Genomic DNA, 57671 nt, shown 5'->3' on the forward strand with positions numbered 1-57671 from the left:
GATGAGGGATGGGTCACCGTTTGTCTGCTCCTCTTAGCCCAATCGACGATACCCATAATCACCATGATGAGGAAGATGAAATAGACGATCCCGGAGAACAGCAACCCTCCCATAATCGCCAAAGGAATCCCCACGAGGTCCACTGCGAGCCACACAAACCAGAATTCGACGACGGCTTTTCCTTGTGCGTACATCGCTACTAAGGAGCCCACAAAGATGTACGCGTCGGGGAACGGGTTCCACGACCAGTTGCCCAGATGCAAGATGTATCCAAAGCCAAGTGTTCCCACGAGCAGGGCGGCCACGATCAGCACACGTTCGCGCGTCGTTGCCCAGCGCACACGCACTTCACCGTCTTGCTCATGACTCTTCTTCCACGTCATCCACCCCCACACGGCAGCGATGATGATGACGACTTGGCGACTCGCATTACCACCTAAGTGAGCGGACACTGATGCCGAAAACAAAAGCACTGACCCCAGAATCTGGACTGGCCACGACAAAATGTTGCGTTTGAGCGCCAGGTACACGGTCAACAGGGCAAAGATATTGCCTAAAAAGTCTGGCCAGGGTACGGGCTTGCCAAGTAGCTCAAAAACCGGGGTGTTTAACCACGAAAAAAGTTCCATCACACGTGGGCCAACGCTTGAGCACGTAATTCATCGATCGTGGCAGCAGGGTTGTCACTTCCGTACACGGCAGAACCTGCAACAAAGACATTCGCTCCGGCTTCGACAGCACGGTCCAAGGTTGAAGCGGAGATCCCACCGTCAACCTGAATGTTGACTTTCATGTTCTGCTCAGAGATCGCAGCCCGCAAACGTTTTACTTTGGGCAGGCACACGTCTAAGAACTTCTGGCCACCAAAACCAGGCTCCACCGTCATGATGAGTACTTGGTCGAACTCCCCTAACAGGTCAATGAGTGGTTCAACCGGGGTTGCCGGCTTAATCGCAACAGACGCTTGTGCACCCAAACGCCGCAGTTCCCTCGCCAAGCGCACGGGTGCCGCGGCTGCTTCGAGGTGGAAGGTCACGGACTCGCACCCCATTTCTGCGTACACCGGGGCGTTGCGATCAGCATCGGCAATCATGAGGTGCGCGTCGATAGGAACAGGTGATACGACTTTGATGCGTTCCACCACGGGTGGTCCAAAGGTCAGATTGGGCACAAAGTGGTTGTCCATGACGTCGACATGAGCCATGTCTGCGTTGCTGATCCGTTGCAGTTCGGTTTCGAGGTTGGCGAAATCGGCAGAAAGAATAGATGGGTGAATCTTCACGGCTCAGTCTTTCTTCAGAAGGGCTAGGAACATTCCATCGGTCGCGTGGATGTGTGGCCACAGCTGCACCACACGTCCGGATGCCACGGTTGCGGATTCAAAGGTCTCCGCAGGTTTTCCGGTCAACTGGGCGAGCACCTCGGGGGCGTCCATGACCGTCACCGGTTGCTTCTTCACAATGTCTTCTACCACCATAAGAGTTTCGGCCACGTGTGGTGAGCATGTGGTGTACGCAATCACTCCGCCTGATTTGGTTGCTTCGATTGCGGTGCGAAGCAGATCGCGTTGCACTCCCCCAAGCGCCCCGATGTCGCTGGGTTGACGACGCCAGCGGGCTTCCGGCCGACGGCGGAGCGCTCCGAGGCCCGAACATGGCACATCGACCAAGACGCGCGTGTATGTCTGGGGGTTGGCCTGGGCGAAGTCGCGCCCATCTTCATTGACTGCCTGCACGTTGTCGAATGCGCGGGTGGAGTCTTTCACGAGTTCCGTACGGTGTGCTGAAGCGTCGACCGCATCCACCCGTTTGGTGCCCGCGTGGGCAGCCAGCACCGAGGTCTTGCCTCCTGGACCTGCGCACAGATCGAGCCATGGGTCGGCAGGGTCTTCGTGCGCCTCGGCCTCAACCAAGGCCAGGGCAACGAGCTGGGAACCTTCGTCCTGTACCCGGGCGCGCCCTGTGGCAACCGCGTCCACATGCGCAGGGTCACCATGGGTGAGGGTGACTCCGATGGGCGAAAGTTCGGTGGGTTCTCCGTGCTTTTGGGCTACCTGATCGCGGGTTCCGTCCAGAACCGACAGGCACACGCGCGCAGGCGTGTTGTGGGCTTCGAGAAGTTGAGTGAGTTCCTCAGCGTTTCTCCCGTTAGCCACGAGTGCTTGGCGAAGTGATCGAATGATCCACGCGGGGTGGGAGGTGGTGATTTCGAGGCGTTCGTCGTCGCTGAGTCCCTCACAGAGCTCTTCGAGCCATTCCTCACGCGACTTCTCTGTGATTCTGCGGAGGACTGCGTTGACAAAGCCAGCAGCGCGGTTCGCGATCTTGGTGTCAGCATTCTTGCTAATCACGCCCACGGTTTCAGAAACGGCCGCGTGATCGGCAACCCGCATCGCCAGGATCTGGTGGGCGCCCAAACGCATCGCGTTGAGCACCGTAGCTTCGATCTGGTCAACGGGGCGATCCGACACTTTTTCGATCACGGCGTCGTAGAACCTGCGGGCACGCAGAGTTCCATAGGTCATTTCCGTACACATGGCCGCATCTGGCCCGCTCATGCGTGTGCGTTCAAGTTTGGCGGGCAACAACAAGTTCGCGTACGCGTCATTGAGGTCCACATCGCGCAGGACTTCCCACGCAATGACCCGAGGGTTCGCCTTAGGACGTTCGCGGTGGCCCAGGCGGTTCTTACCACCTCGCCCGCCAGAACCTCGGCCCCGGCCACCTGGCCCACGACCTCCGCGCGAGCCACGCGAGTTGTTTCTACGATCTGATGCGTCTGTCACGTTACTGTCCTTCTACGTCAAACACGGCATTGGCGTTGCCGCGCACAAAGTCGTGGGCGTCCATCATGGGTTTTCCGAACGGCTGGATTCGCTCAACCTGTACCGCGGTGGTTCCTGTTCCGATGAGAATCTGGCCGTCGTGCTCGCGGATTTCACCGGCGGGCACGTGGACCTGGGTTTCGCTGAGTCCGGCGAGTTTGGTGCGTTTGCCATCCATGGTTGACCACGGTCCGGGCATGGGTGATACGCCGTGGCTGCGCGCAACAAGTTCGCGGGCTGGCAGGGCGAAGTTGAGGTGAGCGTCTTGAGCGCTGAGCTTGGGTGCGTATGTCGCTTCGCCGCTCTGTGGGACCAGGGTGGCGTCGCCGTTTTCGAGTCGCGTCAAAGCTTCCGTGAGTTGTTGCGCACCGGCGTGGGCGAACTCTTCGAGCATGTCCCCTGCGTCTTTCTTAGGAAGGGGGTATTCGCGCTGATCGAGCACCGGTCCGGTGTCCATGCCCCTATCCAGTTGGAAGACCGTAAGGCCGGTTGTGGCCTCGCCGTTGATGAGCGCCCATTGCACGGGTGCGGCGCCACGGTAGGCCGGGAGTAGGGAGAAGTGCAGGTTGAACCAGCCGTGCGTGGGTAGCGAGAGCGCGTTGTCTTTAAGCAACGCCCCGTAGGCAACGACAGCACCGGCGTCTGGCTGGTACTGGGCGATACGGTCGCACACCTCGTCGTCCACGTGCGACGCTTCGATGACGTCGATTCCAGCTTCCAAGGCCGCGGTCTTGACCGGGCTGGGCGTCATGATGCGTTTGCGTCCCACCGGCGCGTCGGGTCGGGTTAGAACTGCGACGACCTGGTGATGTTCACGCAGGGCGTGGAGTGCAGGCACTGCGACGGACGGGGTTCCAGCAAAGACGATTCTCACGCCCTCCATGCTACAGGGCGTCGGGGTCGTCTATCCGGATGCGGGGGGCAGGTTTGCCGTGCATGATCGCCGAGGTCGTTATCCGCTTGAGAAGTTCCGTCACCTTGGCGGACGCGTGTCGTTCAATTCCGAGGACGGCGGTGATGGTTGCATCGTCGTCGGCGCTGTTGCGCGTGTAGTGGGAGCGGGGCGGTCCTTCGCGTTCTTCGAACAACTTGACCCCGTCAATAATGTTGAGCTGTCCCAGGGTCTGTTCAACGACGGCTCGTGGTCCGGAGACTTCGCACGCGCGGACAACGGGTGGCATGCCCAGTTCTTCGCGAACCCCGAGTTCGTGCCTTGCCCACCCCACGGGGTCGTAGTGAACCAGGGTGCGGATGATGTCGGGATTTTCGTCGAGCACCAGGACACGCCCCGGGGCGGGCCGTACGAGGTTGACGGCTCGCATGCGTCGGGCAATTGCGGTTTGGGTGGAGCGCAGGCTGGGTCCGGGCCACAGGGTGTCGAAGAGCAGCGCCAGCGCGTACCCACCTTCTGTGTAGGGTTCGGCTCCGGTGGTGGCCACCACGATCTGTGGTTCGGGGTCCACGCGGGCAATAATCCGGTCACCTCCGCTACGCACCACGGGCACCCCGGGGAAGGCTCGTCCCAGCTCGTAGTGCACGGTTTCTAAGCCTTGACCGGCTGAACGAAAACGGGTCGAGCCACACTCGCACGTCGCCTGCTCGCTGCGGTAACCACATGCGGAACACGCAAACGGACCGGTCACACTCGCGGCTCTCATGGGAGTCCCACATGAACAGCGCAGGGTTTCTCGGCACCTCTCACACACCACGAGCGTGATGTAACCGGTACGTGGAACTTGTACCAACACGGGACCCACGAGCCCCTGGGTTTTGGCCCGTCCCAGGGCTTGCCGTATGAGGTCGAAGGCCCGTTCGGGTAGTGAGGTGAAATCGGCAATTGACCGGGTGAACCCTGAATCCAAAACCACCGGGGTGAGCTCCCGGACCCGCGGGCGAGGCAAGGTCACGTCGCCCATCCACCCCGCGTCCACCAAGCGCTGCACGTCGACGCTGCGCGCATGGTCAATGAACAAGGTAGCCACCTGGGTCTGCGCGACCCGTTCACACACGACTGACCGGGCGTGGCAGTAGGGCGCCCTGGGTTCAATGAAAGCGTCTTCGTCGTCAAAACACATGATGATGAGACCCAGATCAGGCATGGGCACATACGCGCTCGCACGGGTTCCTACCACCACTCGTGCTTTCCCTGTAAGCGCTTTCACCCAGGCCGACCAGCGCGCTTGCGGGCCTTGCTCATGTGTGAGCGTTACGGCCGCCGAGCCCAGTAACGACGTCACGGTTTCAACGCTGGACTGGTCGGGCACCACGATGAGCACTGAGCGGTCAGCTGCGAGCACCTCGGCCGTGGCCCGCAGGGCAGCATGCGCCCACCCCAGGCCGGGCTGATCCCCCGGCGGCACCACGAACGCTGCCCTGGGTCCCGGCGCTCGCTCTTCAGACTGCACCCATGTGCGCAAAGCACCCAGGAAGTCTGCTTCGCTCTCCCCTAACGGGCCGGGCAGGTCAGGAAAGGTGGGGGCCGCCGAGGTGTCCGCCCCTAACGCTGTTTTTTCCCCGCCCGCGTGACGGGGTGGGATGGCGAGACGGACAACGTCCGGGACGGTTCCCGCGTACTTGTTCGCAAGTGACGTGCACAGTTCCAAAAGTTCGGGGGTCAGCACCGGGACGGGTGAGGTGACGCGTTCGAGGGCGTGAAGTTCGCCGTCGTGGTCGGTGGTGTCCGTGCGCGCCACGATGAACCCGCTCATGAGCCGGCCAGAAAACTTGACGCGTACCCGCACGCCCGGCTGGGCGTCTTCGTCGAGTGACTCTGTGACCGCGTAGTCGAAGGTTCGCGCTAAGTGCGGAACAGGGGTTTCTAACAGGACGGCTGCGACGGGTTGGGTCGGCGCTGGGGTCAGTCCCCCGCGGATCCTCAACTGGTTGTCGAAGCCGGGTAATTCCATTCTTCGAGTTTCGGGGTTCAGATCGCGCGCGTCAACGCTTCCGCACGGTCGGTGTTCTCCCACGTGAATTCGGGAAGTTCGCGCCCAAAGTGACCATACGTGCTGGTCAGGTTGTAAATGGGGCGATTGAGTGCGAGTTCCCGAATGATGGCTGCCGGGCGCAAGTCGAAGACCTCTTCAATGGCTTTTTCAATGCGTGCCGGGTCCTCTTTTTCGGTACCGAAGGTTTCAACGTACAAACCAACAGGGTGCGATTTTCCAATCGCGTAGGCCACCTGCACTTCTGCGCGGTCAGCAAGCCCTGCCGCTACGACGTTTTTGGCGACCCAGCGCATTGCGTAGGCACCCGAACGGTCCACCTTCGACGGGTCTTTTCCGGAAAACGCACCGCCTCCGTGGCGGGCGAATCCACCGTACGTGTCCACGATGATCTTGCGTCCAGTGAGGCCCGCGTCGCCCATGGGGCCACCCACGATGAACGGCCCGGCTGGGTTGATCCAGAATTCGGTGCCCGAGGTGTCCAACCCTGAGTCGTTGAGGATCGGGTTGATGACGTGTTCGAGAATGTCGCTTTCCAGTTCACGATGATCGGTGCCTTCTGCGTGCTGGCTAGACAAAACTACGCAGTCCACGCTCACGGCCTTGTCGCCGTCGTAACCGATTGTCACCTGGGTTTTGCCGTCTGGGCGCAGGTAGTCCACAGTTCCGTTCTTGCGGACCTCTGAGAGCCTCTGGGACATGCGGTGGGCAAGGTGGATGGGCATGGGCATCAGTTCGGGCGTCGCATTGTCTGCGTATCCGAACATAAGACCTTGGTCACCTGCCCCCAAGCGTTCAAGTGGATCGTTCCCACCGGCACGAGCCTCGATCGAAGTGGTCACGCCGTCAGAGATGTCACTGGACTGAGAGCCAATTGACACGGTGACGCCACACGAGTGCCCGTCGAAGCCCATGTCTGAGTTTGTGTACCCGATTCCGGTGATCACGTCACGCGCAATTGTGGCCACATCGGCGTAGCCGTCGGTGGTGACTTCACCCGCCACATGGACGAGGCCGGTGGTGACAAGAGTTTCAACCGCAACACGAGATCGCTGGTCTTGAGCCAGCAAGTTATCCAGGACTGCGTCAGAAATCTGATCGCAAATCTTGTCGGGGTGCCCCTCAGTGACCGATTCGGAAGTAAAATAACGCAAGCTTTTCACGAATGACAGTCTAGCTGGGTAGTAGCTGAGCTACCGACTCCATGACAACGCGTGACACTTCTTGCTTGGTCCCAGAGGCGCGGACGCGCTCCCGAACGTCGTCTCCGTCGCGTTCGTACACAATGACCGAGGTCGCATCGTCGCCAAACACTGCCCCTTGCGCCACGCTGTTAAATACCAGTGCACGGCACCCTTTGCGCAACAATTTTTGTTGAGCCAAGGATTCGGGGGTCGATTCGTCTGAACCAGTTTCAGCGGCGAAGCCCACAATGGTTTTCGTGTCCCCAAACCGTGCGACTAAGTCTTTGAGAATGTCCGGGTTCTGCACCAGGGACAGCGTCATACCTTCATCGCCGGACTTCTTCATTTTGTGCTCAGCGATTTCTGCCGGACGGTAGTCGGCGACCGCGGCTGCCATGATGATGAGTTCGGAGTCTTCACCATTTGCCACACATTGCTCGTGAAGTTCCTCGGTGGTTTCGACCGGAACAATGGTGGCTCGGCCACGAATGGGTTCCAGAACGTCGTTGGCAACATTCGCTGCACATACGGTCACGTCAGCGCCCATGTCCAGGGCGACCTGCGCCAAGGCAACGCCTTGTTTTCCAGATGAGCGGTTACCCAAGTAGCGCACGGGGTCTAACGGTTCGCGGGTTCCCCCAGCAGAAATAAACACATGTGCGCCAGCAAGGGCAGTCACAGTTCCAGCAAGAGCGGTAGAGGATGAACCCTCTGCCTGTGACAGCGCATATTCCACAATGTCTGCAGGTTCGGGCAGACGCCCAGGACCTGAGTCTGCACCTGTGAGGCGCCCGGAAGCGGGTTCCATCACGTGTGCGCCTCGTGCACGCAGAGTCGCAACATTGTCTTGTGTGGCTGGGTGTTGCCACATTTGAGTGTGCATCGCAGGAACGTACACCACGGGGCACGTTGCCACCAGCAGGGTCGCTGCGAGCATGTCATTGCCCATGCCGGCTCGGGCACGTGCGAGGAGGTCGGCGGTGGCGGGTGCAACGATCACGAGGTCGGCGCTGTGTCCCACGTTGACGTGTTGGACTTCTTCTACGCGGTCAAATACGTCGGTGGCGACGGGCTGACCTGACAGCGCTTCCCACGTGGGCGCTCCCACGAACTTCAAAGCCGCCTCGGTGGGCACAACACGCACGCTGTGCCCCTGTTCTTTGAGCAACCGGACGACATGGCATGCCTTGTAAGCAGCGATTCCTCCGGCGACTCCGAGAACGATGTTCACTTACTCTTCGACGTCCTGGTCAAAGGTGAAGCCGAGGTCGTCTGCCGCAGGCTCAGGTTCCGGCGCTGCGAAATCAGCTTCGGTGGCCTCACGGATGATGATCTTGTCCTGGTCGATTTCACGCAGGGCGATCGACAGTGGCTTCTCGTTGGGTTCTGGTGTCACCAGCGGTCCCACGTTTTCGAGCAGACCTTCCTGTAGCTGTGCGTAGTACGCGTTGATCTGGCGCGCACGGCGGGATGCTTCGATGACCAGTTCGTACTTTGATTCGGTCTTTTCGAGCAGGTCGTCAATAGGCGGGTTAGTGATGCCTTCAGGTTGAACGGACACTCATTCTCCATCTAGGTTTGCGGAACAGTGTGAAAGTTCCGGCTCAGTTTTCGGGGTTGTCAACAGACAGCCCCATCAATGTTACTAGTTCTTGGGCTGCAGTTCTAACATCGTGGTTGACAACGGTGTGGTCGAACTCTTCTTCAGCAGCGAGTTCCACCTTAGCGGTTTCGAGTCGACGCGCTTGTTCCTCTTCGGATTCCGTGCCACGACCCACTAGCCTGCGGACCAGTTCGTCCCAGCTGGGCGGGGCTAAGAAGATGAACCGGGCTTCTGGCATGCGCTCTTTGACTTGGCGCGCGCCTGCGAGATCAATTTCCAAAAGTGGAAACTTGCCTTCGTCCAAGGCTTGCATGACAGGTTCCCGCGGGGTTCCGTACTGATTGCGGCCGTGCACCACCGCAGTTTCAAGCATCTGCCCGGATTTGACCATGTGGTCGAATTCGGCCGGTGACACAAACTGGTAGTGCACCCCATCGATCTCACCAGGCCGCGGATCACGGGTGGTCGCGGAAACCGAGAACCACACGTGCGGGAAGTGTTCACGGATATAGGCGCCAACAGTGCCTTTACCTACCGCAGAAGGGCCAGTGAGAACGGTGAGTCGTGGTGTCATACGTTGTCGAATTTCTCCAAAAGTGCTGCTTTTTGATGGACGCCCAGCCCCTTGATACGACGCGAGGCGGCAATCCCAACTTCTTCCATTGTCCCTTGTGCTCGGCGCTCCCCTACACCCGGGATGGACTTAAGCAGGTCGACAACCTTCATTTTGCTCACTGCTTCGTTCTCAGCCGCGTTCGTCAGAACCGACTTCAACGTTGTCTTTCCTGCTTTGAGGTCAGCCTTGACTTGTGCTCGGGCTTGTCGCGCCTGGAATGCTTTCTCCAGGGCTGCTGACCGTTGTTCTGGTGTCAATGGTTCTAGTGCCACCGTGTACTCCTAAGCCAGAAGGAACTTAGAGTCAGTCTATAGGGCATCCCCGCGAATTTCGCTACTTATTGTTCGAATATGGTGCTTTATTTTCTCAGGTCCAGAACTTGAAATGCCTCGCGAGACATTCACGAACACCTTGTCGAAGGCCCGACCGAATACCGTATGTAGGTCTTCCACTGTGGCTCCCTGAGCACCGTAGCCAGGTGACAGGATGGGTCCGTTAAAAGCGCCGAGGTCGATCCCGAGTTTCCGTGCGGCGTCACCGATCGTGGCACCTACGACCAGTCCGCCCAGCGGGACACCAACCGATTCGTTGAAGTTGTGTACCGCTTCAACGACCTGCGCAGCAACTGCTGTTCCGCTCGTTTGAGCGTGTTGTACTTGGGGCCCTGACGGGTTGGACGTGAGGGCCAGGGCGAAGAACCCGGTTCCGTACTTCTCTGCAGCTTTAAACACGGAGTTGAGGCTGTCTGTCCCCAGGTATGGGGACACGGTGAGCGCATCTGTGGCGAGCGGGCGGTCTGGGTTGAGATAAGCGTCAGCGTAGCCGTCCATCGTGGAGCCAATGTCTCCACGTTTCGCGTCAGTGATAACGACCATCCCCAGGTCTTGTGCGATCTTATGCACGCTTTCCAAAACCGCTATGCCAGCCGCCCCGTGGCGTTCAAAGAACGCCACTTGGGGCTTCACGCACCACACCTCCATGTGGCACTGTTCCAGCATGGTGGTGGCGAATGAGGCTAAGCCTTCTGGGGTATCTTCTAGCCCCCACGCTTCGAGCGTCGCTGGGGCTGGGTCGATACCCACGCACAGGGGGTTACGTGCAATGGCCGATTGCCACAGATGCGCGAAACTCATGCCCAGTCCTGCAAAGAGGCGACGCCGAATTCGGCTGAACGAATCGCTTCGATCGCAGACACTGCTGCTGCGAATTCGGCTGTCGTCGTCAGGATCGGCAAAGGTGCGGCTGTTGCGGCCGCACGGATTTCGTATCCGTCGGCACGCTCTTGCCGCCCGGAGGGCACGTTGACCACCAGGTCGATCTTCCGTTCAGCAATGTCGTCCAGGATTGAACGTTCGCCTTCCTGAAGTTCGAAGTACTTCTTCATGGCCACGGTCTTGATTCCGTAGCGTGCCATAACTGCGGCGGTACCTTCCGTGCAGATCACTTCGAAGCCCATGTCGGCAAGTTTCTTCACGGGCAATACTGCGGCTCGCTTGTCACGGTCTGCAACCGAAACAAACACACGTCCTTGCGTGGGAAGTGAAGCGCCAGCACCCATTTCGGCTTTGGCGAACGCCATGGGGAACGTTGGTGCGATACCCATAACTTCACCTGTGGAGCGCATTTCCGGGCCAAGAATTGAGTCGACAACTCGCCCGTCAACATCGCGGAAGCGACGGAACGGAAGAACAGCTTCTTTCACCGCAACCGGGTGATCCAGGTTCACGTACGAACCGTCACCTTCTGCTTCCAGAAGCGTTCCGCGCATGGACGCGATTGTTTCGCCAACAGCAATTTTCGCCGCAGCCTTGGCCAGTTGCTTACCCGTGGCCTTGGAGACGAATGGAACAGTGCGTGAAGCACGTGGATTCGCCTCGATCACGTAGAGAACATCGGCTGCGACTGCGAACTGGATGTTGAGCAGACCCCGAACTCCGGTGCCTTCCGCGATCGCTCGGGTCGCCGACCGCACACGCTTGAGAACATTTTCACCCAGCGTGATTGCGGGGAGAACACATGCTGAGTCACCCGAGTGGATACCCGCTTCCTCAATGTGTTCCATGACTCCCCCGATGTACAGGTCTTCCCCATCGAACAGCGCGTCGACGTCAATTTCGACGGCGTCTTCCAGGAACCGGTCCACAAGAACGGGACGGGTGGGTGACACCTCGGTCGCGGAATCCATGTACGAACGCAGCTGGGCGTTGTCGTACACAATCTGCATTCCGCGCCCACCCAGCACGTAGGACGGGCGAACCAGAACGGGGTAGCCGATCGATTCGGCGATCGCCTCAGCTTCCTCATACGTGGTCGCGGTTCCGTGCTTGGGAGCAAGGAGATCCGCCTGGTGTAGAACCCGGCCGAACTCGCCGCGGTCCTCTGCCAAGTCGATGGCTTCCGGCTGGGTGCCCAACACGGGAACGCCCGCTTCTTTCAGGCGAGCCGCAAGTCCCAGCGGGGTCTGGCCACCCAGGGTGCATACGACGCCCTTGATGGGTCCGGCGGCCAGTTCCGCGTTGTAGATCTCCATGACGTCTTCAAACGTGAGTGGTTCAAAGTACAGGCGGTCGGCCGTGTCGTAGTCCGTTGACACGGTTTCCGGGTTGCAGTTGACCATGATGGTTTCGTAGCCGGCCTCAGCTAGCGCCATCGTGGCGTGGACACACGAATAGTCGAACTCGATACCCTGCCCGATCCGGTTAGGTCCGGAGCCCAAGATGATGACGGCTTCGCGGTCACGTGGCTGGACTTCGGTTTCCTGGTCGTAGCTCGAGTAGTGGTACGGCGTGTGCGCGGCGAACTCACCAGCGCATGTGTCCACTGTCTTGTAGACCGGGCGGATTCCCAAAGCGTGGCGAACGCCGGTCACCACTTCAGCGTCCAGGTGACGCAGCGCGCCAATCTGTTCGTCTGAGAAGCCGTGACGCTTTGCCAACTTGAGAACCTGCGGGGACAACTCCTGGGTGCGGACGACCTCGGCGACCTCACACAGAAGCTTCATCTGGTCCAAGTACCACGGGTCGATGTCACTAGCCTCGTGGACATCTTCAACGCTCATGCCGGAGTTCAGCGCCGTGATCACGGTGTGGATGCGCTCCGCAGTTGGGTGGGCCAGATCAGCTAGAACCTGCTTCTTGATTTCTGCGTTGTCCAGGTCGAACTGCGCAGTGAAATCGAACTGCGAGCCCTTCTGCTCCAGGGATCGCATGGCTTTCTGCAGGGCGGTGGTGAAGTTACGGCCCAGCGCCATGACCTCGCCCACGGACTTCATGGTGGTGGTGAGGGTTGGGTCGGCTGCCGGGAACTTCTCGAACGCGAAGCGTGGAACCTTGACCACGACATAGTCCAGGGCAGGTTCGAACGACGCCGGGGTTTCTTGCGTGATGTCGTTGCGGATCTCATCCAGCGAATAACCAACGGCCAGTTTGGCTGCGATCTTCGCAATTGGGAACCCGGTGGCCTTGGACGCAAGCGCTGATGAGCGGGACACACGCGGATTCATTTCGATGACGACGATGCGTCCGTTGTCGGGGTTGACGGCGAACTGGATGTTACACCCACCCGTGTCCACGCCAACTTCGCGGATGATCGCGATACCGATGTCGCGCATCTTCTGGAATTCCACGTCGGTGAGTGTCATGGCGGGTGCGACCGTGATGGAGTCACCCGTGTGGACGCCTACCGGGTCGAAGTTTTCGATTGAACACACCACAACCACGTTGTCGTTGCGGTCGCGCATGAGTTCAAGTTCGTATTCCTTCCACCCCAGAATCGACTCTTCCAACAGCACTTCGTTGGTGAGTGAGTCGTGCAGACCGTCGCCAGCGATGCGGCGAAGCTCGTCTTCGTTGTACGCCATTCCGGAGCCCAGGCCGCCCATGGTAAACGACGGACGGACCACCATGGGGTAGCCCAGTTCTTGGGCTGCTTCAAGGCATTCGTCCATGGTGTGAGCGATCCGTGAGCGGGCCACTTCAGCACCGCAGGTTTCCACGACGTCTTTGAACTGCTGACGGTTTTCTCCGCGTTCAATCGCGTCGACATCGGCACCGATGAGCTCAACACCGTACTTCTCAAGCACCCCTGCCTTGTGCAGGTTGATGGCCGCGTTGAGAGCGGTCTGACCACCCAGAGTGGGCAGAAGGGCGTCGGGGCGTTCTTTTGCGATGATCGCTTCGATCACTTCAGGGTCAATCGGTTCGACGTAGGTGGCGTCGGCGATGTCAGGGTCGGTCATGATGGTCGCGGGGTTCGAGTTGACCAAAATGACGCGCAGGCCTTCTGAGCGTAGAACCCGGCACGCTTGGGTGCCGGAGTAGTCGAATTCGCAGGCCTGGCCAATGACGATGGGCCCCGAACCGATGACAAGAACTGACTGTAGGTCTTTGCGCAGTGGCACGGGTCCTCCTTAAGCTTCGCTCATGATGCGAGCGAACCGGTCGAAAAGGTTTTCTGAGTCGTGGGGTCCCGCGGCGGCTTCCGGGTGGAACTGTACGGAAAACGCTGGGATGTCTAGGCAGGCGAGCCCTTCTACCACGTTGTCGTTGAGGCCGATGTGGCTCACTTGCACGCGTCCGAACTTCTCGTTGGGCGCGTTCACGGGTTCACCAATGGGTGCGTCCACGGCGAATCCGTGGTTTTGAGCGGTGATTTCCACCCGCCCGGTCTCGACGTCCAGGACTGGCTGGTTGATGCCTCGGTGTCCGAAGCGCAGTTTGTAGGTTTCGAAGCCCAGGGCGCGGGCCAGTAACTGGTTTCCGAAGCAGATGCCAAAGAACGGGATCTTTTCTTCAAGAACGCGAGTGAGTACTTCTACCTGGTGGTCTGCGGTTGCCGGGTCACCTGGCCCGTTGGAGAAGAACACGCCGTCGGGGTTGTAGGACTTGAGCTCTTCGAATGTGGTGGTTGCGGGCACCACGTGAACTTCCATTCCGCGGGCGGCCAGGTGGAAGGGTGAGCGTCCCTTGATGCCCAGGTCGTAGGCGACGACGGTGTATTTCTTTTCGCCTTGAGCTTCCACGGTGTACGCCGAGGTGGTGCTCACCTCGTCTGCCAGGGCCGAACCTTCCATACGGGGTTGGGCTTTCACCTTTTCGAGCAGTGTTGCGTGGTCGGTGGAGGCTTCTTCCCCTGAGAAGATGCCCACGCGCATGGATCCTTCTTCGCGGAGGCGCAGGGTGAGTGCGCGCGTGTCCACGTCCGAGATTCCCACGATTCCCAGTCGCTTCAGACGGGTTTCGAGGTCTTCGGTGGAGCGCCAGTTCGACGAGATGCGCGAGGCGTCACGCACGACGTAACCTGCGACCCAGTAGTCGCGTGATTCGTCGTCTTCGTCGTTGACCCCGGTGTTGCCCACGTGTGGGAACGTCTGGATGACCACTTGTTTGTGGTACGAGGGGTCGGTGAGGGTTTCTTGGTATCCGGTCATTGCGGTGACGAATACCGCTTCGCCAAAGGTTGTTCCTCGTGCACCGTATGCGGAGCCTTCGTAGACGGTGCCGTCTTCTAGGACTAGGACCGCAGGTTCAAAAGTGCTCATTTCACCTTCTCTGTCAGAGCTAAACTTTCAAGAATTTCTGTGCGTGCGTGGGCCAGGCGTGGTCGGAAACCGGTGGCGACCTGGGTGTCACCCAGGGTCCATACGATCACCACGAGACCGTCTTTTTCAACGAACTTGCCAACCATCCCGGATGCTGTTGTGACCTCGTCAATCGCGGTGAACGGGATTTCAATTCCGTCAATCCCATCGAGCATGAAAACAACCCGGTCATCCTCAATGTGCAGGGTCCCGTTGGTGCGCACGCCGAGGTGGTGGACGTTGATCCGTTCAAGGGGGTTGGTTGCGTACGTGGTGGCGACGTACATGCCTTGGAATCCGGGCCCGGACGGTTCGCGCGTGGGCCGCTGGGGTTCGGGAATGTTCGTCTGGCTTGCCTGACGGTTCTTCCAGCCTTTCCACATGAGAAAGAACAGGAGAACCAGAACGGCGAGAAGAATGAGAACTGGGATCAGTCGATCCACGTGTGGGCACCCCCTGAGATTGGGTGTGGTTCAGCGAGTTGACCGTTTCGTACAACGTGGGCGCCGTACAGGAAGGTGTGGACCACTTGAGTGTCGACCTTGAAGCCCTTGAACGGGTTGTTGCGACCCAGAGTCGCGTGGTCGTTCGGTTCGATGGTCACGTCAGCCGCTGGGTCGATCAGCACGATGTTGGCGGCTGCACCCGTATCCAGCGAGCCATGCGTAGTCAGCCCAGAAATTTCAGCGGGCCTGGTGCTCATCACGCGGGCTACGTCGTGCCAGTCGAAGTCGTGGTCTTTCATGGCTTCGACAACGATGGCAAGAGCTGTTTCCATTCCCACCATGCCCATTGCAGCGGCGGTCCATTCTGCGCACTTGTGCTCGGCGGTGTGCGGTGCGTGGTCCGTTCCAACAATGTCGATCGTTCCGTCTGCTAGGCCGTCGCGCACCGCCTTCACATCTGCTTCTGTGCGCAGTGGCGGGTTCACTTTGTAGACGGGGTCGTAGGAGCGGACTAACTCGTCAGTGAGCATGAGGTGGTGTGGGGTGACTTCGGCGGTGACGTTCACGCCCCGTGACTTGGCCCAGCGGACAAGCTCTACCGAACCCTTGGTGGACAGGTGGCACACGTGGAGGCGGGAGCCTACGTGTTCGGCCAGCAGGATGTCGCGGGCGATGATGGCTTCTTCAGCCACTGCGGGCCAGCCGGGCAGTCCCAGTTCGGCACTGACCACACCTTCGTTCATTTGCGCGCCTTCGGTCAGGCGCGGTTCTTGCGCGTGTTGCGCAATGATCCCGTTGAACGATTTGACGTATTCCAACGCCCGGCGCATGAGCAGTGGGTCGTGCACACACATGCCGTCATCGGAGAAGATGCGGACCCCGGCAGCCGAAGACGCCATAGCCCCGAGCTCTGCCAACGCAGTGCCTTCTTGACCTACCGTGACAGCGCCAATGGGAACGACCTCGGTGTAGCCTGCTTGGCGTCCCAGGTTCCACACCTGCTCAACGACACCAGCGTTGTCTGCTACCGGTTGTGTGTTGGCCATCGCGTGCACGCACGTGTACCCACCGCGGGCGGCCGACTGCGAGCCGGTGAGCACGGTTTCGGCGTCTTCTTTGCCGGGTTCGCGCAAGTGCGTGTGCAGGTCCACCAGACCGGGAAGGGCGATCAGGCCGGATCCGTCGATCGTGGTGTCCGGGTTTTCGACGTGTGGAACGATGCGCCCGCCGTCGATTGCGATGTCGGTGGGTTCACCACCGTAGGGTTTGACTGATGTGATGAGGATCGACACGGTTATCCTTCCTGTCCGGTGAGGAGGCGGTACAGGGCGGCCATGCGTACGGCGACCCCGTTTTCTACTTGGTTAAGCACTACTGCGCGGGGTGAGTCAGCGGCCGCGGAGCAGATTTCGAATCCGCGGTTCATGGGGCCGGGGTGCATGATCCAGGTGTCCTCGCCCAGGGCGTTTAAGCGTTCCTGAGTGAGTCCCCACATGCGTGAGTATTCGCGGGGATTGGGGAAGAACGCTTGGTGCATGCGTTCGAGTTGTACGCGCAGCATCATGACGGCGTCGAAGTCGTAGTCAGTAATCGCTTCGTCGAATGAGTAGCTCACTTCGCACGGCCAGGTTTCTACGCCCCACGGCAACAGCGTGGGAGGCGAAATCAGAACTACCCGTGCGCCTAAGGTGTTGAGCAGGTGCACGTTGGAGCGAGCCACACGGGAGTGCAGAACATCGCCCACGATCGCCACGGTTGCGCCGTCCAGGGTGCGCCCGCGGGAGCCGTCTGCCGGTCCCGAGGCGGGTTGCCCGGAGATAACCCGGCGCAGTGTGAAGGAGTCCAGGAGTGCCTGGGTGGGGTGTTCGTGGGTGCCGTCGCCTGCGTTGAGAACGGGGGCGTGCAACCAGCCCGAGGTGGCAATCCGGTGTGGGGTTCCCGAACCTGGGTGCCTCACCACGATCGCATCGGCACCCATGGCGCCCAGGGTTTGGATGGTGTCTTGCAGGCTTTCACCTTTGGACACCGACGACCCTTTTGCAGAGAAGTTCAGAACATCGGCAGACAGACGCTTGGCAGCCGCTTCGAACGAGATGCGTGTACGCGTGGAGTCTTCAAAGAAGAGGTTGACCACAGTGCGCCCACGCAGAACGGGAAGTTTTTTCACTTCACGTGCGGACACCTGGGTCATTTCTTCTGCAATGTCGAGCAGTTCAACGGCGTCGTCACGAGACAGGTCTTTTGTCGACAGCAGGTGTTTCATCACGCCTCCGAAATCGTGACAGAATCCTCACCGTCAATTTCCTTGACGGTGACGGATACGCGTTCTGAAAGGGACGTGGGGAGGTTCTTACCCACGTGGTCGGCCCGAATGGGCAGGGCCCGGTGACCACGGTCCACAAGAACGGCCAGGCGCACGGCTTCGGGCCTGCCCACATCGGCTAAAGAGTCCAGGGCTGCGCGAATAGTGCGGCCGGAAAACAGGACGTCGTCAATGAGAACGACGGTTTTCCCGTCGACGCCACCGCGGGGAATGTTAGTGGGCTCGGGAGTCCGCAGTTTTCCTGCTTTGAGGTCGTCCCGGTACATGGTGATGTCCAGGCTTCCCACGATTTCCGTGACGTCAACGCCGGGCTCGATCTGCCCAATGCGTTCTGCCAGGCGCTGTGCAAGCGGCACTCCGCGGGTGGGAATTCCTAGAAGAACAAGGTTCTGTGCGCCCTTGTTCGCTTCAATGATTTCGTGGGCTATGCGAGAAAGCGCTCGAGCCATTTCTTTGGCGTCGAGAACTGTACGTGTCCGCATGACTCCTCCTTCTCCGCCTCACAGGACGGTGGTTAAAGGTGGTTTCATGACAAGCATACCTAAAGCGTGTCTTTAAGTTTGCTGATCCTGTCCAACAGAGCGTTGACAAAAGCTGGCGAATCGTCGGTGGAGTATTCCTTGGCCAGGGTGACGGCTTCGTCGATCGCTACGGGGTCGTCGACTTCGTCGTTGTAGAGGATTTCCCACAGGCCGATCCGCAGAACAGCGCGGTCGACCCGTGGCATTCTCTCTAGAGTCCAACCGTGCGCGTAAGTGGAGATGAGTTCGTCCAGTTGCGCGCGGTGGGTCACCACTCCGTCAACGATTTCACGGGAGTAGGGTCGCAGAGGGTACTCTTCGTCGTTTTCGCGAAGCTTGATGAGTTCCGCTTCAGGGAGGTTCCGAGCTTCGGCTTCAAAAAGGAGTTCGAGTGCCCTGCGGCGTGCTCGATACCGGGCGCTCACTCTTTGACGCGCCCCAGGTAATCTCCGGTACGGGTGTCTACGCGAACCCGGGTACCGGTTTCGAGGAACAGTGGAACCTGGATTTCGTAACCGGTTTCTACAGTTGCAGGCTTGGTTCCACCGCTGGAGCGGTCACCCTGCAGGCCAGGTTCGGTGTGGCTGATGGTGAGTTCCACTGCGGCTGGCAGTTCGATGTAGAGCGGGTTGCCTTCGTGGAATGCAACCTGGACGCTCTGGTTTTCGAGCATGAAGTTTGCAGCGTCGCCAACAAGGGCTTCAGACAGTGGGACCTGGTCGTAGTCCTGTTCGTCCATGAAGATGTAGTCGGAACCGTCGTGGTACAGATACTGCATATCGCGGCGGTCCACGTTTGCGGTCTCAACTTTGGTGCCGGCGTTGAAGGTGCGGTCCACAATTTTGCCGGACAGCACGTTCTTGATCTTGGTGCGCACGAAAGCCGGGCCCTTTCCTGGCTTCACGTGCAGGAATTCAACAACCTGCCAGAGTTCGTTGTCGAGCTTGAGAACCATGCCGTTCTTCAGATCGTTGGTGGTTGCCACGCGATTCCTTTCATAGATGTGTAGGGCTGTGCGCCCAGAAGATTGTAACAGGTGGTCTAAATTGTGCGCACCGGTGAGTCGACTCCAATGGCCTGGTACGCGGTGTACAGAAGCGAGGTGTCGGGCACTTCCACGACAACGGGTTGCGCGATGTCCCGCAGAACCACAAAGCGCATGAGGTTCCCGCGGGCTTTTTTGTCCCGCTTCATGGTGTCCAGAAGTTGCGGCCAGCGGTCGGAACGGTAGCCGGTGGGCAGGCCGAGGTGTTCCAAGATTGCGCGGTGACGGTCCACCACCTCGGCGGGAAGGTTCTTGAGCATCACTCCCAGTTCAGCTGCGAACATCATGCCCACGGCCACGGCAGCTCCGTGGCGCCACTGGTAGCGCTCATTGCGTTCGATTGCGTGGCCCAGCGTGTGGCCGTAGTTGAGGATTTCGCGGGTGCCGGATTCCTTGAAGTCACCGGAGACCACGCGGGCTTTGACCTCAATTGTGCGTTCGATGATCTGGCGCAGTTCGGGAGATTCGTGGTTGGCCAGAACGTCCTTGGGCGTGTTCTCGATGAGATCGAGGATTGTGGGGTCGGCAATAAACCCGCATTTGACGGCTTCAGCCATGCCGGTGAACAGTTCGTTCTCAGGCAAGGTTGCCAGCGTGTCGGTGTCGGCGAGAACACCAGCTGGCGAGTGGAAGGCACCCACCAGGTTTTTGCCTTCTGCCGTGTTGATCCCGGTTTTGCCACCAACGGCAGCGTCGACCATGCCTAAGAAGGTGGTGGGAATGTTGACGAATTTGATGCCCCGCAGCCACGTAGCTGCTACGAACCCTGCCAGGTCCGTGATGGCTCCCCCGCCCACGGCCACGATCGCGTCAGAGCGGGTGAAGTCGGACTGGCCTAGGATCTGCCAGCAGAATTCGGCAACGCGGATGTGTTTTGCTTCTTCTGCGTCAGGAATTTCAGCGGCGATCGCTTCAAGTCCGATGGAAGCCAGGTCTTCGCGTACAAGTTCACCTGTAGTGCGCAGTGCGCGTGGGTAGATCACCAGGACGCGTTGGACGTTGGTGCCTAACAGTTGGGGCAGTTTGCCCAGGAGCTTCGATCCTACGATGACGGGGTAGTCGCCTCCGCCGGTCACGCGGATTTCAGTCAATGGTCTCCTCCTGATCAAAGCGTGCGTATTCTTCTTCACGTTGCAGTTTAGTGAGCACGTCCACAACCCGGTTGACCACGGTTGAGGGCGGTTCGTTCGACGCACTCACGGTTGCGGTCGACACGGACTCATACAGTGGCTGCCGTTCGTCCACCAGAGCTTGCCACGCGGCCACAGGGTCTTCGTCGTCGTCCAAAAGCGGACGCCGGGAACCTCCAAGTCGTACCCTCGCCACCTCGGCGTCAATCATGATGGTGATGACTTTTATGGCTGGGTGCTTCAGTTGCGCGCGGGTTCCGGGGTTGAGGATCGCTCCCCCACCCAGGGACACCACACCGGGACGATCCAGCAGTTCGCGCAGGGACTTGCGCACGACCTCGCGCTCGATTTCACGAAACCGGGCTTCACCTCGGGACGCAAAAATCTGCTGAATATCTCCGTGCTCTGCAACGATACGGGCGTCGGTGTCGCGCAATGGAATATCCAGGCGTTCAGCGAGCAACCGTCCAATTGTCGACTTCCCCGCTGCCGGTGGACCAATGAGCGCGATCCGTGCGCCCGCGGCCGGCACTGGGTTGAGTGGTGGTGCTGGCCTGGGGACGGGTTCTACACTCATTGGCCTAACAAGAACGGATCGATGTGGCTGAGGTAGGCGTCGCGGTTGCGTTTGACTTCGTCAACCGAGTCCCCGCCGCACTTCTCCAGCACTGCCTGGGCAAGTTCCAAGGCAACCATGGCTTCAGCGACCACGCCGGCTGCGGGTACCGCGCACACGTCGGAACGCTGGTGGTGTGCTTTGGCGGGTTCTTGGGTTGCCACGTCAACCGTGGACAGGGCGCGAGGCACGGTAGAAATAGGCTTCATGGCGGCGCGCACAATGATGGGTTCGCCCGTGGTCATGCCACCTTCGATACCTCCGGCGCGGTTGGTCAGACGCTTCACGCCGTTTTCAGCGTCAATTTCGTCATGAGCCACGGAACCCCGGCGGCGCGCGGTTTCAAAACCGTCACCGATTTCTACACCCTTGATCGCTTGGATTCCCATGAGTGAAGCAGCCAAGCGGGATTCCAAACGGCGGTCGCCTGTCACGTGCGATCCCAAACCGGGGAACGTGCCGTACACAATGACTTCTACTACCCCACCCAAGGTGTCGCCGGCCTTTTTGGCGTCTTCCACCTCGGCGACCATCCGTTGCGAGAGCTCCGGATCGAAACAGCGCAACGGGTCAGCGTCCAGCTGATCCACGTCAGCGGCGGTGGGACGTGCCAGGTCGCGCCCACCTTCGACCGGGCCAATAGCCACGGTGTGGGACACGATCTCAATGTCGAGTGCTTTGAGGAACTGACTTGCGACAGCTCCCAGAGCCACCCGGGTTGCGGTTTCGCGGGCAGAGGCACGTTCAAGAATAGGGCGGGCTTCGTCCCAGTCGTACTTCATCATGCCAACTAAGTCGGCGTGCCCCGGCCGAGGTCGCGTCAGCTTAGCGGCCCGGGCCAGCCCTTCCAGCTCGTCGGGGTCGACGGGGTTGGGGCTCATGACGGTTTCCCATTTGGGCCATTCGGTGTTGCCCACTTCGATTGCTACGGGTCCGCCCAGGGTTTTACCGTGTCGTACGCCGCCTAAGAGGCGGACTTCGTCGGCTTCGAACTTCATGCGGGCGCCTCGGCCGTAACCCAGGCGGCGGCGCGCGAGTGCGCGGGAAAGATCTTCTGTGGTGACGTCGACGTGCGCGGGGAGCCCTTCGAGGATTCCAACTAACGCTTCGCCGTGCGATTCACCTGCGGTCAGCCATCTCAACATTTAACTAACTCTACAGAATGAGCGGTGTGATCAACGCTGCGGTCCACGCACCAATGAGCATGTGTGGCCCAAACGCAATGTTGCGACGTTTACCTAAGTACATGAGGAAATACACCAGGGCTGACAGATTCATGATGACAAGTGCCACAATAAGTCCCCATTGGCTCGCTGTTCCGGCAACCATTCCCACGGGGATTGCGAGTTTCACATCGCCCAGACCAAGGGTTTCTTTGCCCAGGGCAAGGCCAAACAGGTAGACGATCGCGAAGATGACCACGGTGATTCCGGCTCCGGCGAGTCCTGCTAGTGCCGGGGTTGCTCCGCGTGCCCACAGTTGGTCAAAGGCGGACTGTTTGCTGGTCACGCCTAGCACCATGGACACCAGATAGGCCACGATCATGAGCCCTGTGACGGGTAGCACGATCAGATTGGGTAGGCGGTGGAGGACGCTGTCGATCCAGAACAGCCACGCGGTTGCACCCGCGAAGACGCCTAGGGCGATGATGATGGGGATGTCGGCGTAGGTACGCGACATGAAAAGGGGCAGGAAGAACCCGGAAATCCAGGCGAGTACCAGCCCTGTTGCCGCCATGACGAAGGACACAAGCCATACGGGACGGTTGTCGGTGCGCAGGCCACGCAATAAGCGTAGGCCTGCTTCGTCGTTAATAAGTTTGGGGAAAATGAACCAAATGATGACGGATACGGCGATCGACGCTCCCACCGCAAGAGACAGTCCTGCGACTAATGAGATGGACTCCATGAGTCTCCTTTCGGTGGGGTGACGGGCGGGGTCAGGTTGACGGCTTCGTACATGGCAACCGTAACGCGGTGCACCTCTTCTGAGGTGAGCGACCTCCCGGTGACACCCACAAAGTGAACGAACTGAGCGACAGCCTGCTCCACTAACATTGCCAGGCCGGAGACCACCTCGGCTCCGGCGTCTCTAGCCTTCTCCCCCACTGAGCCGTGGGCGTACGCGACGTCTAACACGGTGGCAGAAAGCCGGGTGGGAACGTCCAAGTCCACCCCGGTGGGCAGGGTGCTCACAATGACGTCGTGGTCCCAGTTGATGTTCTCCAGGCCAGCGTGGGTGGCGTCCATGCCCAGTGATTGGGCGAGTTGGGCCAGGTCGGCGCGGGTCCGTTGGTTGCGGGCGTAAATGTCCACGGACGTGGTGCCCAGCTCTTTGAGGGCTACCAGCGCGCTGGTTGCTGTTGCACCGGACCCCACAACGGCCGCCGAGGTGGCAGAGGTTCGCAGGGCACCTACGATTCCAGCGACGTCGGTGTTGTAGACGGATGGCGTGGGGGTGTTGACGAACGTGTTGGCGACCCGGGTTGCGGTCACGGTGGGGTCGATGTTCCAGTTTCGTTCGTGGGCTAGTTGAGCCAGGGTGGTTTTGAGCGGCATGGTGCACGACATGCCCACGAGTTCGGGGTGGGCGTCGATGTGGCCGGCTAGTTGGTCTTCTGTGAGTTCAACTGAGCCGTACTGACCCGGGATGCCCAGCGCTGTGAGTGCTGCCGTGTGCAGGTCAGGTGATTTGGAGTGCGCGATGGGAGACCCTGCCACGCAGGCGTTAAAATTATCCATTCTTCTTACGGTGTTCGCGCAACCATTTGCGGAACTCTTCGACGTTCTTCTGGTGGTCTTTGTAGTTGCTGGCGAACTTCACGGTTCCTTCGTCAGGGTTGGTTGCGACGAAGAACTGCCAATCACCCTTGGCCGGGTTCAAGGCCGCACGAACGGCGGGTTCACCTGGCGAGTTGATGGGGCCTGGCATCCATCCTTTGTGCTTGTACGTGTTGTACGGGTTGTTGCTTTCGCGTTCTTCCTTTGTTGTGGTCAGGTCCTGACGCGCACCGTGAATGTAGGCCACGGTGGCGTCGGACTGGAGAAGCCCGCTGGTTTGAGACTTCTTGCCCACCCGGTTGACGAACACGCGCGCCACCTTGGCTTGCACCTCGGGGTCGCTGTTGGCTTCGATCTGCACCAGGCTGGCAAGTGTTAGGTAGTAGTGGGCGTCGTCGTGCGGGATGGCCAGCTTGTTGAGTTCGTCCTTGGTTTTGTTGACCATGTCTTGGACCAGCGCTTCTACCGGGCGTGACGGGTCGATGTCGTAGGTGGCCGGGTACAGGTAGCCTTCCAGGTTGGGCGCGTCGACGTCGAGGCCGTAGTCCTTGGGCTTCTTCTTGTCGATGGCCTTGTCGAGTTGTTGCTCGTTGACACCGGCTTTGATGGCGTTGGCCTTGATGGTTTTGATGGTGTGGCCTTCTGCCACGGTGAGCCGGTGGGCAGCGGTAGCTTCTTCCAGCACGTCGACTGCGGCCTTGGAGCTCATGCGTTTGCGCATTTTGAACGTCCCGGCCTTGATGACGACGCCCCGGCTTTCGATCTCTTTGAGGAACGGGGACGCCGCTTGGATGACGTCTTCTTCAACCAACTGGTTGGCCACTTGGCTGGCGGATGCGCCGGGGATCACGGTGACGGTGACTTCACCTTCTCCTTCGCCTTCGTAGTCTTTTTTGGACTCGAAGAAACTGGAGAACGCGCCTGTTGCGGTGCTCACTGCGACAATTCCGCTGACACCGGCGACGAGTGCGAGCACTACAACGATGGCGGTGATGCGGCGACGCCGGATTTGCCGGGCGCGCCGACGCTGCCGGGCGTCCTTGCGAGTGCTCTTGTTTTCAAATACGTCGTCAATCCCCACTGTTGTCCTCACGTGCTAGAGCGTCGAGAGCTGTTTGCAGGATCACCACTGCGGCTTGCGCGTCCACGGTTTCGCGTCGTTGCTTAGACGTTTTTCCTGCTGCTTGGAGCATCAGGTGCGCTTGTGTAGTCGTAAAACGTTCATCCACGTACCTTACCGGGAGCCCAGTGCGGTCCACGATCTTTTGGGCGAAACGCCGAGCTTTGTCCGCTGACTGGCGCGCCTTGCCGTCCAAGGACGTGGGGTCGCCGATCACCAGTTCAACCGGGTCGACTTCCTCCACGATTTCTTGGATGCGTCGCAGGGCGAAGTTGTCACCACCTCGGCGGTTGACCACTTCAAGAGGTGAGGCGAGGATCCCGTCGGGGTCGCTGTGGGCGATTCCCACGCGCACGGCTCCAACGTCGATCCCTAAGCGTCGGCCACGTCTCACGAGTTCGCTACCTGGTCGCGCACTGCTTGAAGTGCTTCGGAGACCTTGGCGGCGTCCTGGCCGCCGCCCTGTGCGAGGTCGGGCTTGCCGCCTCCGCCGCCGCCCAGGGTCTTGCAGGCCGAGGTGACAAGAGCTCCGGCTTTTAGGCCGGCTTGCTGTGCGTCATGGCCTACAGCGATGACGACGGCGGGTTTGTCGTTGGCCAGTCCCACTGCTGCGATGACGTGGCTGGGGTCGTTCAGGCGGTTGCGCACGTCGAGGACGAAGGAGCGGACGTCCGCGGCGTTTGCCACCTCACCGAGTTCAGTGGTGACGACGGTTGCGGGGCCGAGTTTCAGGGCGCTGGCGGCTGCGTCGGTTGCGCGGGCCAGGACCTTCTCCTGGTTGAGATGTGCGATGGTGCGTTCGGCTTCTTTGATGCGGTCCATGAGGCCGGTGACACGTTCGTAGACGTCTGGGCCGGGCACCTTGAGCAGTTCTGACAGCTGGGCCACGGTGGCGCGTTCGCGGGCCAGTTGTTTCATAGCGTCGAGTCCCACACTGGCTTCGATGCGACGGGTGCCGGAGCCCACGGAGGCTTCGCTGGTCAGCGAGATGGGGCCGATTTCTGCGGTGCGGGTGACGTGCGTTCCTCCACAGAGTTCACGCGACCAGGTGCCGTTGATGTCGACCACACGCACGATTTCTGGGTAGCGTTCACCGAACAGGGCCATGGCACCGGACTTCTTGGCTTCTTCGAAGGGCAGGAAGTCGTAGCCCACTTCGAAGTTGTCGCGGACTGCGGTGTTGGCGCATTCTTCGATTTCTTGGCGAGCGGCTGGGCTGAGTGCTTCTGGGTACGAGTAGTCGAAGCGCAGGTAGCCGGGGTTGTTCAGCGATCCGGCCTGGGTGGCGTTTGACCCCAGGACTTCACGCAGAGCGGCGTGGATGAGGTGGGTTGCTGAGTGCGCCTGTTGGGCTTGGTAGCGGTGGTCTGGGTCGACCTGCGCGGTAATGAGGGCGCCGGTTTCCAGTTCACCGGTTTCTACCGTGACCTTGTGCGTGGGCAGCCCGGCGAGGATGTTCTGAACGTCGGTGACGCGGGCTTTGAGGTCAGGGCCGGTGAGGTGGCCGATGTCAGCAGTTTGACCACCGGATTCAGCGTAGAACGGGGTGATGTCCAGGACTACGTCGACGGTGTCACCGGCGCGGGCCACGGGAACGGCTTCACCGTCCTTGACGATGCCACGCACGGTGGCAAAGGTGTTGAGGTTGTCGTAGCCCACAAATTCCGAGGTGCCGGCTTCGAGCAGGTGGGAGTAAGCGGTGAGGTTCGCTCCCCCGCCCTTCTTGGACTTCGCGTCAGCTTTAGCGCGCTGGCGCTGTTCTTCCATGTGGGCTTTGAAGCCGTCAACGTCGACTTCCACGCCTGCCTCGTGGGCCATTTCCACGGTGAGGTCGATTGGGAAGCCGTGGGTGTCGTGGAGGGTAAATGCCACGGCGCCGTCGATAGTGCCACCTTTGCCCACCTCGGCGACGGTGCGGGTGAGCAGCTGGGTGCCAGATTCCAGGGTGCGCAGGAACGCGGTTTCTTCCGCGTAGGCGATCTTGGAGATGCGGTCGAAGTCGGTGTCGAGTTCCGGGTAGGACTGCTTCATAGCGTCTTTGGAGACGGGAAGCAGGTGTGGGAGCACGGGTTGGGTGACTCCCAGCAGGCGCATGGCGCGGATGGAGCGGCGTAGCAGGCGGCGCAGGATGTAGCCGCGGCCTTCGTTGCCGGGGCGCACGCCGTCGCCGATGATGACGAGGGCGGAGCGGACGTGGTCGGCGACAACACGCATGCGGACGTCGTCGTCGTGGTTGGCGCCGTATGCGCGGCCGGAGAGCTCTTCGGCCTTCTTGATGACAGGGTAGACCTCGTCGATTTCGTACATGTTCTCGACACCTTGCTTGAGGAACGCCACGCGCTCCAGGCCCATGCCGGTGTCGATGTTTTTAGCGGGCAGGTCGCCTTTGATGTCGAAGTCGACTTTGGTGCGGACCTCGGAGAGTTCGAACTCCATGAAGACGAGGTTCCAGATTTCGATGTAGCGGTCTTCGTCGGCTACTGGGCCGCCTTCTTTGCCGTATGCGGGGCCGCGGTCGTAGTAGATTTCGGAGCAGTAGCCGCCGGGGCCGGGTTGGCCGGTGTGCCAGAAGTTGTCTTCGTTGCCGCGCATTTGGATGCGTTCGCGGGGCATGCTGGTTTCTTCGAGCCACAGGTCGATTGAGGCCGCGTCGTCTTCGTGGACGGTGACCCACAGGCGGTTGGGGTCAAAGCCCAGGCCACCTTTGTCTTCTGGGGTGGTGAGCAGTTCCCAGGCCATGGAGATGGCTTCGCTCTTGAAGTAGTCGCCAAAGCTGAAGTTTCCGTTCATTTGGAAGAACGTGCCGTGGCGGGTGGTTTGGCCTACTTCTTCGATGTCTGCGGTGCGCACGCATTTTTGCACGGAGGTGGCGCGTGGGAAGGGGGCGGGTTCGCGGCCGGTGAGGTATGGGATGAACTGCACCATGCCGGCAATGTTGAAGAGGATGGAGGGATCGGATGAGATCACGGACGCAGATGGCACCACGGTGTGGCCTTTGGATTCGAAGAATTCCAGCCAGCGGCGCTTAATTTCTGCGGTCTTCATGTGTGTCCTTCCCTGTTTGGCGGTGCCTTGAGCGCTGCGCGTCCCGTGTTCCACGGATGATGCATACAGGCCACACCGATTCTAGTAGAGACCAGGCCTGATGTGCACGGTTGTCTGCGTACATGACAAAATAAGCGTGTGGCACAAACATATTTGGAATCTCTTGGTCTTCTTCCTGATTGGAATGACACCCTTTCATTACTGAGCCAAGGCACGCTCTTAAGCGTGGACGCCCCCGACTTCACCCATATGGCCGCCTACGTAGATCCGTCAGGGGCCACATTTTCTGTATACGAGTCGTTAGACGGTAGGTTCGACAATTCTGTTTCGGTGACGGGTCCTGCTCATGTACCTGTTGACGCGTGGCAGCCGATCCCTGGTTTAGCTGTGATGAATGTATATGAACCTGATGGTTCTCTGTTCACTAAAGTGCTGGTCTGGGTGGATGATCCGTTTATGTATCCGGTTTATGCGCGAGACGACGTCGGTGAGCCTGAACCATATCCTTCGTACTGTCTTGGTGCCGTCGCCGCTGATGTTGAAGTGTTTGAGTCAGTTGATGACTGGCGCGCCCAGCAGACACCCATTGATGCTTCGTCTCTGGCCGACCAGGCTGACGGGATGCCCAGTGAAATTACGTTGGGGCCAACGTTCATTGCCAGCCCGGGGCTGTTTCACTTTTCGACCGGAGCGGCTGAGCTAGAAGAGTTGAGTTCGGCCAGCATTTTTAAAGCGGTGTGCGTAGAGGTTGAGGTGGTGACCAATCAACTCACGGGTAAGCAGTGGTACCGCGTCGTTGCCGATTGCGGCATGATGGTCAACCTGGCGCTTCCGATTGATATTGAGCCTGCTCCGCGGCCCGGTTCTGTAGTGGACGGAACAGCGTTCTTGACCGGCACCACTGGCTTCTGGAGGCAGTAGGCACGGCTTTCAATTACAATGATTTACAACATGACCGGTTCCGCTACCCGTTTTCGCGGGAGTCCAGGGCCGGTCTTCGTTGTACACACTGGTCTGACCCTTTTGGCTGGCATGGACGTGCGTGACATCTTCCAAACACACGAATCATCAGAACAAACTGGTTTCGTCGCTATCGATCATATTTTGCAGCGACATGCGGCTCTGATCTAAGAATTTCGAACGCACAGCGCAGAGCCAGTTTCTCTTTGTGGTCATCGAAGGAGAAGGACAAAAGCTTCGCGACTGTCTGCAGACGCTGACTTACTGTGTTGCGGTGTATGTGAAGCCGTTGCGAAGTTTCGCTGAGGTTGGATTCGCATTGTAAATATGTATCCAGCGTTCTGAACAGCTCTGAGTTTGGGTGGTCGACGAGCAACCGGACTTTTGCCTGTGCTTGCTTGAAAGCTAATGGACCACCTAGGACGTGCACTAGCAAGGGGTCATCGACTTGATGGCTTTGGATATGAACTTTAGACCCCACTGAGTTCGCCTTGGCGTGTCTGTGCAATCGTCTCGCTTCGAGAACTGCGAGACCGAGTCCCCGTGCTCCAAACTGAGGAAAGGATACCGCAAGGAAGGATAGATGCTTGCGTGGAGGAACTAATTTTTCAGACGCCGTGTAGAGATCGGAATAGGGTATCTCACTCTCATCAGATAAAGAGAAGATGAAACAAATCTCATTGGCTCCATGCAGCACCCAGTTGCCTTCCCCTAAATTAATATGCAGGGTTTGTCGCAATAACTTGAGAGATGGATCAGAAAGTTCGGGGTGTGAAATATCTGCCCACACCGCTATGTGCCACGCGGTAGTTTTCCAACCATACTCATGAGCCTGGACGGCAAGGAGATCCTGAGCCGTTGGATCTTCGACGGATGCCAGTGCGGTGAGGAGATCCATTTTTCGTACTTGATCTTCAACCAGTTCCTCATGACGGTTGAGAACCCAGGGTCTTAAACAGAGGGTTGCATATTTGGAATATAAATTTAAACGTGCCTTCAATCTACGAGATGGCGGGTACGGCCACCGGGCTTCGAGACGAAAAACTTCGTTGCGCGACGAAAACAACTCTGAGACTTCCCTAGGCTGAATCTGTGCGCTCAAGGCACTTTTTTTACGGGAAGAAGTGAAGATCGGCTCGTCTCTCTTGCTGGAAGTCAGGTACAAACTGGCTCCGAGCCTATTTGCGAAAAGATCCATCAGTAATTGGGGGTCATCTAAATAGGCGGAGTTCGACGCTAAAAGTGTCGGCAATTCCGGATCGGCAGATTCATTCGCCGTGAAATAACTTACGACTTCAGTGAATGATTCAACGGCAGAAGAATCAGACACAAAGACGATCGGTAAACGTGTCTTCTTCGCGAGATCTAAGGTCGTTGGCGGCAAATACTGACTGGGAGTTGTTCCTACTAGGAAGACCGCTCCCACACCTTGGCGCACAAGGGACGGAATGAGAAACTCGAGTACCGGAGAGTGATCTTCCGGAAGAATCGCCAGCGAGTAGCCACTCTTCTCACCGTTAGGAGTCCAAAAAGTGGGGGCGCCATTTCGATCATAGGTTCCTAGACCGATAGCGTTGATTTCTCTGTCTAACACATCACCGCCCCACAGCACCTCAAACTGGGAACGAAATACCTCGTGGAGAATTTCTAGACAGGATGGGTTATCCAGTTTTTCTTCCATTGAATTCACTTATCTGCCGGTAGTTTAATGCCATGATAACTAGGATCGCTCAGTGAACGACCAACTGCCGAAGCCCAATCCGGCGCCGGTGGAAGCGAGATGATCTCGACCTTCATGCCCTGTTTGAGCGACGAAGTTTGGAGTGCTTTCTGCGTTCGAACATCGATTACAGAAATGATTTCTGGAGCTTGAGCAATTACCTGTCCGTTCTGGGATACAAGAAGAAATTCGTGCATTGCGTCCAAACGAAGATGTTCCCCAGAAACAATTACCCCATCGTTACCAGATTCCATAAACACCGTGAATATAGCGGCTGGACTCCGCCTACCACCTTGGGAACGCGTGGTCCAATGTACGTCCACAACGTATCCACTCCCCAAGCTGCGAAGAACGCTCTGTTCGTGGAGTTTCGCCAAAGTTCTCCTTAGGTCAAAGCCATTGTTTTCAAGGTTCTCGATATAGAGCTTTCCCAGTCCCCATGCGCGACTATAGCTACCAGAAACCGCAGTTCTATTAGCTATTTCATGCGGCTCATGGAACGCGGCTAGGGCGCCCCAACCGCCAAGTTTGCGCATCATCGGCCGAATAAAGTTTTCCAGACCTCGATTATCGACTTTGTCGAGCAAGACAACTGTGCCGTCAGTACTTGTAACAACAGCTGGGGCGAGATCAAGTCCGTGAAGCGTAGGAGTCGTTTGTGTAAGCGAGTGAAAAGCACGTCCCATGAAGTCAAGGTCAAGTACCGGAAGTCTTTGCACGGAGGCGTGAGCCAAGGTCAGGAAGGCATTCGCTCCTGCGCATTCGTACGGAAATACAGCGGTAACCTGGCTTCCTTTATAACGACACAGGGACTGTATGGCTTTTTCAAAAACCTCCGCCCCTGCTGGTTTCTCCCCAAACGAAACAACAGAGCCCACTAAACCGGTGCAGCACACAGGTGTGCGTGGAGCCAAGGAATCAGACGATAAAAGCTGCACAGGGCCGAACCTGCGAATTGCGTCTTCAACGAGCATTCGCGGGAGGTGCGTATCGCCACCCCCTCCTGAAGAAAGCAACTGCGCGCCCGCTTCTATGGCCCTTAATGCGTTCATCCCGACTGTTCTGACGCTTGCCATCTGCCTCCAATCATCGTGTGTGCAAACTGCTAAATAATTGGCACTGTGCATATTGAGTGGCTCAGTATAGCTCAATAGGCTCGCTCCTAAGTGATGCAGATTACACGTCACAGGTGACGTTGATCTGTTAGAGACATAGGAAATTGGTGGTTGCGATGCAGGAAACGAGCAAAACAGAGAGCTCTGACGAATTCATCGGAGCGGACGATTACGCATTAGAGCGCGTGCCGTCCGGTAAAAGGGAACACTGGCTAAAAGTAGCTGTGCAGCGTTTCGGGCAGCTATCTGCGCTCTCACAGTTTCTGTTGGGCGCCGCATTAGGGTTTGGAATGACTTTCTGGGACTCGATGCTGGCGATCTTTCTAGGGACAGTGATCCTTGAGGTAGTTGCCATCATGACAGGGATCCTTGGTCAGCGAGAAGGCCTTTCCACCTCTATGCTCGCCCGGTGGACAGGGTTCGGTCGGTACGGTTCAAGCCTAATTTCACTGGTTATTTCACTAAGTCTGATCGGATGGTTTGGCGTACAAAGTGGTGTCGCAGCAGACGGGCTTGCTTCTTTTGTCCCGGGTGTTCCAACTTGGGTTTGGGCCATCCTCATGGGCCTGGGTGTGACTGCAATTGTGCTGTACGGCTTCGAATCTATGGCTTGGACGGCCTACATCACGATTCCTGCATTCCTAGGGCTGGCAGGCTGGTCAATCATCAGTGAACTTCAAAAACACGACATCGGGGAACTGGTTACTCAACCCGCACCTGGACCGGTTTTGACGTTAGCCGCAGGCACGACTCTAGTAGCTGGAGGTTTCATCGTTGGGATGGTGATCACTCCCGACATGACTAGGTTCAATCGTTCGGCTGCAGACGTCGTGAAACAGACCGTCGTAAGTGTGACCATTGGGGAAATTGGTGTGGCATTGGCCGGAGTCTTGCTAGCCCATGCGCTAAAAACCAACGACATTATCAACATCGTCACGTCAACGAGTGGCTTTATTGGCGCAATCATCATCGTTGCAGGAACCATCAAAATGAATGGCTGGAACCTTTACGGGGCGTCTCTGGGAATCGTGAGCTTCATGAGTACGGTATTCGGAAAGAATGTAAGCCGTGCAAAAGTAACGATTCTTATCGGTCTTGCTGGTTCGCTCCTGGCAGCCGCGGGGATTCTTGACTATTTCATCCAGTTCTTGACTCTTCTTGGAGTTACCTTCCCGCCTATTGCAGGGATTATGGTCGCAGAATATTACATTGTGCGGACCTGGAGGACGCTCCTTTCTGAGTCCGCCCCCCGGTTACCTGATCAAGAACCTGGTTGGGTAATTGGGACGTTAATCGTTTGGTTAATCGCCGTAGTAATTGGGGCGACGCTGCCCATTGGTATCCCCTCTCTGAATTCCCTTTTGGCAAGCATTGTCCTCTATGTGCTTGCAGGAAAGCTGGGCTTAATTCGAGCACTACAAGTGATCCCAGTTGAAAATAAGCAGAACTAGGCAAGGAGCACTAAATGCGCATTGGAATTGATGTTGGAAGCACAAACACGGACGCCGTCCTCATCAATGGACACGAGATACTTGCAGGTGTAAAGAGTCCCACGCTCGACAGTATCGCTGAGGGGGTAGCCGGAGCTGTTCATGCTTTAAGAAAAGAGCATGAGTTCTCTCCCGACGACATTGATGGAGTAATGGTCGGTACTACTCATTTCATCAATGCCCTTATTGAAGCAAAGAAACTGACACCAACTGCAGCTATCCGACTCGCATTGCCAGCTACAAGTGGGTTGCCACCTTTTGTGGGTTGGCCGGAACGGTTGAAGACAGCTGTACGTGGACAGGGCTTTATTATCCACGGAGGACACGAGTTCGATGGACGCACAATTACCGAACTGAAACCAAACGAACTCAGAAGAACCGTCGAACAGGCTCTCGAAGAAGGAGCTGAGTCGCTCGCAGTTGTTTCGGTATCTTCTCCAATGACCCCTGAGTTCGAGCTTCAGGCAATGGAGATTATTTCCGCTGAATACCCAGAGATTCCGTTGAGCTTGTCCCATGAGATCGGACGTGTTGGCCTGCTCGAGCGTGAAAATGCAACCATCATCAACGCTGCGTTACGGGGACTCTCCGAGCAGATTTGTGGCTCGTTGAAAGAGACACTTATCAGCCTTGGCATTAATGCGCCTTTGTATTTGAGCCAGAATGACGGGACGCTGATGGATGTGGAGCAAGCACGAAAGTATCCGGTCGCAACGTTCTCTTCAGGACCAACAAACTCCATGCGCGGAGCATCGTTTCTCTCACAGCTCGACGATTGCATCGTTGTCGATGTAGGCGGAACCACTTCCGACGTAGGTGTATTATCAAACGGTTTTCCGCGCCAAACTAGTAGCGAAGTTGAAGTCGCCGGTATTAGGACAAACTTCCGCATGCCAGACGTCTATTCCATTGGAGTCGGGGGCGGAAGCTTGGTGTCAAAAGTTGATGGTGAAATGAAGGTCGGCCCAGAAAGTGTTGGATACCGCCTTCCACAAGAATCACTCATTTTTGGTGGAAGTGTCATGACCGCTAGCGACGTCATGGTAGCCGCAGGACGAGCAAACTTCGGTGACAGTGAGCTGGTCGCTCATCTATCTAAGAGCGAGGTTGAAGCCGCTGTCTCTTGCATTGATGCCCAAGTGAGTGATGCTGTCGATCGAATGAGGACGAGCCCCGTGCCGGTTCCGGTTGTCGCAGTTGGCGGAGGGACTTTCATGGTACCGAAATCAATCGAAGGAGCGTCCGAAGTCGTTCACCCCAAACATGCCGGCGTGGCGAATGCGATCGGGGCTGCTATCGCACAGGTAGGCGGGGAGATCGACCGAATCGTTCCTGTACCACCGGGCAAGCGTGAAGAGGTACTTGAGGAAGCGAAGCACGAAGCGATTGAGAAGGCCGTTGCATCGGGAGCTAACCCAGAGTCGGTTTCGATCGTCGATATCGATGAGTTGCCGCTCGCATATCTACCTGGAAACGCATCTCGAATCAGGATTAAAGCTGTAGGCGATTTGCCGCTGTCTGAATCTAAGAAAGGAAAGAACTGATGGGCTTCTATCTAACAATTGAGCAAGTACGGGATCTAGCACGCGGCGCCGCAGTTCTAGGGACTGGAGGTGGCGGGGATCCGCTGATCGGCCGCCTGTTGGTAGAAGAGCAAATTAGGTCAGGAAAAAAGATCGAGATTCTTGACCCAGGTGAGCTGGATGACTCCGGCCTTGTCTTAAGCACGGCCATGATGGGAGCTCCAACCGTGGTGGTCGAAAAAGTGCCTGCAGGCAAGGAAGTCGTGACTGCCTACCGAGCATTGGAAAAACACCTTGGCGAGGAAGCCGTCGCAACCATTCCAATGGAATGTGGGGGTCTGAATTCGATGGTCCCGCTTATCATTGGCGCGATAGCAGATGTTCCTGTGGTTGATGCAGACGGAATGGGGCGTGCGTTTCCACAACTAGAAATGGAGACTTTTGGAGTCTACGGGATTTCAGGTTCTCCTATGGTAGTCGCTGACGAACACGGTCATTGCAGTTTGATCGATACAGGCGATGACAACAGGAAGATGGAGAAGTTTGCTCGTGCGGTGACAATCCAGATGGGTGGAAGTGCCTATATTGCCGAGTACCCAATGCGTGGCTCTGATGTTAAGCGAACTGCAGTCTGGAACACCATGACTCTTGGGATCAACATTGGCAAAGTTTTGCGAGAGGCCAATGAGTTTCACCGTAACCCGTTCAAGGAGCTACAAGCTTTCTTGAAGGACACTATTTACGGACATGGGGTCGTACTATTTTCAGGAAAGATCGTTGACGTTGAGCGTCGCTTTCAAAGCGGGTTTTCACAGGGTTCAGCGAGGATCCAAAGCTTCGATGAAAAGCATGAGCTGAAGATTGACTTCAGAAATGAAAATTCAGTTGCGTACCGAAACGGTTCTGTGGTCGCGATTGTCCCCGACCTGATTAGCGTTATGGATGAAGAAACCGGTGCTCCAATCACAACCGAAGCACTCAGTTATGGCCAACGAGTCACAGTTTTTGGTATTTCTACGCCAGAAATCATGCGGTCGCCCGAGGCGCTAGACACTTTCGGCCCGCAAGCCTTCGACATCAACCACGAATGGGAACCGCTTGAGGCCTTGAGCCCGAAAGACTGGAGCGTGGACTAGTGAGCGAAATAGATTATCTCTCCGAACTAGTCGTAGCAGACGGACACAATGACTTGCCTTGGCAAATGCGTGTTCATTACCAATATGATTTTGACGCCAGTGGTTTCGACAGCGGTAATGGGAAATTGCACACTGACGGGCCTCGCTTATCAGAAGGGAAGGTTGGCTTTCAGTTCTGGTCGGCGTTCGTACCTTCTCATTTGTCGCAAGCGGATTCTGTGATCCATACACTTGAGCAAATTGAATTTATTCATCGATTAGTTGAGCGTTCTCCAAATTTCGCATTAGTGGAAAGCGCCCAAGATGCATTGCAAGTGATGGAGCGTGGCCAGCTTGCAGGGATGATAGGTGTTGAAGGTGGCCACAGCCTCGGCGGCTCGCTCGGAGTTCTGCGGGTGTTCCGGCGATTAGGCGTCCGCTACCTGACACTTACCCACAATGATTCAACTGAATGGGCGGAGTCTGCGACAGGAGAGCCAGTAGCCGAAGGGCTCACTGAACTTGGTGTTCAATTCATCCACGAGTTAAATAAGCTGGGAATAATTGTTGACCTCTCACATGTCTCGGAAAAAGCGTCGGTTGCTGCGCTTGAACACACAACGCGGCCACCGATACTGTCCCACAGTAATTGTCGGTCTCTAGTGGATCATCCAAGGAACGCAAGGGACTCTTTGATCAAGAAGGTCGCTGACGCCTCAGGGGTCATTATGCTGACGTTCGTTCCAGCATTCCTTAGACAGGATGTTGCAGACTATGAGGAGGAGCTGGCCAAAGTTAAAAGTGAGTTGGGCTTCGGTACCGACTTTTCGGAGACTTCTGGTTTTCCGAGCCAAACAGCAGCAGAAACGCTTCGGGGGTGGATGCGACGCAATCCTGAACCCAGACCCTCAATCAACGATGTAGTTGCTCACCTCGAACATGCGAGAGAACTTGTTGGAATTGACCATCTCGGGATTGGGAGTGACTTTGATGGAATCGAGCAAACACCCTTGGGGCTTGAGGACGTTAGCAAGTACCCAGTGTTGGCCGAAACCTTGAAACAAAAAGGTTGGTCGGACAAGGATCTTCATTCGCTTTTCTATCGCAATACGTTGCGCGTGATTAGCGAGAACGACTAACGAAAGTCACGTTCTGACGAGTGCCACCTAGTGGGTCTGACGCGTTGCCCTCATTTACCCGCTAGGTGACGGCGTAGCTCGTGCGGAAACTCTGCTAAGCCCATCGGCAGGCACCGGCGAGGGTACAATCTTCGCCGGTACCTGCCGGTCCGTTCTGGGTCATCAACAAAATCAAATACCAGTAACCAAACTAGTGCGGTGGCACGATGATGCGCACTGACGAGCTGGAATCGATCGAATTCGCAACGTTAGGTTAGGTACTCTCCGTCACATTAAAAATTGAAACACTCTAAAGCTCTGGACTGGAGATTGACCTGTCTGTTAGACCTCAACCGCGCCCAGCGAACAAAGTCTTTGTAGCGACTGATAAATGCGGTGAGATTAGGGACAACAAACCTGTCCTGCGGACCTGCAGGTTGATGGAGCCTAGTCTCCAACTCGGTTCCGATGCAAGAGTAACGAAAACACGTTACAGACAGTTGCTAATAGGTTGGGCTAGTGCCTTAAGATCCGACCATGACTCGGATTTCGCTATGTCCTTCTCATAAGCAATTAGGTAGCCCCAGTGCTGACCGACGTAGGCATCGTCAGCGATCATTCTGCGCACCAGCGACTCTGCAGCCAGGCGCTTAGCTTGGACTTGGGCGTCGTCTCTGCCTCGTTCGCTCTTGCCCTCGATGATCCAATGGACGCCTTCGGTGTCCTTGGCGACGAAGTCTGGGAAGTAGCGGTCTTTGGAGTTGAAGTAGATGAACGCGTTGTCCTGCGGATGTAGGCGGTGCCACCACTCGATGTTCGGTGAGATGTTGAGCAATTTGGCTAGCTGGTACTCACCGCTATAGGAATCGAAGTGTTCTGCTTCGAATAGGGACTTGAACCAGCCTCCGTAGGCCCGCCCACGCACGAACTCGTCTCGCGAATCAATCTGGTCGTGGATTCTTTCGCCTAGGGGCAGGCTATAGCCGTCGCCGGGCAGTCTCTTTGGATAAATGCTCGGCACCTCACTGGTGGAACGCAAGGTGTTCACCACATAAGCGTGAACGAGCTGTTGGAGCAGCAACTGTGCCGAGGCCAGGGACTTCACTGTCCAGTCATCAAAGGGAACATGCTTCATGAACTTCGGCACCAGGTAGGTATCAATGTAGCGTGCCATCGGCTCAGTTTTAGGCACCAGACTCATGTTCATGATGAGCTTGGTCAGTGCCTGGTGAGCATCATCGTCAGGGATTGGGATGGAGTCGACTTCCGCGCTCTCAACGTCGGCTACCCGTAGCCCCTTTCCAACTGCGGCAATGATCTCCTTGCGGTACATCACGTCCCCCGCAGAGGTCACTCTCCGAGCTGCTTGTTCGATCTGCTCATCAGCAATCTCCGATAGCTCGATTGGAGGCTGCTGGACTGTAATCGTTGTGACCGGGAAATGGTAGGAAACATCAGCGAAAGCCGGATTACGGTCGACTGAGACGATCTCCCATTCGACGCTGCCTTCTGCAGTGTTGTCGTCAAACAGACGCACACCAACGCCTGGGTTTTGCCAATCAGTTTCTGGGATCTCCTGTCCGCGGCCCGTTGCTGGCGCGTCGATCCCTCCGGGTTGCTGACCTGTGGCAGTTGCCAGTTGGATGGCTGAGGCACCACCTACTGTTGGCGCCTCGCCTTCGGCAGATCCGCCGCCTTCAACCGCTTTACGGATGGCCTTTTCGATTTCTTCTTGATCAGTGTCTTTGACTGCCTCGTCGAGGCCGAACTGCTGAAGGACGTTCTCGGCTGCTAAGAGTTCTTTGAAGGACTGGTGGGCGATGATGTCGAGCTGGTCGATCTGGCTCACACCGGTGTAGCGCCCAAACGGGAGGCGCAATCCGCGTCCCATCGTCTGCTGTGTGAGCACCTCAGAGGCCATCGCTCGTAGTGTGACGACTACCGCGATGTTCTTCACGTCCCAGCCCTCTTTGAGCTTGTTGACGCTCACAACCGCCAGCACTGGGGAATCTGGTTGGTCGAGTCGGTTGAGAAGTTGTTGCGTGGCGTCATCGTCGTGCTGGTTGTCCACTTGCAGCACCGCAGAGTCACGTCCGAAATACTCCGGGGTGCGGAGTAGGTCAGCAACTTGGGTTGCATGCTCCACATCGGAACAGACAATGAATACCACGGCGTTGACGCTGTTGCGGTTGTTGTTTGAAGCGTAAGAATCGTAGAAGGCCTGTTTGATCCCACGCAGTTGGAGTGCGTCACGCAGTTGCTGTTCCTCGGATGCCTGGTCTGTGCCATAACCGTCTTTGCGGAAAGCCAGCACTGGGGCTTTGACGTACTGATCCTTGATCGCCTGGTAGAGCGGATACTCGAAGATGACATGGTCCTTCTTCTTGTCCACCGAGGCCGTCAACCCAATCGATGCCGCGGGCTCGAGCTCGCGTAGCGCAGCGTTAAACGCCTTCGCGGTGGTGCCGTAGAGGTGTGACTCGTCAGCGATAACCACCAGGTCTTCCTGGTCTTTCAGGTAATCGAAAAGCACCCCGGCGTTCTCGTCGAAGCGACGCGGTTTACGACGCATAGCGTCCTGCGTGCCACCATGTGTGTCTCCCTCCACATCTTTCGGAGCAATCAGCTGCTGGATATTGAAGATAAACGCCAACACCGGCACCTCACGCCCATGAGACAACCGGGCTGCCCCGTTCGTACGGTTGATCCAGGCTGAATAATCCTGTGGGGTCACTACCTCAGGCGGGACCGGGGAGCCTGTAATGAACTTCGGCGCCCCTGGAGTGAAGTTCTGCACTGTCTTAGCCTGAACAGTCTTGCCGGGGGTAACGATCACGACATTGCCCACACCCTGACAGCGCAGATACTCCACAAAAGCGGCCATCAGGTAGGTCTTGCCCACACCGGTAGCCAGGTTCAGCACCTGCTGAACCTCAGGGTCATAATCACCGTCCAGGGCGAAGACGAGCTGGCGGAGGGCTTCCCTGTTCGGGGCACGCAGATCAAAGTCAGCACTGATCGCTTCGAGCAGATCGGAATCGAAACTGATATTTAGACGCTTAGTCACTACCGGCCACCACCTTCGGAGTAACGAAAAATGTCATCCGGGATGGCAACCACCCGCGATCCCTTACACGCCCGGCGCAAATGATGACGAACACCATCCATCACCGAGGTCGCCGCCAAAACGATCGTCTCCCCAGACTGGATCTGAGAGACCAAACAGTCCACCATCTCGACCGTGGCCACACCCTCAACAACCTTTAACAAGGCATTACCGCGGCGGGCATCAAAGACGTAGTCATCATCGGAATGCAACAGGGTGAACCCAAGATTCGCCGACACCGACTCGATCAGGGTTTGTCCGGTCGCGACAGTAGTTAGCATCACACGATCCAGCTCAGGATCGTAGTCGAAACACGCAGGCGAGAGGTGAGCAACCTGGAATCCGCCGCCTCCACGCCAGTTAACAACGTCTTTCGAACGCTTGGTTTTCACTAGTTGCTTCACCGCACGAATGTCAGCTGATTTCTTCAATTCCGGCTGGTCACTGATTGCTTTATTAAGCAACGAGGTTAGCTTCTGAGCATCCTCCGGTGACAGTCCTTCTGGTAAACCATCCTCAGTAGCATCGATGCGCTCACCTTTGGCGCGCGTTATTCCGCCCGGGTCTTGATCATTGATGACCTTCTGGAGGCGCGGTCTAGTGAACCGGTTGAATGTATCTTCGACAAGTTCACACGTCACCCAGCGGCGACCCATCTTCTGCGCAACCGCGGCGGTCGTCCCCGAACCAGCAAAAACATCCAGGACAATGTCGCCGGGATTCGTTGCAATGTGGATGACACGCTCAAGGAGACGTTCGGGTTTGGGAGTCGCGAACGGGTTTTGACCGGGGAACAACGCCTGTACTTCCTTCGACGCGATGTCGTTGTAGCCAACGTCCTCTTTGCGCCAAAATGTGCGAGGAACGGCGCCCTTGACCTCAGACAGAAATCGCTTAACGCGGGGTGTAGATGTCCCGTTTGGTCCCCACCAGATTCTATTGTCGGCGTCCATTTTCTTGAGGGTCTCTAAAGAGCTCCTCCAGAAGCGCCCCGGAGGAGGGCCCTCAATGACTCGTCCTCCAGGGGTTTCTATCGGGTAGACACCTAGCGAGTAGGGCTTACTTGCAGTGAAGTTGTCAGATTGCCAGGGTCCCCGGGGGTCGTTGTCCCGATTTGAGTACATGGAGTTCATTTTGGCGGTGCGCGGCAGTTCATTCGGAGTCCAAGAATTCCGACTCTTGGCGTAGAGAATGATCATGTCCTGATCCACAGAAAGATATTTTGCGGAGTTTTTAGGTGCCATCACCTTCTCCCAGGCAACCTCTGCCACAAAGTTCCCACTCCCAAACACCTCGTCCATGAGCACCCGCATTCGGTGGTTCTCCACGTCATCGAGGTGGACCCATATAGACCCGTCGTCTGACAGCAGTTTCTTGAGGTGTAGTAGCCTATCTCTCATCATGGTCAGCCAGATTGAGTGCTCTAGGTTGTCCTCGTAGTTAGCGAAGGTCTGTGCGGTGTTAAACGGTGGGTCGATGTAGATCAGCTTCACCTTTCCGACGTACTTGTCTGCCAGTTCTGGCACGCGAGTAAGCGCTTCGAGGACGTCGCCGGATTCGCCGAGGATGAGCAGGTTGTCGTCCTGGGGCTCCAGGTTTGCGCGCTCGGAGTATTCGAACTCTTCCGACTTTGGTGTCTGCGCACCTTGCACGTAGTCGTCTAGCACGAGGGTGTGGGTTTCGCAGTATCGCGGGTCTGAGGGGTCAACCCACGTGTAGCCGTACTTGCCGGTCTCGGTGGGGATGAGGGCTTTGTCCTTGTTGTACCAGGTGAGCTGCAGGCGTTGAGCGGTCATCTAGTCGGTCTCTCCTTTCAGCTCGGTGGGGACGACCTCGCAGATGTCGGCGATGTCGCAGTCGAGTGCTTCGCAGATGCGGGCAAGGACGTCGGTGGTGATGTTGCCGCCGCGTCCGAGTTTGGACAGGGTGGCTGGACTGATGCCTGCACGTTCTTGAAGTTGGGTTTTGTTCATGTCGCGGTCGATGAGGAGTTTCCAGAGGGGCTTGTAGCTGAAGGCGCGGTTAGTTGTCATCTGTTTCCTCCAGATCGATCAGGTCTTCGTCCTGCGCATCGAGCAGGAAGCCGTAGCGTCCTTCTCCTACACGTTTCGTGAATACGATGAGTTTGCATCGGTCCTTCAGTGGTTCTATGTCGGGCATGAACTTGGTGTTGTCAGCGATGATCATCTGACCGCCGTCTTGTTCGAGGGCGAGGTAGTCGTAGAGGGCAGCGGGGATGGTTTCACGGGCTTCTTGAAGCTCGGGGTCGAGCTGTGGATCGTCGAGCCCCAGTAGTGGGGTGTCGATGATGAGCAGGCCGGGGTTGTGTGTGGCGTCCTCGGCAACGAGGTATTCCCGGAAGGCGAGCATGACAGCGGTGTTGACGAACGACCGGTAGCCCTGCCCTTCCTTCGCTTTGGTTTTGCCGTTGATGACAGCATCGAACAGTTCACGCGAGAATCGGGCAACTTTGAGTCTGGGGAACGCGCAGGCTCCAAGGATGTCGAACAGGTTGGTGCCCATCTGCGACCAGAACGTTTTCGGGTATCCGTCGAGCGGATTGAAGTTGCCCTTGGGGAATGTGCGATTCTTGCGTTCTTCAAGTTCGTCTTCGATGGCTTGTTTGCGTTCGAGGTGCTGTTCTCTTTCTGTTTGCATGGCGATCATCGCGTTGTGGCTGGCAAGCGAAGTCGAGAGGGCCTGCAGTTTCGGCTCTAACTCGCCGCTAATGTGCCGGGTGATGCGCTCCGCTTCTGCGGCGAGATCCTGCTCTTGTGCTTGCAGTGGTGCCTGTTCAAGATCCATCTGATGGATCGTTTGACGAAGATCGTTGAGTCGGGCAGCTAGGTCGTGGCGTTCACGCAGATCGGGCTCTGGAACTGCGGATCGCGCTTCCGGTGGTAGTGCCTGCGTGCATACGGGGCAGGTTGTTGCCGGTTCCCTGTGTGCGGTGAGGGCGTGGCCTTCCTCGACGAAATCGAACCGCTCGATGCGGGCACAGTAGGAGGCGGCAAGTTCCTCGTATCGGTTCCGCAGACTGCGGGATTCCGCCAGCACGTCACGCACCTGTTGGAGGCGTGCAATGACGTCTTGCCCCTGCACGGTGGCGTGTGTGATGCGTTGCTGGACACGTTCCAGTTCTGCGTTCAGCTCATCGATGCGCTGCTGGATCTCTGCTGGATCGCTGCTACCGAGTGCTTTGTCGATCAACTCGATTCGTTCTTCAAGCTGTTTGGGGAGCGGCTCGAGGTAGTCGATGATCGCGTTGTTACGCAATTTCCTCGTTTCGACAGACTCTTCACGAGCGTAGGCGGCATAGTCCTTGCCGGTGATCAGTGACGCTAGGGCGCATTTGAGCGCGGGCTGTGCGGTGGTCTGAAGAGGGAGAAGGATTGGTTTCTTGGTGCTGATCCGGTCTTCATCCGCGTACAGCGCATGCCAAAAGGTGCGCCACGTCAACGCCTGGGTTTCAAGGTTTTGATTCTTGATGATTTTGAGGTTTTCAGGGGCGTCGTAGCCGATGAGTTTGAGCCACACCGAGCTAAGTAGCGGGGAACGGCCAGACGATTGACGTTTGTAGGTTCCAGACTCAATTCGTGGGTCTTTGCTGGAGACCTCGATGTTATTGGCTCCCTCACCGATGGGGCGTGATAACGTGAGTGAGCCCTGCGCGGTGCGCACCCCCATACGCACCGCGGTGTAGCCGGAGTTTTCGTCGAGGACGAACTCGTCGGCTTTCAGCCCGAACACGTAGTCGATGCACTGAAGCACCCAGGACTTGCCGGAGTTAGACGGTCCGTAGATGACGTTGAGTCCAGATTCGAAACCGACGCTGGAGTCCCGCCGAGTGGGGTGCCCGCCCACGGTGATGCTGCTGATCCAGAAGCCTGGTGTCATCGCATTTCTCCTTCCGGGGTCGCTGACCTGATGATCTGAGCCAGCTCGCTCGTGCTCAGGTCGGCAACCCGCTCGAGTGTCTCCAACGCGGTGTCGAACAACTGACCGGCGTATCGGGAGCGGAACTGGTTGACGACTGACTCACCCTCAGCGGTAATCTTGAAGGCCGCCGGAGAACGATCTGGCTGTAGTGTCACGAATCCTTGGATCGCCAAATGCTGGAGAGCTTGGGTCATCAAGACTGTGCGCGTGTGGAGTTCTCCGCTGGCCAGTCGGTGGGTGCCGTTGAGGTTCTCTGCCCCGACCCCGAAGGTGTGGGCATTGACGGTGATGGTGTCTAGGGCACCCAGGTAGTCGGCATCCCCTGCATCTCCAAGCAGGAACAGCAAGATGAGCCCGCGCAGTTCAGCTTCGAAACTTGTGTCTAGGGACGTGGCGCGCATCAGTCTACCCATCCCAGCCGGTTCCGGGCGACGAGTTCGTGGCAGGAACCTTTCCGGCTCCACACGTCGATCAGGTCAATGATCTGGTCGAGCCGGACACCGTCGAGTTGGACTGCGGCTGCTTGAGCCAGTGTCGCGAGGAGGCGTTCGAGTCCGTTGGTGTACTGACGCAAGTTGGTATCGGAGACTCCCGTGTGCATCGTTTCCAGGAACTCGTCAAACAATGGCCGCCCATCGTGGATGCAGTTCCACGATGTTTCTCGTACCCATTCGGCACGGTAGAACGCTTTGCGCTGTTCTTGGAAGTGTTGAACCAGACGCGACGGGATGTCGTCCAGCTGCACCTCAACGCCGGTACGGGCTTTGTCTTCGCAATACGCGGCCAGGAGCGCCGAAACATACCCAAGCTCAGCAGGCTGAACTGTGTCCGGTGTGGGATGCTTCGGCGGTAACGCGACCGAGCGGTCGGCAAGCCTGAGGCGATTCGTCTTCTCGTCAATGTACGGGATGCCAGATCGGTCGGCCTTGTCTGCCAAAGTCAAGGGCTCCGTTACGGTAGCGGTCTCACCGGCAGCTTCGGTGAACACCTTGTAGAACAGCTTGCCTAGACCTTCGGTGACATTGCCCCTATTGATCGACTCGTCAAGGTCGTGGAGCCGGTCGGCTAGGTCATTGAGTGCCGACTCCTCGTATGCCTGGGAGACGTTGCTAGCGAACCGAAACTGATCCCATCGCCCAGCCAGCTCGCTCGCTAACACAGTAGGCAGCTGGGCAGACCCGTTGGCGTACCCCTTCCACGTCGCCGACTTGCGCATCTCAAGCGCGGTCTTCTCGCCGTCGACGGTTCCGCGAGGCACGAGTCCCATGTCGATGAGACCTGCGGTGAACTCGCCAAGGTTACGGGTGCCTTTCATCAGCGGGCGCAGCGTCGCCAAGACAGCGTGGAAGTTCGACTTGTATTCCACCGCACCGCCTCTCCATCGCGACCCATCGCTGCCCATCGCTTCCCAGCCGATCAGAAAATCGTCATCGGGGAACCTAGAACCACAAGGGCGAACAGCGAACCTGTGTTCCTTCGATCTTACAAGGCCGCTTCACTCTTGTCGCGTTCATCTTCACGAACGCGTAACCATGTCGGAGCGAACTGAGGCAGGAGGTGAACAGGGACATGGGTACACGAAACACGAAGCAGACGTCTCGGCCGGTCGCCAAGAAGGCGTCCGCACTGCTGCGCGACGGTCGCACCTCGGCCAAGACGAAGTCGGTCGCAGCCTCGGCGCTGGCTCAGGCCAAGCCGCGTAAAGGCAAGTAGCCCTCACGGCTGTGCTGCTGGCCAGACGTCATCCGGCAGGACAGCCCAACCGCTGTGGCGGTCAAAGCCGTACCGGTCACCGGCCGGTCGCCTTCCTCCTACGCCCGCATGCGTTTTTCAACCGTATTCGGGGGACCTCCGTTGAGCGCTTGACGGGCACCACCTGTATCCGGGTTCACCCCCGGGTCGGGTCGGTGCCCGCCACTGTTTCCGCTTAACACCACGGTCTCTCCTCGGTTGCACTCAACGGGGTCTCGCTTCGCAAGAAGGGAAGCCCTAACGTGGGATTCAACAACCAATTCACCGTCCCATACCTGACCCCAGGGGCAACACCATCGACCTACCCGTCCCTGACCTGCCCGACAGCGAAGAACTGCGTACCCAGCTGCGCGACCCGGCTTCGCGTCCGAAGTGGGCTCGCGCCTACCTCGACGACGTATACGCCGAGTACCGCGAGCTGGACAACCGCCGCCGCTCCGACATCTCCGCCGACCAACCCGGCCACGGTGATGACGACGAGCGTGACGGGCTGGGCGCGGATTACTTCGCCTCGGACGATCCGAACTTCACCGAGCAGGTCGAGGCCAACCTCGCGGTGGTCGAACTGCTGAGTCCGCTGACCGCGACGCAGCGTGAGTACATCGAGCTGCATGTGCTCCACGGCGACAGCTTCACCGAGATCGCCGCCGACAAGACCGGCGCAGGCCAGCCGACCAGTGCCGATGCAGTGCGGAAAACCGTCTCGCGGGGTCTGGCGCAACTGCGCAGAATTCTCACCGAGTTGTAGGCCGTCCGGTTTCGGTGCGCCCCATGCCTGACAGATGCAAGGCACTCCCTTCACCAGCCCGGTGATGGGGCGCACCACCACCAACTTGGAAGGAAACCCGGATGCCCACCAAGCTCAAGATCAAGATCGCAAAGCATCCCAGCCCAGCTGCCACACTGGCCGCTAAAGGAATCCGCCCCAGCATGGCGGATGCTGCGCGCGATCTTCGGCACCAGCCGACCCCAGCACCGCCTGGCCGTGCTCCTGCCCGGCTCCGAAGCCTCAACCGTCGAGGTGCATGTCGCTGACATCGACGACGTCCTGATGGCGTTCGTCCGATCGCCGCCACCGGGCTCGCCCAACCCGACCTGGAGCAGGCCACCGCTGAGTACGAGGCCGCCCACCGACAGGCCCCCGAACCGGCACCTGAGCCGGAGCCGGTGTCGCTGGCGCAGGTGCGTTGAGTGCTCGCCGGGCTCTCCAGCCAAGGCATGACGGAGCAGGTGCGTGAACTGATCGTCGCCACCGGCGCGGACAAGCTGTCGGCGGTTGACCCGACGAAGTACGGGTGGCTGCCAGCCAAGGCGAAGGAGCTGTCCGATGCCTGACCAGCATGCGCTACTCTTGGCGTCGGGCGCGCACAGGTGGCTGAACTGCCCACCCAGCGCGGTGCTGGAATCCCGTGAGCCGGACGCGACGTCGGCGGTGGCCGAGCAGGGCACCGTCGTACACGCTCTGGCGGAGTGGAATCTCCGGCGCGCCCTGAACGACGCGCCGACTTTCAAGCCCGGGTCCGGCTGGATCGATACCGAGTTGGAGGACCTGACCGACGGCTACGTCGCCTTCGTCCAGGAACACATCGCACTGGCACGGGAGGCCTGTGGTGATCCGCAGGTGCTGATCGAGCAGCGCCTCGACTTCTCCCACATCGTGCCGGGCGGTTTCGGTACCGGCGACTGCGTGATCATCGCCGAACCCAAGCTACAGATCACCGATCTCAAGTACGGGCAGGGCATCCTCGTCGAGGTCGCACACAACCCGCAACTCATGTTGTACGCGCTCGGAGCCGTCCACGCCTTCGGGGACTTGTATGACATCACCGATGTTGCGGTGACAATCTACCAGCCCCGCGGAGCAACGTTGACACTTGGGAAACCAGCGTCGCCGACCTCCTCGCATGGGCTGAGACCGAGGTGAAGACGAAGGCCGAGTTGGCTGCGGCGGGCGGGGGCGAGTTCTGTCCCGGCTCGTGGTGCCAATTCTGCCACATCGCACCAATATGTCGGCCACGAGCTCAAGCAAACCTAGCGGTGGCGAAGCACGAGTTTGCTCCACCGGCCGAACTGTCCGGCAACGAGATTGCGGACGTGCTGACAAGAATTCCACAGCTCAAAACGTGGGCTGCGGATGTGGAGGCCTACGCGCTCTCGCAGGCGGTGAACCAGGGCAAGCACTGGGATGGTTTCAAGCTCGTCGCCGGACGGTCAGTCCGCAAGTACACGGACGAGAACGCCGTCGCCGAAGCGGCTGAAGCTGCCGGGTACGCCGACATCTACGACCGCAGACTCATCACGCTCACTGCGATGGAACGGCTCATGGGCAAGAAGACCTTCACCGAGGTGCTCGGCGACCTCGAGGCCAAGCCCGTGGGTAAGCCAACGCTCGTGCCTGATACCGACAAACGACTCGGGCTGGAAATCCACAGCGCACAAACCGAATTCACGAAAACAGAAAGCAGGTAACAACCATGTCAACCAACAACCCCACCCGCGTCGTCACCGGCGAAGTCCGCCTCTCCTATGCTCACGTGTGGGAGCCGAACTCCATCCAAGGTGGCAAGCCCAAGTACTCCGTGTCGCTGATCATCCCGAAGACCGACACCGCCAGCATCACCGCCATCGAGAAGGCCATCGACGCGGCGATCGACGCTGGTACGGCCAAGTTCGGAGGCAAGCGCCTCAACAAGGCGGCTCTGAAGCTGCCGCTGCGTGACGGGGATACCGAGCGTGACGACGAAGCCTACGCAAACAGCTTCTTCGTCAACGCCAACAGCCCCACTCCGCCGCAAGTTGTGGACGAGAACGTCTCGCCGATCCTTGACCGTTCCGAGGTGTACTCGGGTTGCTACGCCCGCGTCTCCCTGTCGTTCTACGCGTTCAACACGAACGGGAACATGGGTGTGGCGTGCAGGCTGGGAAACATTCAGAAGATCCACGACGGAACCCCTTGGCGCGGGCCGCGTCTCCGCTGAGTCCGACTTCGGCGCGCCGGCCGACGACTTCCTCAACTAAGGAGGCTGAATCATGAGTGACTGTTTCAACGCCATCACCCTCGCCGTGTGGGTCTACGTCCTGATCCCGTTCTGGATGGTCTGGGGCTACTACTGGATAAAGAACAAGCGGGTCAAACGCCGCGAACGTCAGCGCATCGATGAGCTGATCGCCAAGGAGAACGCCGAGCTCGACAGGATGAACGCAACCTACAACCTCGACTCGAAGTAACACCCCAGCAGTGAGGGAGCCACCAAACACCGGTTGGCTCCCTCACCTTCGCCTACCCGACTGTCCAGGAGCCCTGATGCGCCAGATCGCTATCGATATTGAAATCTTCAGCCCAGCAGCCCTAGCGAAAACCGGCGTCTACCCGTATGCCGAACACCCCGACTTCCGCCTCCTCATCTCCGGCTACTCGATCGACGACGGCCCGGTGGAAGTCGTCGATCTCGCCAGTGATGGTGGGCTGCCCGACGAGGTGCTCGCGACAGTGACCGATCCCGACGTGGTCAAGTGGGCGCATAACGCTACCTTCGAGCGGGTCGCGCTCTCCGCGTGCATGCAGCGTCATCACCCCGAGCTGTTGGCGGCCGGGTTTCTTGACCCGAGCCAGTGGCGCTGCACGATGGTGTGGTTGGCTAACTTCGGTCTGCCGATGAGCTTGGATGCGGCCGGTGAGGCTCTTGACCTTGACGTTCAGAAGGATACGGCGGGTAAGCGGCTGATCAAGCAATTCTGCACGCCAGCCACACCCAGCGTGCTCAACGGCGGCGGCACCCGGAACCTGCCGTCCAGCGACCCAGATGGTTGGCAGGCGTTCGTCGATTACAACAGACGCGACGTCGAAGTCGAGCTCGCAATCCACGACCGGCTCTCGTCGTTTCCGATGCCCAAAGCCGAGTGGGACGCCTACGCGCTTGACCAGGGGATCAACGACACCGGAATCCTGCTTGACCACACCCTCGCGGCCTCCGCCGTCGCCCTCGACACCGCTACCGGAAAAGTCAAAGAAGTGTTGGAACTGCATGGCGACTTGGCGAAATTATCGGTGAAGAAGTACCAGACCATGCACAACGTCGCAGGTTCGGACGGGCGAGCACGCGGTCTCATCCAGTTCTACGGGGCAGGACGCACCGGCAGGTTCACAGGACGCCTCGTCCAAGTACAGAACCTGCCGCGCAACTACTTGCCCGACCTTGACCAAGCCCGCACCCTCACCAGGCGACGCAACCTCGACGCGATCGAACTGCTATACGACTCCGTGCCCGACACGCTGTCCCAGTTGATCCGTACCGCGTTCATCCCTAGCGCCGGGTGCCGGTTCATCGTCGCCGACTACTCCGCCAGAAAGGGAAGATCGCCACGCTGGCCTGCGGTTACAAGGGCTCCGTGGGAGCACTGAAAACCATGGGTGCGCTGCGGATGGGGCTGGCAGAGCACGAACTCAAACCCATTGTGGACGCATGGCGGGCCGCGAACCCGCACATCATGCAGCTCTGGGCCGACGTCGAGCAGGCCGCACTCGATGCGATCACCACCAGACAACCGATCCGGCTACGCAACCTTGGCTTCGGCGTGGAGTCGGGCATTCTTTTCATTGCACTGCGGTCGGGCAGACGACTTGCTTACGTGAAGCCCCAGTTGGGTGAGAACCGGTGGGGTGGCACTTCCGTCAGTTACCACGGTGTCACGACTGGTCGTAAGTGGGGGCGGTTGGAAACCTACGGCGGGAAGCTCATCGAGAACATCGTTCAAGCAGTCGCTCGCGACCTCCTCGTCCACGCCATGCAACTCGTCGCAGACGCTGTGCACCAGATAGTCATGCATGTCCACGACGAGATTGTCATCGAAGAACCCACCGACTCCGGCTTCACCGTCGCCGACGCCTGCGCTCTCATGACCACCCCACCCGCCTGGGCGGCAGGGCTCCCACTGGAGGCCGACGGCTACGAGTGCGCGTATTACCGCAAGGATTGACGGTGGTGGAGAGCTAGTTGTTGGTGGTGAGGAGCTGTGGTGACATTTCTCCGTAGCGGGCTGGAGTTGCGATGCCTGTGGCAAGGAGGGCATTGGAGGTAAGGATTGGTTCGACGCGGTTGGCGAGCCAATCCTGCTGGAGGCCGGTCCTGGTGGCGACTTGTTCAAGCGCGACGAAGATCTTGTAGATTGAGTGATCGTTGAACGGGCGATGGTCTCGTTTGGCTCGTCGGGCGATATTGGGCAGGAGCCCTGGACGGTCGAGAACAGCGTGATTCCATAGTTTCGCGCAGTGGGCGTTACGGTTACGTAGGTAGACGAATGATCTGACTTGGCTTGGCAATGTGGTGGGAGAAACGTTCATCGACGCTGCCATGTCGTGTAGTACTCCGGACGTGCTCGAAGCCTCGATGAGCCTGGACAGGCTCCCAAACGAGAAGGCCTCTACCGCTACCCAGATGGGCATGCGTGCATAGGCCTCGATACTGTAAGTCCTACCGGTTTTGATCTCATCGCGGTAGTGAGACACGAAGGTCTCCTTGCTTCGATCTAGGTTCGACAGCGCATGCTCTTCGACACGTTCGTCATTAGAATCAGGAGATTGAGTGAACCCTTCACCTCGAGCGAACGCTCCGATCGTTCCGACACGCTGGGCGTAGTAGTAAGCGAACCGGGTCCTGAGGAGAACCTCGATCGGGTGGAGGACTTCATCACAGACTGCAATGAGATCTTGTTCGGCTTCGTAGAGACGCTGGATCACATCAAAGGATGAACCGTCTAAGAAGCGGTTGTCGCCCGCCATAGGGTCGATTTGCCAGTAACGGAAATATCCTGAGATACGGTAGTAGTTTACGCGAGAGAGGAAGTCGGCTGCTGATGTGGTGTCAGTGACGGTCAAACCACGTTTTTGAAGCAGTTCGACTTGTTCGTCGTAACTGAGCCAGCGTTTATCCATGAGCTTCCTGAAAATGAAAGGCCCCGGTCATTTGTGCATTGTCCCTTACGGGACGAGAGGCCTGACCGGGGATCTATCGCATTTCACACTACGCCAGGGGGGCTGTTTCGTCAACGTTACGTGCCAGAGTCCGTGTCTTCGAGCCGCTCCCGGCCGGGGTCGCGGCTCGCGATAGGACGTCCCCACGCTAACCGAGTTCATGCCGGGACTCCAGCGACACAGGGTGTGTTGACCCGAAGACTGCCTCAGCAATTGTCCTAGCGACCCGTCCGGATTCGGCCGGTGTCGGGGGCGTATGGGTGAGAAGGCGTTCGTGGCCCGTCCGGTTTCCTGGCGGCTGGTGCCTGAAAGATGAGACCGCCGAAGTCGGTGGTTCGGATGGAAGGGAGCCAACCGGTGACGGCAGTGACATCGACCCAGCAGGAGCAGATCACCGTGATGCGTCGAGCCGGGGTGACATACGCGGCGATTGCCGCCCACCTGGAACTCAACGTCAACACCGTCAAAACGTGGTGCCGCCGCGCCCGTATCACCCCTGATCCGACCATCGCGCCAGTCGAGGACCCGCTCGGGGTGTGGTGCTTTAACTGCGGCACACCAATCACCGGTACTCGGCCGGCGAAGTTATGCAGTCAGCAGTGCCACCACACCTGGTGGCATGCCCGCCCCGAGAAGATCAACCGCCGCGCGTTCTACCCGTTCACCTACCCACACTGCGGTGCCGAGTTCAGCGCGTACGGCAACAAGCACCGCTTGTATTGCAGCCACGCCTGCTACACCCGTCACCGCTTCGGCACCAAAGGCGGACGCCCATGACACCGGCCCGACTGCACGCCGAGACGACCACCGCACTCGCGCTCGCCCGACTCAACCACCTCACACAATCCGGCATCCTCACGCAGGCACAGTCGGCTCGTGTCGCCTCCCGGATCACCGCCGCCACAGGTGCGGAAATCGGGGCGTTGAAAGCACAAATCTTGGTTGACTCCACGGCCGCTCAGAGTGATGTATAGACGTGCAAACGATACAAAACCCCTAGTCAGACAAGGAAAGCTATGGCGAGGATGGAACGCACCGCAAAGTGCGCGGGCCAAGAAGTTCGTGGCGTGTGCCCGCATCTCGACGGAAACCGACCGGACCCCGAAATCATTGTCGGCACAGATTTCCCACTACTCTGACCTGATCCAATCCACCCCCGGATAGGAGTATGCGGGCGTTTACGCCGACTCGAGTATCTCAGACGCCACCACCAACCGTCCCCAATTCCAAGCCATGCTCGCCACTGCCCGCTCCGGTCAGATTGACCTGATCTTGACCAAGTCGATCTCCCGGTTCACCGGCAACACCGGCGACCTGCTGGAAACAATCCGGGCACTGAAAACCCTCGGCGTCGAGGTTCGCTTCGAAAAAGAGAATATCTCCACGTTCTCCGTTGATAGGGGGCTGGTGCTCACCCTGCTCGCGTCCTTCGCGCAGGCCGAGTCGGAGCAGAACAGCCAGAACGTGAAATGGCGGGTGAGGAAAGGCTTCGAGCAAGGCAAAGCAAACGGTTTTCACCTCTACGGCTACAGCGACTCTCCGGATGCGACCGACGTCCAGATCGTCGAGCAGGAGGCGGAGGTGGTGCGCTGGATCTGCGCCCAGTACATGCTGCCCACCTCATGTGAGGCGATGGCCACCCAACTCATCACAGACGGCCGCGACAGCCAAGCACCGGGAGAGTGGGTACGCCACATCCTGAAGAAGCCGTCCTACACCGGCGACCTGCTGCTCGGCCAATGGTCAACCCAAGAAAGCAAACCCGGCCGGGCGGTGCGCAATTCCGCTGAGCATCCCATGTACCTGGTCGAAAACGCCATCCCCGCCATCATCGACAAAGGCACCTTTACTCAAGTTCAAGCCCAGATCGCCAGACGACGTGAACTAGGCGCAAGAGCAAACTGGTCAATCAACACCGTCGCACTGACTTCGAAAATCAGATGCGTCACCTGAGACTGTTCCTTCGTCCGCTGCCGTAGAAAACCACGCACCACCAACGCCATCACCACCTAACACTGGATCTGCACCGAACGAAAGAAAGGACGCAACACCGAGTGTGGAACCGGAGAAATCTCCGACACCGCACTCAAAACATTCATTGCCGACGTCTTGGAGATCGATGAATTCGACGATGAAACTTTCTCAGAGCGAATCGACCACATAGATGTGGTGAGTAAAGATCGCTACCTGTTCCATTTCACTGACGGCACCAGGCTGGAACGGAAATGGCGGCTCCAGCTGAAGAAAGCGTCGTGGACTCCAGCGAAACGTCAAGCATGGGGCGAACTTGTCCAAGCGAGGTGGGCTGAAGCGAAACGACTCGGCCTCGACAATCCACGCCAAGTCAAAACCCTACTCGAGGCACTCGCTAAATACCGGGCAGTCGCCAAAGCCGAAGCAGAAAGGCTACGCAAGGAACGAGGTGAAGGCTAACCCATGGCACGTACCGTCACAGCCATCCCGGCCACCCGTCGACTCCACACCGGCACACCGCTAGGGCAAACCACCGTCCGCAAAGTAGCTGGATACGCCCGCGTCTCTACTGACCACGAAGATCCAGTCACCTCGTACGAAGCTCAAGTCGACTACTACACCCGCTACGTCAGCAGCCACGCAGGGTGGAAACTCGCAGGAATCTACACCGACGAAGGCATCACCGGCAACCACAAGCCGATCATCACCCCAGCCGTGTGGAACTTCGTCCAAGCAGAACTCGCTGCCCTCCGCCACCGGCCGACGCTCCTCCCGGCAACGCACCTTCTCAGGCAAAATCCGGTCTGGACAATGCGGACACTGGTACGGCTCGAAAACCTGGCATTCAGGCACCAAATACGAAAAACAAATCTGGCGGTGCAACAACAAATACGACGCCAATACCAAATGCGAAACCCCGAACCTGACCGATCAACAAATTAAGACCGCGTTCATCGACGCCGTCTACCAGCTCATCACCGATCAAACCCAGGCAGGTGAGCTACTCGACGCTGCCATCATGGAAGAACTCGACACCACCGATCTACGAATCCAAGCAGACCAGCTTCTTGCCCGCGTCAACGCAGCCTCCGAAGCCCTCAACAAGCTCATCGCCCACAACGCTAAGGTCGCACAAGACCAAACCGTCTACCAACGCCACTACGACAAACTCGCTGAAGAGCACACCCAGCTACTAGCCGAATACGAAGAAATGATCAGTCGAATCAGCGATCTAGAAGACCAGCAGTCGGGCTACCAGCATTACAAATGCAAAAATCGAAAAACTTGACCCAGCCAAACTCGAGTTCACCCCATACCTTTGGCACACGCTGGTCGACCACGTTGAAACTATGGCCGATAGAACTATCACCTTCAAATTTAGGAACGCCGACAAACTGAGTTTGTTGGTCTAAAGGAGATACTTCTTTTCAACCAATTAACTGCGAGGTGCCTGTTTTCGCAACGGCAAATCGTTTGGGATAGTTATCTGTCCAGAAATGCTTTCGTGTATTTGTTGATGCATATCTGCAAACGCCCCTGACATTAGCACTGAAGGCTCTGAATAGATCTTGGGGTAAATCTCGAGAAGTGGAACCTCTACCGAGTTACCGACTTCTCTGATCACGCACATTGTGAAGGCAGGTGTGGAGAGCGTGAAAAGAAATGCTCCCTCTGCGACAAGCCGATCAGAAAACTTTGAGACTCCATAGTTGAATCCCTGTTCGTTCAGAGAAAGTCTAGGATCGAAGTACACCTTGAATCCATCCGGAACCCTCCCATTACGTAATGAATTCAACCAAGACGGGTGAAAGCGCACGCCACTTGCGAGTGACATCGTTAACGCTGTTTTAATTGACCAAACAACGATTAGTATCCATTCCTCTTCTGAGATCCGGGTAATTGGAGGGCGCAGAACCTCAGCCATACGAGACTCAATTGCCGCTCCAAAGTACCCATTACAGTCGCCACACAAGATTGGAGCAACAAGAGGTTCAACTTTGTAGTAATCGGCCAACCATTTTGGGGAGCAATGCTCGCGAGTGGTCTCCTGCTTCGCACATGCCCAGCAAATGCCGCCCAGGCGAGTTACGTTCGGAAGGGAATAGCAGCCAGATGTCGATTGGTAAACATCGTAGTTGGAGGCGCCTTCCTTTGAGTCTAAATACGAATCCGGGCGAGTAGGGATAATCGACTTGTAGCGCGCAGCAAGTTCGGCTGCCTCGTCTAGTCTTCTTATCGATTCATCTTCCCGGTTAAGCAGACCACCCGTTCTCATCGGGAAAAGAGGCGGTGAGTTTACCTCATCGGTAGACACCCGAGTGAACTGTAATTCATTCTTAGAAGGTATCCCTAAGCTCAAATTCTTACAATTTCTAACTATTCCCACCACAGGATCGCTTTCCCCAATCCTTATCGTCAAGGTGGATTCATTCGTGCCGTTAATCGAAATAACCAGTTCCGATGATTCAATTTCCATAGAGACAGAGTTCGCGGCAAGAAGAGTTATCGGGAGTTTTCCTCGCCGGTATGTATGAAAACCGGCCGTAACAGGATTAAACCCAGCCGGTAGGGTTTGAACTATTAACATCGGAATAAACAAAACAGCGTCTTGGCGTTTTGACTCTTGATTCGTGCTTCTGTCATAAGACGCTCCTGACACTTCGTCCACGTAGACAAGAGTCGAATAGCTAAGCGAGTTCGATTCAGTGTAGTTGTGAGGCTTAACTACACGTCGCCAGCTTTCTTCCTTCACTAGCGCTAGAAAATTTTCCACCGGTCTCTCTTTCTTGTTTGAAAGCTGACGCCAAGGTGATTTGCGTGAACCCATGGTTATCTTAATGAACCACTCAGGCTGCCAACCCATACGAGCCGCGAATTTGTATCAAATCCGTGCGGAGAGCTTCGCACACCCGGTTGACACGGGTTTTTCCAATAACCGTGAGCCGGGCCAGCAGTTCGCTGACTTCTTGTGGCGTATAGTACTCGCCTCCGGACTTACCTGCTTGGGAGGCGTACATCTGCATGAGGTATTCGTACGCGTCGCCAAACATGTCGATACCTTCGTCACGCTTGTCGCCCAAGTCCATTTCACCAATGGCGTTGAGCAGCTTCACCAGCTTTTCGTTGCGACGCTCTACACCACTACCCAAACGGGTGGAGTTGACGTCCACGTTTTCCACAGTTCTGACGGCAGGATGAAGAAACCTTTTTCGTCCACGGTTTCTTCGCGGATCGTTTCCGCCAGCTCATCGGACATGTCAGCGTATGAGAAGTTTTCGTCTTCGTCCTGCTCAATGTAGTCAGCGATCGACTCGGAGATGAACCGGTAGAACAGCATTCCCAGTACATACGCTTTGAAGTCCCACCCGTCGACGGAACCGCGAAGATCGTTTGCCACTCTCCAGATCGTCTGATGCAGCTTTGCGCGCTGAACTTCACGTCCCAGGGATGCCCCATGAAACCTCCAAAAGTACTTTCCCCTCAATATAAGTGATACCCGGAGGCACTGACACAGTTAGTGCAACCAACGGGCACACCAACTCACGAACTTGACGCCCTGAAGATTTACCTCCAGGACCTCATGAGCGTAGGTATCGCCCGAGTCGCTGTTGCCATCCAGGTCGCGTTCACTTCGTCTTCAACCCGCTCAGCAGCCTCGAATGCAGCATCCTCAATGAATTCCATAGCCCGAGGCAGGCTGAAGCCCGTCCCAAGCAAAACTGGTTGGCGCACCGGGTGAGCGGCACATGACGAACAAGCCACCCGCCGGCGCCTTCATCTTCAGGGTTCACATCGGTGCCTACATGGTGGAACATTTCAAGGTAGCCGGTTTCCGGTAAACGGGCGGTGGGTTCTGGCCGGTCGAGTTCCGTGAAGTCCGGGGATTCAAGTAACGCTTGAGCTTCACCAAGTTGGATGGTTGCAATGTGCGCCAACGGTTCCCCGTCCGTGTTACGAGGCCACTGCTCCATTGGGCCTAATGCCGGACCTCCAAGCCATGAAAGCTCACCCCAGTTCGGCCCGCTCTGCAAGCATCCGGTCGGCACCTGCCTTTTACTGGTCTAACAGCAGCAGAGAGAACTTCAGATGGTCTCGCAAAAACGCGGTATCAG

The 57671-nt window shown here is 57.8% G+C and carries 59 protein-coding genes and 4 pseudogenes (1 of these 63 running past the window's edge); 22 read left to right on the forward strand and 41 right to left on the reverse strand.

The features are described from left to right. The 27 genes from pnuC to alaS form a co-directional block, all read right to left on the reverse strand. Positions 1-629: nicotinamide riboside transporter PnuC (pnuC, locus tag QP868_RS08110; RefSeq protein ID WP_284926079.1), on the reverse strand; the 629-nt coding region annotated here is incomplete at its 3' end. Continuing rightward, positions 629-1282 (reverse strand): ribulose-phosphate 3-epimerase, encoded by a 654-nt coding sequence (gene rpe / locus QP868_RS08115; RefSeq protein ID WP_284926080.1) that lies wholly within the window; start codon positions 1280-1282, stop codon positions 629-631. The genes pnuC and rpe, both read right to left, overlap by 1 nt. Positions 1283-1285: 3 nt before the next feature. Continuing rightward, the gene (locus QP868_RS08120) at positions 1286-2785 is read right to left on the reverse strand and encodes an RsmB/NOP family class I SAM-dependent RNA methyltransferase (protein WP_284926081.1); all 1500 of its coding nucleotides are present in this window, start codon (positions 2783-2785) and stop codon (positions 1286-1288) included. A 1-nt stretch (position 2786) separates the two neighbouring features. Beyond that, positions 2787-3698, reverse strand: a complete 912-nt coding sequence (fmt, locus tag QP868_RS08125; protein ID WP_284926082.1) for a methionyl-tRNA formyltransferase — start codon at positions 3696-3698, stop codon at positions 2787-2789. Positions 3699-3708: 10 nt separating this feature from the next. Beyond that, positions 3709-5730 carry a primosomal protein N' family DNA-binding protein gene (locus QP868_RS08130; protein ID WP_284926083.1) on the reverse strand — a complete coding sequence of 674 codons (2022 nt, stop codon included), beginning with the start codon at positions 5728-5730 and terminating at the stop codon, positions 3709-3711. A gap of 17 nt (positions 5731-5747) precedes the next feature. Continuing rightward, complete coding sequence (metK, locus tag QP868_RS08135) at positions 5748-6932, reverse strand: methionine adenosyltransferase (protein ID WP_284926084.1); 1185 nt, start codon at positions 6930-6932, stop codon at positions 5748-5750. A 10-nt stretch (positions 6933-6942) separates the two neighbouring features. Then, entirely contained in the window at positions 6943-8184 is a 1242-nt protein-coding gene (coaBC, locus tag QP868_RS08140) for a bifunctional phosphopantothenoylcysteine decarboxylase/phosphopantothenate--cysteine ligase CoaBC (RefSeq protein WP_284926085.1), read from the reverse strand. Next, complete coding sequence (gene rpoZ / locus QP868_RS08145; protein ID WP_284926086.1) at positions 8185-8514, reverse strand: DNA-directed RNA polymerase subunit omega; 330 nt, start codon at positions 8512-8514, stop codon at positions 8185-8187. A gap of 43 nt (positions 8515-8557) precedes the next feature. After that, the gene (gene gmk, locus QP868_RS08150) at positions 8558-9130 is read right to left on the reverse strand and encodes a guanylate kinase (protein ID WP_005885156.1); all 573 of its coding nucleotides are present in this window, start codon (positions 9128-9130) and stop codon (positions 8558-8560) included. Continuing rightward, positions 9127-9444 carry an integration host factor, actinobacterial type gene (mihF, locus tag QP868_RS08155; protein ID WP_284926087.1) on the reverse strand — a complete coding sequence of 106 codons (318 nt, stop codon included), beginning with the start codon at positions 9442-9444 and terminating at the stop codon, positions 9127-9129. Before mihF ends, gmk begins: the two co-directional genes overlap by 4 nt. 36 nt (positions 9445-9480) lie before the next feature. Continuing rightward, entirely contained in the window at positions 9481-10305 is an 825-nt protein-coding gene (gene pyrF / locus QP868_RS08160; RefSeq protein WP_284926088.1) for an orotidine-5'-phosphate decarboxylase, read from the reverse strand. Continuing rightward, a complete protein-coding gene (gene carB, locus QP868_RS08165) occupies positions 10302-13571 on the reverse strand; it encodes a carbamoyl-phosphate synthase large subunit (protein WP_284926089.1) in 3270 nt (1089 codons plus the stop codon). The genes pyrF and carB overlap by 4 nt, the downstream gene beginning before the upstream one ends. A gap of 9 nt (positions 13572-13580) precedes the next feature. Beyond that, positions 13581-14711, reverse strand: a complete 1131-nt coding sequence (gene carA, locus QP868_RS08170; protein ID WP_284926090.1) for a glutamine-hydrolyzing carbamoyl-phosphate synthase small subunit — start codon at positions 14709-14711, stop codon at positions 13581-13583. Then, complete coding sequence (locus tag QP868_RS08175; protein ID WP_284926091.1) at positions 14708-15193, reverse strand: PH-like domain-containing protein; 486 nt, start codon at positions 15191-15193, stop codon at positions 14708-14710. The genes carA and QP868_RS08175 overlap by 4 nt, the downstream gene beginning before the upstream one ends. Next, positions 15181-16488, reverse strand: coding sequence for a dihydroorotase (locus QP868_RS08180; RefSeq protein ID WP_284926092.1), 1308 nt, complete (start codon positions 16486-16488; stop codon positions 15181-15183). Before QP868_RS08180 ends, QP868_RS08175 begins: the two co-directional genes overlap by 13 nt. 2 nt (positions 16489-16490) lie before the next feature. Beyond that, positions 16491-17459 (reverse strand): aspartate carbamoyltransferase catalytic subunit, encoded by a 969-nt coding sequence (locus tag QP868_RS08185; RefSeq protein ID WP_284926093.1) that lies wholly within the window; start codon positions 17457-17459, stop codon positions 16491-16493. Next, complete coding sequence (gene pyrR / locus QP868_RS08190; protein ID WP_284926094.1) at positions 17459-18001, reverse strand: bifunctional pyr operon transcriptional regulator/uracil phosphoribosyltransferase PyrR; 543 nt, start codon at positions 17999-18001, stop codon at positions 17459-17461. Before pyrR ends, QP868_RS08185 begins: the two co-directional genes overlap by 1 nt. A 59-nt stretch (positions 18002-18060) precedes the next feature. After that, a complete protein-coding gene (gene nusB / locus QP868_RS08195) occupies positions 18061-18465 on the reverse strand; it encodes a transcription antitermination factor NusB (RefSeq protein ID WP_005885140.1) in 405 nt (134 codons plus the stop codon). Then, positions 18462-19025: an elongation factor P gene (gene efp / locus QP868_RS08200; protein WP_040348711.1), complete on the reverse strand. Its 564-nt coding sequence runs from the start codon at positions 19023-19025 to the stop codon at positions 18462-18464. Before efp ends, nusB begins: the two co-directional genes overlap by 4 nt. Before the next feature lie 56 nt (positions 19026-19081). Further along, positions 19082-20176 carry a 3-dehydroquinate synthase gene (aroB, locus tag QP868_RS08205; protein WP_284926095.1) on the reverse strand — a complete coding sequence of 365 codons (1095 nt, stop codon included), beginning with the start codon at positions 20174-20176 and terminating at the stop codon, positions 19082-19084. Next, complete coding sequence (locus QP868_RS08210; protein WP_050775398.1) at positions 20169-20792, reverse strand: shikimate kinase; 624 nt, start codon at positions 20790-20792, stop codon at positions 20169-20171. Before QP868_RS08210 ends, aroB begins: the two co-directional genes overlap by 8 nt. Continuing rightward, positions 20789-21976, reverse strand: coding sequence for a chorismate synthase (aroC, locus tag QP868_RS08215; RefSeq protein WP_284926096.1), 1188 nt, complete (start codon positions 21974-21976; stop codon positions 20789-20791). The genes QP868_RS08210 and aroC overlap by 4 nt, the downstream gene beginning before the upstream one ends. A 10-nt stretch (positions 21977-21986) precedes the next feature. Next, the gene (locus tag QP868_RS08220) at positions 21987-22739 is read right to left on the reverse strand and encodes an A24 family peptidase (RefSeq protein ID WP_284926097.1); all 753 of its coding nucleotides are present in this window, start codon (positions 22737-22739) and stop codon (positions 21987-21989) included. After that, the gene (locus tag QP868_RS08225) at positions 22721-23572 is read right to left on the reverse strand and encodes a shikimate dehydrogenase family protein (RefSeq protein ID WP_284926098.1); all 852 of its coding nucleotides are present in this window, start codon (positions 23570-23572) and stop codon (positions 22721-22723) included. The genes QP868_RS08220 and QP868_RS08225 overlap by 19 nt, the downstream gene beginning before the upstream one ends. After that, entirely contained in the window at positions 23565-24704 is a 1140-nt protein-coding gene (gene mltG, locus QP868_RS08230) for an endolytic transglycosylase MltG (protein ID WP_284926099.1), read from the reverse strand. Before mltG ends, QP868_RS08225 begins: the two co-directional genes overlap by 8 nt. Next, positions 24682-25125: a Holliday junction resolvase RuvX gene (gene ruvX / locus QP868_RS08235; protein WP_284926100.1), complete on the reverse strand. Its 444-nt coding sequence runs from the start codon at positions 25123-25125 to the stop codon at positions 24682-24684. Before ruvX ends, mltG begins: the two co-directional genes overlap by 23 nt. After that, positions 25122-27776: an alanine--tRNA ligase gene (gene alaS / locus QP868_RS08240; RefSeq protein ID WP_284926101.1), complete on the reverse strand. Its 2655-nt coding sequence runs from the start codon at positions 27774-27776 to the stop codon at positions 25122-25124. Before alaS ends, ruvX begins: the two co-directional genes overlap by 4 nt. A gap of 138 nt (positions 27777-27914) precedes the next feature. Here alaS and QP868_RS08245 point away from each other — a divergent pair, with 138 nt between their 5' ends. Then, positions 27915-28697 (forward strand): hypothetical protein, encoded by a 783-nt coding sequence (locus tag QP868_RS08245; protein WP_284926102.1) that lies wholly within the window; start codon positions 27915-27917, stop codon positions 28695-28697. Positions 28698-28866: 169 nt separating this feature from the next. On the opposite strand, the gene QP868_RS08250 is transcribed toward QP868_RS08245, so the two are convergent. Both QP868_RS08250 and QP868_RS08255 read right to left on the reverse strand, forming a co-directional pair. Then, entirely contained in the window at positions 28867-30417 is a 1551-nt protein-coding gene (locus QP868_RS08250) for a PucR family transcriptional regulator (protein WP_284926103.1), read from the reverse strand. A 5-nt stretch (positions 30418-30422) separates the two neighbouring features. Then, entirely contained in the window at positions 30423-31607 is a 1185-nt protein-coding gene (locus QP868_RS08255) for a DUF917 domain-containing protein (protein WP_284926104.1), read from the reverse strand. Between the two features lie 80 nt (positions 31608-31687). Between QP868_RS08255 and QP868_RS08260 the strand changes: the two genes are divergently transcribed. From QP868_RS08260 to QP868_RS08275, 4 genes are read left to right on the forward strand one after another with little or no spacing between them, the layout of a single operon-like run. Next, positions 31688-33022, forward strand: coding sequence for a purine-cytosine permease family protein (locus tag QP868_RS08260; RefSeq protein WP_284926129.1), 1335 nt, complete (start codon positions 31688-31690; stop codon positions 33020-33022). 14 nt (positions 33023-33036) lie between these two features. Next, entirely contained in the window at positions 33037-34605 is a 1569-nt protein-coding gene (locus tag QP868_RS08265; protein WP_284926105.1) for a hydantoinase/oxoprolinase N-terminal domain-containing protein, read from the forward strand. Continuing rightward, on the forward strand, positions 34605-35720 hold the full coding sequence (locus tag QP868_RS08270) for a DUF917 domain-containing protein (protein ID WP_284926106.1): 1116 nt from the start codon (positions 34605-34607) through the stop codon (positions 35718-35720). The genes QP868_RS08265 and QP868_RS08270 overlap by 1 nt, the downstream gene beginning before the upstream one ends. Beyond that, positions 35720-36838 carry a dipeptidase gene (locus tag QP868_RS08275; RefSeq protein ID WP_284926107.1) on the forward strand — a complete coding sequence of 373 codons (1119 nt, stop codon included), beginning with the start codon at positions 35720-35722 and terminating at the stop codon, positions 36836-36838. The genes QP868_RS08270 and QP868_RS08275 overlap by 1 nt, the downstream gene beginning before the upstream one ends. 469 nt (positions 36839-37307) lie before the next feature. Here the strand turns inward: QP868_RS08275 and QP868_RS08280 are convergent, their stop codons facing one another. The 6 genes from QP868_RS08280 to QP868_RS08305 are packed head-to-tail and all read right to left on the reverse strand — an operon-like array spanning position 37308 to position 45228. Continuing rightward, the gene (locus QP868_RS08280; RefSeq protein ID WP_284926108.1) at positions 37308-39884 is read right to left on the reverse strand and encodes a DEAD/DEAH box helicase family protein; all 2577 of its coding nucleotides are present in this window, start codon (positions 39882-39884) and stop codon (positions 37308-37310) included. Further along, positions 39884-41719, reverse strand: coding sequence for a site-specific DNA-methyltransferase (locus QP868_RS08285; protein ID WP_284926109.1), 1836 nt, complete (start codon positions 41717-41719; stop codon positions 39884-39886). The genes QP868_RS08280 and QP868_RS08285 overlap by 1 nt, the downstream gene beginning before the upstream one ends. Further along, positions 41720-41956 (reverse strand): helix-turn-helix domain-containing protein, encoded by a 237-nt coding sequence (locus tag QP868_RS08290; RefSeq protein WP_284926110.1) that lies wholly within the window; start codon positions 41954-41956, stop codon positions 41720-41722. After that, complete coding sequence (locus QP868_RS08295; RefSeq protein WP_284926111.1) at positions 41946-43820, reverse strand: AAA family ATPase; 1875 nt, start codon at positions 43818-43820, stop codon at positions 41946-41948. Before QP868_RS08295 ends, QP868_RS08290 begins: the two co-directional genes overlap by 11 nt. Next, positions 43817-44263 carry an ABC-three component system middle component 2 gene (locus tag QP868_RS08300; protein ID WP_284926112.1) on the reverse strand — a complete coding sequence of 149 codons (447 nt, stop codon included), beginning with the start codon at positions 44261-44263 and terminating at the stop codon, positions 43817-43819. Before QP868_RS08300 ends, QP868_RS08295 begins: the two co-directional genes overlap by 4 nt. After that, complete coding sequence (locus QP868_RS08305) at positions 44263-45228, reverse strand: ABC-three component system protein (RefSeq protein WP_284926113.1); 966 nt, start codon at positions 45226-45228, stop codon at positions 44263-44265. The genes QP868_RS08300 and QP868_RS08305 overlap by 1 nt, the downstream gene beginning before the upstream one ends. A gap of 203 nt (positions 45229-45431) precedes the next feature. On the opposite strand from QP868_RS08305, the gene QP868_RS08310 reads away from it, so the two are divergent. After that, positions 45432-45575 carry a hypothetical protein gene (locus QP868_RS08310; protein WP_166741061.1) on the forward strand — a complete coding sequence of 48 codons (144 nt, stop codon included), beginning with the start codon at positions 45432-45434 and terminating at the stop codon, positions 45573-45575. Positions 45576-45915: 340 nt separating this feature from the next. Here QP868_RS08310 and QP868_RS08315 read toward each other — a convergent pair whose 3' ends face one another. After that, positions 45916-46437, reverse strand: coding sequence for a hypothetical protein (locus QP868_RS08315; RefSeq protein WP_284926114.1), 522 nt, complete (start codon positions 46435-46437; stop codon positions 45916-45918). 26 nt (positions 46438-46463) lie between these two features. Between QP868_RS08315 and QP868_RS08320 the strand changes: the two genes are divergently transcribed. From QP868_RS08320 to QP868_RS08350, 7 genes and pseudogenes are all read left to right on the forward strand, one after another. Then, positions 46464-46649, forward strand: coding sequence for a hypothetical protein (locus tag QP868_RS08320; RefSeq protein WP_284926115.1), 186 nt, complete (start codon positions 46464-46466; stop codon positions 46647-46649). A 156-nt stretch (positions 46650-46805) separates the two neighbouring features. Then, on the forward strand, positions 46806-46949 hold the full coding sequence (locus QP868_RS08325) for a hypothetical protein (protein ID WP_284926116.1): 144 nt from the start codon (positions 46806-46808) through the stop codon (positions 46947-46949). After that, a pseudogene (locus QP868_RS08330) lies at positions 46942-48083 on the forward strand (DUF2800 domain-containing protein). Before QP868_RS08325 ends, QP868_RS08330 begins: the two are co-directional and overlap by 8 nt. A 5-nt stretch (positions 48084-48088) precedes the next feature. After that, positions 48089-48592, forward strand: a complete 504-nt coding sequence (locus tag QP868_RS08335; protein ID WP_473964638.1) for a DUF2815 family protein — start codon at positions 48089-48091, stop codon at positions 48590-48592. A 52-nt stretch (positions 48593-48644) separates the two neighbouring features. After that, entirely contained in the window at positions 48645-48842 is a 198-nt protein-coding gene (locus QP868_RS08340) for a hypothetical protein (protein WP_284926117.1), read from the forward strand. A gap of 10 nt (positions 48843-48852) precedes the next feature. Continuing rightward, entirely contained in the window at positions 48853-50016 is a 1164-nt protein-coding gene (locus QP868_RS08345) for a bifunctional 3'-5' exonuclease/DNA polymerase family protein (RefSeq protein WP_284926118.1), read from the forward strand. After that, positions 50004-50591, forward strand: a complete 588-nt coding sequence (locus tag QP868_RS08350) for a DNA polymerase family A protein (protein ID WP_284926119.1) — start codon at positions 50004-50006, stop codon at positions 50589-50591. Before QP868_RS08345 ends, QP868_RS08350 begins: the two co-directional genes overlap by 13 nt. A gap of 13 nt (positions 50592-50604) precedes the next feature. Here QP868_RS08350 and QP868_RS08355 read toward each other — a convergent pair whose 3' ends face one another. After that, the gene (locus QP868_RS08355; RefSeq protein WP_284926120.1) at positions 50605-51546 is read right to left on the reverse strand and encodes an Abi family protein; all 942 of its coding nucleotides are present in this window, start codon (positions 51544-51546) and stop codon (positions 50605-50607) included. Between the two features lie 396 nt (positions 51547-51942). Here QP868_RS08355 and QP868_RS08360 point away from each other — a divergent pair, with 396 nt between their 5' ends. From QP868_RS08360 to QP868_RS08390, 8 genes and pseudogenes are all read left to right on the forward strand, one after another. Further along, complete coding sequence (locus QP868_RS08360; RefSeq protein ID WP_284926121.1) at positions 51943-52362, forward strand: RNA polymerase sigma factor sigma-70 region 4 domain-containing protein; 420 nt, start codon at positions 51943-51945, stop codon at positions 52360-52362. Next, a complete protein-coding gene (locus QP868_RS08365; protein WP_284926122.1) occupies positions 52359-52559 on the forward strand; it encodes a hypothetical protein in 201 nt (66 codons plus the stop codon). The genes QP868_RS08360 and QP868_RS08365 overlap by 4 nt, the downstream gene beginning before the upstream one ends. A gap of 211 nt (positions 52560-52770) precedes the next feature. Continuing rightward, positions 52771-53076, forward strand: a pseudogene (locus QP868_RS08370) (recombinase family protein); the annotation flags it as partial. After that, on the forward strand, positions 53062-53538 hold the full coding sequence (locus tag QP868_RS08375; protein WP_284926130.1) for a recombinase family protein: 477 nt from the start codon (positions 53062-53064) through the stop codon (positions 53536-53538). The pseudogene QP868_RS08370 and the gene QP868_RS08375, both read left to right, overlap by 15 nt. Positions 53539-53754: 216 nt before the next feature. After that, on the forward strand, positions 53755-54018 hold the full coding sequence (locus QP868_RS08380) for a hypothetical protein (protein WP_284926123.1): 264 nt from the start codon (positions 53755-53757) through the stop codon (positions 54016-54018). A gap of 3 nt (positions 54019-54021) precedes the next feature. Then, positions 54022-54240 (forward strand): annotated as a pseudogene (locus QP868_RS12100) (recombinase family protein); the annotation flags it as partial. A 115-nt stretch (positions 54241-54355) separates the two neighbouring features. Next, positions 54356-54463 (forward strand): annotated as a pseudogene (locus tag QP868_RS12105) (hypothetical protein); the annotation flags it as partial. 114 nt (positions 54464-54577) lie between these two features. Continuing rightward, positions 54578-54847, forward strand: a complete 270-nt coding sequence (locus QP868_RS08390; RefSeq protein ID WP_284926125.1) for a hypothetical protein — start codon at positions 54578-54580, stop codon at positions 54845-54847. A gap of 147 nt (positions 54848-54994) precedes the next feature. Here the strand turns inward: QP868_RS08390 and QP868_RS08395 are convergent, their stop codons facing one another. The 4 genes from QP868_RS08395 to QP868_RS08405 form a co-directional block, all read right to left on the reverse strand. Continuing rightward, a complete protein-coding gene (locus QP868_RS08395) occupies positions 54995-56035 on the reverse strand; it encodes a hypothetical protein (RefSeq protein WP_284926126.1) in 1041 nt (346 codons plus the stop codon). Positions 56036-56405: 370 nt separating this feature from the next. Next, the gene (locus QP868_RS12145) at positions 56406-56729 is read right to left on the reverse strand and encodes an N-6 DNA methylase (protein WP_473964639.1); all 324 of its coding nucleotides are present in this window, start codon (positions 56727-56729) and stop codon (positions 56406-56408) included. After that, entirely contained in the window at positions 56693-56956 is a 264-nt protein-coding gene (locus tag QP868_RS12150) for a type I restriction-modification system subunit M N-terminal domain-containing protein (RefSeq protein ID WP_473964640.1), read from the reverse strand. The genes QP868_RS12145 and QP868_RS12150 overlap by 37 nt, the downstream gene beginning before the upstream one ends. 229 nt (positions 56957-57185) lie before the next feature. Then, complete coding sequence (locus tag QP868_RS08405; protein WP_473964641.1) at positions 57186-57530, reverse strand: YwqG family protein; 345 nt, start codon at positions 57528-57530, stop codon at positions 57186-57188. 115 nt (positions 57531-57645) lie between these two features. Between QP868_RS08405 and QP868_RS08410 the strand changes: the two genes are divergently transcribed. Continuing rightward, positions 57646-57671 carry part of the coding region annotated (locus QP868_RS08410; RefSeq protein WP_284926128.1) for a hypothetical protein on the forward strand (this coding region is incomplete at its 3' end). The annotated region continues 349 nt past the right edge of the window, so 26 of the 375 annotated nt are shown.

Origin of the sequence: Brevibacterium sp. UMB1308A (assembly GCF_030230605.1) — a bacterium.
Classification (GTDB): Bacteria; Actinomycetota; Actinomycetes; order Actinomycetales; family Brevibacteriaceae; genus Brevibacterium.

Excerpts from the sequence above, each read along its gene's own strand:
- QP868_RS08250 (WP_284926103.1), bottom strand. The coding sequence starts at position 30,417 with ATGGAAGAAAAACTGGATAACCCATCCTGTCTAGAAATTCTCCACGAG.
- QP868_RS08130 (WP_284926083.1), bottom strand. The coding sequence starts at position 5,730 with ATGGAATTACCCGGCTTCGACAACCAGTTGAGGATCCGCGGGGGACTG.
- QP868_RS08365 (WP_284926122.1), top strand. The coding sequence starts at position 52,359 with ATGACACCGGCCCGACTGCACGCCGAGACGACCACCGCACTCGCGCTC.
- pyrR (WP_284926094.1), bottom strand. The coding sequence starts at position 18,001 with ATGCGGACACGTACAGTTCTCGACGCCAAAGAAATGGCTCGAGCGCTT.
- QP868_RS08185 (WP_284926093.1), bottom strand. The coding sequence starts at position 17,459 with ATGAAACACCTGCTGTCGACAAAAGACCTGTCTCGTGACGACGCCGTT.
- QP868_RS08270 (WP_284926106.1), top strand. The coding sequence starts at position 34,605 with ATGGGCTTCTATCTAACAATTGAGCAAGTACGGGATCTAGCACGCGGC.
- QP868_RS08265 (WP_284926105.1), top strand. The coding sequence starts at position 33,037 with ATGCGCATTGGAATTGATGTTGGAAGCACAAACACGGACGCCGTCCTC.
- QP868_RS08225 (WP_284926098.1), bottom strand. The coding sequence starts at position 23,572 with ATGGATAATTTTAACGCCTGCGTGGCAGGGTCTCCCATCGCGCACTCC.
- QP868_RS08390 (WP_284926125.1), top strand. The coding sequence starts at position 54,578 with ATGGAAGAACTCGACACCACCGATCTACGAATCCAAGCAGACCAGCTT.
- aroC (WP_284926096.1), bottom strand. The coding sequence starts at position 21,976 with ATGTTGAGATGGCTGACCGCAGGTGAATCGCACGGCGAAGCGTTAGTT.
- QP868_RS08290 (WP_284926110.1), bottom strand. The coding sequence starts at position 41,956 with ATGACAACTAACCGCGCCTTCAGCTACAAGCCCCTCTGGAAACTCCTC.
- QP868_RS08260 (WP_284926129.1), top strand. The coding sequence starts at position 31,688 with ATGCAGGAAACGAGCAAAACAGAGAGCTCTGACGAATTCATCGGAGCG.
- QP868_RS08295 (WP_284926111.1), bottom strand. The coding sequence starts at position 43,820 with ATGACACCAGGCTTCTGGATCAGCAGCATCACCGTGGGCGGGCACCCC.
- QP868_RS08320 (WP_284926115.1), top strand. The coding sequence starts at position 46,464 with ATGCCCACCAAGCTCAAGATCAAGATCGCAAAGCATCCCAGCCCAGCT.
- pyrF (WP_284926088.1), bottom strand. The coding sequence starts at position 10,305 with ATGAGTTTCGCGCATCTGTGGCAATCGGCCATTGCACGTAACCCCCTG.
- QP868_RS08210 (WP_050775398.1), bottom strand. The coding sequence starts at position 20,792 with ATGAGTGTAGAACCCGTCCCCAGGCCAGCACCACCACTCAACCCAGTG.
- carA (WP_284926090.1), bottom strand. The coding sequence starts at position 14,711 with ATGAGCACTTTTGAACCTGCGGTCCTAGTCCTAGAAGACGGCACCGTC.
- QP868_RS08300 (WP_284926112.1), bottom strand. The coding sequence starts at position 44,263 with ATGCGCGCCACGTCCCTAGACACAAGTTTCGAAGCTGAACTGCGCGGG.
- QP868_RS08220 (WP_284926097.1), bottom strand. The coding sequence starts at position 22,739 with ATGGAGTCCATCTCATTAGTCGCAGGACTGTCTCTTGCGGTGGGAGCG.
- QP868_RS08355 (WP_284926120.1), bottom strand. The coding sequence starts at position 51,546 with ATGGATAAACGCTGGCTCAGTTACGACGAACAAGTCGAACTGCTTCAA.
- QP868_RS08285 (WP_284926109.1), bottom strand. The coding sequence starts at position 41,719 with ATGACCGCTCAACGCCTGCAGCTCACCTGGTACAACAAGGACAAAGCC.
- alaS (WP_284926101.1), bottom strand. The coding sequence starts at position 27,776 with ATGAAGACCGCAGAAATTAAGCGCCGCTGGCTGGAATTCTTCGAATCC.
- QP868_RS08395 (WP_284926126.1), bottom strand. The coding sequence starts at position 56,035 with ATGGAAATTGAATCATCGGAACTGGTTATTTCGATTAACGGCACGAAT.
- gmk (WP_005885156.1), bottom strand. The coding sequence starts at position 9,130 with ATGACACCACGACTCACCGTTCTCACTGGCCCTTCTGCGGTAGGTAAA.
- QP868_RS08340 (WP_284926117.1), top strand. The coding sequence starts at position 48,645 with ATGAGTGACTGTTTCAACGCCATCACCCTCGCCGTGTGGGTCTACGTC.
- QP868_RS08335 (WP_473964638.1), top strand. The coding sequence starts at position 48,089 with ATGTCAACCAACAACCCCACCCGCGTCGTCACCGGCGAAGTCCGCCTC.
- QP868_RS08310 (WP_166741061.1), top strand. The coding sequence starts at position 45,432 with ATGGGTACACGAAACACGAAGCAGACGTCTCGGCCGGTCGCCAAGAAG.
- QP868_RS08405 (WP_473964641.1), bottom strand. The coding sequence starts at position 57,530 with ATGGAGCAGTGGCCTCGTAACACGGACGGGGAACCGTTGGCGCACATT.